We start from the raw sequence: 55,927 nt of genomic DNA, 5'->3' as shown, positions 1-55,927 counted from the left end.
CAGGTGATGGAGGAACGGACCCTGACCGGCGACTGGGACGGCGGCCAGCTCGTGCTCGCCGGCACCGTGCCCGACTCCTTCGCGACCCTGCGCTTCCTGCGCGGCACGATCCTCGACGGCGGGTGGTCGATCACCGCCGAGATCAACTACGACGCCGACCCCCTCATCTGGTGGCGGGAGCAGACCGAGCGGGTCTACCCGTTCACCGACGAGGAGTTGGCGGCCTGGCTCGGCGACACCTACCTGCCGCGGGTACACGCCGCCGTGGTGGCCGCGGTCTCGGAGCACCCGGGCGGCTGAGGGTCGGCGCCGGCCGAGGCACGACGGGCGGGCGCGTGGCCGGAGGGACCGGCCGCGCGCCCGCCCGGGCCCGTGGCGGGTGTCAGCTCAGACGGAGTCGCCGCGGAAGAGCGCGTTGCACTCGCGTTGCAGCGCCACGTCCTGCCACATGGCGTGGTGCGGGGCCGCGTTGGAGCAGACGAGGGTGCCGCGGGCGCCGACCCGGGCGCTCTCGGCGACGGCCAGCCGGCAGAACGCGGCGCCGACCGGGCCCTCCTCGAAGGTGCCGTGCGGCGGGGTGTAGCCGACCCAGCCCTCGCCGAAGACCAGCGGCACTCCGGCCGCCGCGGCCCAGTCGGCGGCGGCCTCGATCCAGGTGACCAGCCGCTGCTCCATCGCCAACCGGTGGGTGGCGTACCGGTCGTAGAGCCAGGCGTCCCACTTGTCCGGGTCGCACCAGTCGTGGACGTAGATCTCGCGGACGCCGACCACGGTGGCGGTCAGCCGCCACCGGTCGGCCTCCGGCGGCGCCCAGTCGGCCAGGTCGGGGGCGTCCGGGCGGAGCAGCTCGCGGCGGGCCCGCTCCTGCGGGAACGGCCGGTCCAGGTCGCGCAGCGCGAAGGCGTCCAGCAGCTCGTCCAACACGCCGTAGACATAGGGGTGGAAGACCGCGACGTCCACGTTCTCCGGCACCCCGCGCAGCGCGCCGACCGGCACCGTCGCGTAGTTGACGGTGACGGGGCGGTCCGGGTGGCGGCTCTTGAAGCGCTCGATGCCGCGGGTCAGCCGGTCCTTCAGCTCGACCACGGGGTCGGCCAGGCCCGGCAGGCCGTCGGCGAGGCGGCCGGCCTGCACCTCGTTGTGCAGTTCGGTGAAGGCGATCCGGTCGTCCAGGCCGTCGTGCGCGGCGAGGAAGTCGATCAGGTCGGCGAGGGCGTCGGCCAGGGCCTCGGCCCGGTGCTCCGGGTCGATGGCGAGCAGCGCGTCGAACCAGGCCCGGTCCCCCGCGAACGACGGGCTCTGCTGGTACTCCCAGCTGGAGAGGATCACGTGGAAGTCGTGCCGGCGGGCCGCCTGGAAGAGCGCCAACAGCTGGGCCCGGCCGTCGATCTCGGTCTCGCCGGCGACGTCGTACCAGCGCACCCGCTGCCCGTAGGAGCCGCCCAGCGGGCCCAGGCGCAGCCGGGAGGTGTCCAGCCCGGACCCGAAGAGCAGGAACGGCATGGCGCAGATCCGGATGGTGTTGTGGCCCCGCTCGGCTGCCTCGGTGAAGGCCCGGTCGAGGTCGGCGAAGGGCTCGCCGGGGCCGGTGCGGGTGTACCAGGTGAAGTCCCAGAGGGAGATGGTCAGCTTCGCGGGCAGCTGGGCCGGGAGCGGCGTGGGCACGGGTGGGCCTTTCGGGTGGGGGTGCGGGTGCGGTGAACGGTCGTGCGGGGCTCAGGACTTGACGGCGCCGGCGGTGAGCCCTTCCAGCAGCTGCTTGCGCAGCAGGAAGAAGACCAGCAGGCTCGGCACGGCGGCCAGCACGGAGGCGGCGAGCACCAGGTCGTAGCTGCGGCCGGTGGCGCCGAAGAGCGCCTGGATGCCCAACGGCAGGGTGTAGTCGCCGGGTTCGCTGATCACGATCAGCGGCCAGATCAGGCTGTTGTAGCTGTTGAGGAAGGACCACACGCCGAGCGCGCCGAGCGCCGGCCGCAGCAGCGGCAGCACCACCCGGCGGAAGAGCCCGAACTCGGTGCAGCCGTCCACCCGGGCGGCGTCCAACACGGCGTCCGGCACGGCCTGTTCGGTGTACTGGCGCATCATGAAGATGCCGAAGGCGGGCGCCACCCAGGGCACCACCAGGGCGAAGTAGGGCGTGGTCAGCTGGGCCTTGGCGACCATGATGAAGAGCGGGACGACGATCACCGCGAACGGCACGGCCAGCGAGCTGAACATGATGTTGAACAGCACGTTCCGGCCGCGGAACTGGTACTTGGCGAAGGCGAAGCCGGCCAGCGAGCACAGGCCCATGGCGATCACCGTGGAGAGGGTGGCGACCACCGTGCTGATGACGAACCAACTCCAGAACGGCTGCCCGTCCAGCAGGCCACGGTAGTTCTCCAGCGTCCCGGGCAGCGGCAGCGGCTGCGGCGGGTAGGAGAAGATGTCGCCGCGCGCCTTGAAGGAGGCGGACAGCGCCCACAGCAGCGGCAGCGCGAACGCCACCAGCAGGGTGACCAGGAACGCGTAGAGCAGCACCCGGCCGCCGGCCGGACGGCGACGGCCGGCCCGGGCCGGCCGGACGGGCGCGGGGGTGGTGACCGTGGTCATCGGGACTCCCTTCCCACGCCCGTGATCCGGTTGGTCAGGTAGCCGAGGGCGAAGACGACGAGGAACAGCAGGACGCCGGCGGCCGCCGCGTAGCCGAGCTGCTGGCGTTGGAACCCGGCGCGGTAGATGAACATGGCGACCGAGAGGGTGGACTCGCCCGGACCGCCCTGGGTGAGCAGGAACGGCTCGTCGAAGATCTGCGCCGTGCTGACCAGCACCGTGACGGCGACGAACGCGGTCACCGGGCGCAGCGACGGCAGGGTCACGTCGAAGAACCGGCGGATCGGCCCGGCGCCGTCGATGGCGGCGGCCTCGTGCAGCTCGCGGGGCACGTTCTGCAGGCCGGCGAGGAAGAAGATGGTCAGGTAGCCGGTCCAGCGCCACAGCACCAGGATGACCACGGTGATCCTGGCCCACGCCGGGTCGCCGAGCCAGTCGATGCCGCCGAACCCGAACAGTGCCTGGAGGGTGCCGTTGATCAGCCCGAACTCGTTGTCGAAGAACAGCCCGAAGACCAGAGTGATGACGATGGGCGAGATGACCACCGGCATGAAGTAGGCCAGCCGGAACACGTCCCGGCCGCGCAGGCCGCGGGAGTTGAGCGCCTGGGCTATGAACAGCGCGGCCGGCACCACGACGGCGAGGGTGAAGGCGACGTAGAAGGCGGTGTTGCCGACCGAGGTCCAGAAGCTGTTGTCGGTCAGCAGGTCCCGGTAGTTGCGCAGGCCGACCCAGCGGGGGGTGCCCAGGCCCGCCCACTCGGTGCAGCTGAGGTAGACCCCGACCAGGATCGGCACCAGCAGGAAGAGCACGTAGAGCAGGTAGAAGGGCGAGATGAACACGTAGGGGGCCAGGCTCCGTTGGTGCCGGGACCACCAGGACTGGCGGGGCTCGGTGGCCGGCGGCCCGGCCCGTCGGACGGTCGGTGCGGTCAACGCTTCACCTGCTGTCGGTAGGCCCGGACGCCGGCCTCCAGGGCGGCGTCCGGGGATGTGCGCCCCTTGAGGGCGTCCAGCACGGGCCCGCCCAGCACGTCGGTGAGGATCTGCATCCCGGGCGCCTGGTAGAAGGTGGGCAGGTCGGCGGCGGCGGGCGCGTAGACGTCGAAGACCCGCTGCCCGCCCAGGTAGGCGTCCTCGACGGCGAGCAGCTCGGGGTCCTGGTAGAGGCCGCTGAGGGTGGGGAGGAAGCCGCCGGAGTGGTAGCGCAGGAGCTGCCCCTCGCGGGTGAGGTAGACCCGGGTCAGCAGCTCCAGGGCGGCTTGCGAGTTCGCCTTGTCCTTCAGCACGGTGAACCCGGTGCCGCCCATGGTGGACGCCAGGTGCCCGCCGCCGGCGAACCTCGGCAGTGTCCGCATCCGCCAACGCCCGGCCTGCTCCGGCACGTTGGCCTGGAGCCCGTAGGCGTTGTACCAGTTGGGCATGACGGTGGCCGCCAGCCGGCCGGACTTCAGGGCGGCGGCGCAGGCGCTGCCGTAGGGGTCGGGCAGCGCGATCAGGTAGCCGGAGCGGACGCCGGCCGCCATGAACTCCAGCACCTCTAGGGCCTCGTCGGACTCCAGCGCCAGCTCGCCCGTCGCGTCGAACGCGGCGCCGCCGCGCTGCAGCAGCAGCTGCAGGAAGCCGTTGACGACGGAGCCGTTGTCGCCGGTGGCGACCATGCCCAGGCTGATGTCGTGGTCCCGGGCGAGGCGTTCGCCGTGTTCGGCCAGCTCCTCCCAGGTCGCGACGGACTCCGGGACCCGGTGCTCGGCGAACAGGTCCTCCCGGTAGTACAGCACCGAGATGGAGTTGTCGGAGTCCAGGCCGTAGGGCTTGCCGGCCACCGAGTAGGGGGCCAGCTTGAGGAGTTCGCCGTCGAACGGGGCCACGGTCTCGGTGAGGTCGGTGAACAGGTGCTCGGCGATGCCGGAGCCCATCACCCGGGGGAACTGGTCGATGACGACGCCCGCCAGGTCCGGGGTGTTCCCGTCGGCGACCGCCTGGGTGATCATCCGGGTCACGATGTCCGGCGGCGCGGCGCTGGTGACGTTCAGCCCGAACCGGTAGGCGGAGTCGCCGACCAGGGTGTCGTCCGTGACGGCGGTCTCGAAGGTGGCGATGTAGCCCGGGTCGTGGGTCCACAGCCGCAGGTCGACCCGGCCCGAGGTGACGGGGGTGGCGTCCGCCCGGCCGCAGGCGGCCAGCGCCGGGCCGGCCAGCGCGGCCAGGCCGAGCCCGGTCAGACCGCGCAGCAGGGCGCGCCGGTTGGGTGTCGGTTCAGGCATCGCTGCTCCCGGTGGCCGGCCGCAGCGCGAGGCGGTGCAGCGGGACGAGTGTCACGGCGTCGATCCGCGCCGTGTGCCGGGCGGCGTCCAGGCCGGCCCGGGCGGCGGGGCTGACGTGCACCGCCGATTCGGCGGCCAGCGGCAGGACCCGCAGCTCCAGGCCGTGTTCGACGACGTCGGCGGCGAACCGCCGCAGGCCCAGCTCCCAGTCCGGGCCGTACCAGAAGTGGTCGGCGATCAGCCGGCCGTTCACATAGGCGCGGGCCACGTCGCCGGTGTAGCTGATCCGGGCCAGCAGCTCGCCGTCGCCGTCGAAGGCGGCCGCCGGCACCTCGATCAGGTAGCGGGCCGCGTCCTCGAAGGCCGCGTCCTCGGGCGCCGAGGCGCGGCCGGCCGGGCCGCCGGTGCGGGCCGGCGGCGCGGTCGCCTCGGCGCGCGTCGCCACCACCGGCAGCGGGCCGGTGCCGGCGGGCGCCGGCGGCCCGGCCGTCCAGCGGGCGAAGACGCCGTCCACGCCGGCCGGCGTCCAGCCGGGGCCGGTCAGCGCCTCGGGCGCCGGGTAGACGGCGAGGTCGAGGCGGTCGGCCTCGGTGTGCACGCGCAGCTCGGGCCCGTCCGCCAGCACCAGGTCGGCGCAGAGCACCAGCCGGTCGGCGCCGGCCAGCGGGACGCGGTGGAGTTGGGGCGCCTGCTCGGCGGCGAGCACCAGCAGCCGGGCGGTCCCCGCCGGCCCGGTGATCCGCAGCAGCGCCTCGGTGCCGGGCGCGGTCACCGTGACCAGGACGCCGTCCGGGCCGGCCGTGACCTGGGCGACGTGCGCGGGGGCGGCCACCTCGGTGCCCGCCGGGAGCGCGAACGTCGGCGGGACGCCGGGCGTCGCGGTGAAGACCGCCAGCGGCGTGCCCTCGGCGGTGAGCCGGGTGACGGGCTGGGCGGTGGCCCAGGCCAGCCGGACGCCGGCGCCCAGCTGGTAGCCGACCGGCCAGACGAAGTGCGCGCCGGAGCGGACGGTGACCGGGGTGTCGGGGAAGGTGACGGTGGTCTCGGGCAGCCGCACGGTGAATTGGACGCCCTCGTGGTCGGGCAGCGGCTCGTGCGGCTGGTGGTTGTTGACGAAGACGAAGGCCTGGCCGTCGGCACCGCGGGCCGCCCAGCGCAGGGTGGCCCGGTCGTCCAGGTCGGGCGGCTGCCGGTCCGGCGGGCACAGCGGCATGCCGGCCAGGTCGGCCCCGGAGTCCCGGACGAACAGGTGCTGGGCACGCAGCGCGTGGAAGGCGGGCCTGACCTGTCCGAACTCGCCCAGCGGCGCCTGGAAGTCGTAGTTCACCCGCGGCAGGTCGTTGGGGTAGCCGGTGGCCTGCGACTCCTGGTTGGGCGTCGCCAGGTCCTGGCGCTGCGAGCAGCCGTGGTAGAGGTAGTAGCCCTGCCAGACCGAGCCGCAGCCCAGCTTGGTCAGCGCCAGCGCGCTGACGTCGGCGGCCGGCACGGTCGGCCGGCGGTGGTAGGCGATGGCCATCCCGCCGCCCAACTCGCAGGTGGCGAACGGGTAGCGGTCGGGGTCGGGCCCGCTGCCGGCGGGGGCGGTGTCCCGCAGGTCGGCGCCGATGGCGTGGTCGTCGCGGATCGGCGTGAAGAAGTAGTGCCGGCGGTTCTCCCGGGCCCAGCCGTCGTGCGCGTCCGCCCAGAACGACTCCGGGTAGCCGCCGTAGAGCGGGAGCAGCACGTCCGGCGGGAGTTGCGCGGCGCCCCAGGCGGTGGCGGTCCACAGCGGGGCCCGCAGGCCGGCGGCCTCGGCCAGCCGGCGCAGCGTCGCCAGGTGGCCGGGCTGGTCGTACAGCTCGTTCTCCACCTGGACGCCGACGATCGGCCCGCCGTCGAGGACCGACAGGCCGCGCAGCTCGTGCGCGATGCGGCGGTAGTACGGCTCGACCAGCGCCAGGTAGCGGGGGTCGTCGGTGCGCGGCGCGCAGTCGACCTCGGCGAGCCAGTCGGGGAAGCCGCCGTTGCGGCACTCGCCGTGCGCCCACGGGCCGATCCGCACCACGACGGCGAGGTCGAGTTCGGCGCACAGCCGCACGAAGCGCCGGATGTCCAGGTCGCCGTCGAACCGGTGGTCGCCCCTGGTCTCCTCGTGCTGGTTCCAGAACAGGTAGGTGGCGACGGTGTCGATGCCGCCGGCCCGGATCTTCAGCAGCTCCTCCCGCCAGTCCGCGAGCGGGTAGCGGCTGAAGTGGAACTCGCCCATCACCGGGAGCCAGCGGTGGCCGGCCCGCCACAGGGAGCGGCTGTCCACCTGGATCGCGGCCGGGGCGTCGGCCGGACCTCCGAGGTCCAGGTGGCCGCTTCGCGGTGGCGAGGGCACATCGATACCCAGGGACAACATAGGGCGCTCCAGCGGTCGGCGGCTCGAAAGTGCGTTCATCGTCCGCAGCGCGACCCCCCATGTCAAGATGTATTCATAAATAATGCTCGCGGTAGGGTGACCCCCTGCCGCCCGTGCCGAGCGCGGCGGGCGAAGCGAGACGGAGAGCGACACGGAGAGGGGGGACACCCGCGATGGCGTCCTATTCCGGGCGGGGCGTACACGGCCAGGTGGTGCACCACCTGGGCGCGCGCATCGTCGGCGGCGAGTACACGGAGGGCGAGACGCTCGATGTCCGCGCGCTGGGCGCGGAGTTGGACGTGAGCCTGACGGTGCTCCGCGAGTCCCTGAAGGTGCTCGCCGGCAAGGGGCTGGTGGACGCCCGGCAGAAGCGCGGCACGTTCGTGCGGCCCCGCGCCGCCTGGCACCTGCTCGACTCCGACGTCATCCGCTGGCGCGTCGAGGGGGGCGACTACGGCCAGCTGATGCGGGACCTGGCCGACGTGCGGGCCATCGTCGAGCCGGCCGCCGCCCACCGCGCGGCCGTCCACCACACCGCGGAGGATCTCGCCGCCCTGGAGGCGGCGCTGGCCGCGATGGCCGCCGCCGGCGGCGACAACGCGGCGGCCGCCGAGGCGGACAGCGCCTTCCACCGGGCGCTGTTGGCCGCCACCGGCAACGAACTCCTCGCCCGCCTGGAGGTGTTGCTGGAGCCGGGCCTGCGGGAGCGCGACCTGCTGGTCCACTCGCACCTGGTCGCGGCCGACCCGGTGCCCAGCCACCGCGCGGTGCTGGACGCGATCCGCGCGCGGGACGCGTCGGGCGCCCAGGCCGCCATGCTGGCGCTGCTGGCCCAGGCGGCCGACGACGCCGACCCGATCCTGCGCCGGCTGGACCAGCGGACGGCCGGCGACCCCGGCCGCGGGGACGACCACGCGGACGGCCACGCCGGCGGCCCGAAGACCCCGGCGGACCAAGCGGCCCCGGCCGACTGAGCCCCGCGGGGCCCCGACTCAACCGGCGCGGCAGACCCCGGCGGACCCGCCGGCCTGAGGCCCGTGCGCCGGGGCCACGAGGTCAGCCGGCGAGCGCGCGGACGGCGGCACCGGCGTCGGCCAGCCCGGCGCCGCAGTCGTCCGGGCAACCGGGCACCGGCCTGGCGGTGCTGGCGATGGCCCGCTCCAGCTGAGCCGGGGTGAGGTCGGGCCGAAGCTCCAACAGGAGCGCGGCCAGCGCCGAGATGTGCGGCGCCGCCATGCTGGTGCCGGGCAGCCAGGCGTAGCTTTCCATGGCCGGGTCGCTGATGCCGGCGTTGTAGGTGGACAGGATGTTGTTCTCCACGTCGCCGGGTCCTGAGCCGCCGGGCGCGGTGATGTCGATCCGCTGGCCCCGGTTGGAGTAGCCGGCGAGTCGGCCGTCCCGTCCGCTGGCGGCCACGGTGATCACGTTGGCGCAGTTGGCCGGGGCGTAGTCCCCGGCGTTGGCGCCGTCGTTCCCGGCCGAGACCACGACCGTGGCGCCCCGGCCGACGGCGGCGTCCACGGCCTGCTGGTACGTCGGGCCGCAGGGCATCTTGGCGCCCAGGCTCAGGTTGATCACGTCGGCCGGGGTCCGGTTGTCCGGCACGCCGGCCACCGAGCCGCCCGCGGCCCAGACGACCGCCTCGGCGATGTCGGCCAGCGTGCCGCCACACACGCCGAGCGCCCGCACCGGCTGCACCCGGGCGCCGTGCGCCGTGCTGGCCACGCCGTTGCCGTTGTCGGTCGCGGCGGCGACGGTGCCCGCGACGTGCGTGCCGTGCCAGGTCGTCTCCTGGCCGGGCTGGTCGGTCCCGCACTGGCCGTCCGTGGTCCAGCTGCCCGGGTCGTGGTAGTTGACGTCCCGCCCGTCGCCGTCGCGCGCCCGCTCGGGGTCGCTGATGAAGTCGTACCCGTGCACCAGCTGCGACTCCAGGTCGGTGTGGGTGACGTAGCCGGTGTCGACCACCGCGACCGTCACCCCGGCTCCGGTGGCGAACTCCCAGGCGGGCGGCACGTTCATGCCGCCCGCCTCCTCGAACAGGTCCCACTGGTAGCCGTAGTGCGGGTCGTTGGGCTCGGCGTGCGGCTGGGCGATGCCGTTGGGCTCGGCGTAGGCGACGTCCGGATCGGCCAGCAGCTGGTCGGCGGCGGCCGCGAGGGACTCGGCCGACGGGTCGTCACCGAGCCCGAGCAGCACGGCGCCGGTGGCCAGCCGCCGCTCGAAGGAGAGGGTGGTACCGGCCGGTTGGGTCGCCAGGGCCTCCTGGACGGCCTCGTCCGAGGTGGCCAGCGGGCTGTCGGGCCGGTAGCCGACGATCAGCTCCCGGGCCTGGCCGAGGGCGCCGGCCCCGGTCTCCGGCTCGGCGGCGTGGGCGGAGATGTGGGAGGTCAGCAGGCTGGCCGAGGTCACGGCCAGCGCCGCCGTCAGGAACGTCCTGCGCAGGCGTCGCGTATGCATATGCGGGACTTCGCCTTCCTCGAAACACCGTTTCCTTGACGTCCGGTAGATGACCGGAGTCGTCGATCCCCATGCGCGCCCCACTCGGAAGGGGGACAAGAAACCCCAGGAAACCAGCGCGGGGTCTGGTTCTCCACCACCGAAAGGAAAGCACCCGGAAATGGTGGGTTCCGATCACACGGGAAAGCAAGAACGATTCACCGATCCGGTGAAGTGCGGGCACCGGCCGACCCGTTAACACCGAATCGCGGTATGGGAAAGACGTCGCCGCTCCTTCCATGCGAAGGAATGGCCGGCCGACCGGCCCGGTTTCCGCCGCCGCGTGGGCGGTCATCAGCCTTGGTGTCCCCCGCCGACCCGGCCCGAACAAACCCACCGGAACACCCGGTCGGGGCCTCGGGGCGGACCGGCCGGGCCGAACGCACCCGTTTCCCGTCCCCGCCAGAAAGAGGGGCAACCATGTTCAACATCACCAGAGTCCAGGTCGAGATCCTCACCGCCCGGGAATCCGGTCAACCCACCACCGGTGCCGTCTTTCTCGGCTTCGGCGGCCGGGAGTTCCGGCTGACCACCGGGGACCCCGCCGACTTCCAGGGCAACACGACCAGGAAATTCGAGCTGGGCGGCCCCGAGGCGAATGTCGCCAACGCCGCGCGCAACGATCCCACCCGACCGCAGCTCACCACCAAGGACCTCAACCGCCCGGTGTACCTGCGCTTCGAACCCCGGGGCGGCCAGCCCGAATGGGTGCTGGAGTACGCGCTGGTCCGCGCCTTCGGGCCCAGCGGCGAACGGCTGGACATCTGGAACACCCCGGCGCTCCAGGACGACACCGAACCCAAGACGCACAAGATCTGGCTGGGCGAGGACGCCGGCCTCATCTACTACCTGACGCACGCCTCCAGCGCCCCCGGCCCCACCCCGCCCGACCCGCCGGAACCGCGCTCCGTCTGACCAGCCCAACCGACCACCGGAAGGAACCCCGTGCACCGACCCCTCCGACTCGGCGGACTGCTCGCCGTCATCATGGCGATCTTCGTCTGCCTCGCCCAGCCCGCCACCGCGGCGGGCCCGAACCTCATCCGCAACGGCACCTTCGCCCGCCCGCCGGTGAACGAGAACTCGTACCAGCTGATCGGCGCCGGCAACGCCTTCCTGCTGGAGGACTGGACCCTGACCAGGGGCGACGTCGACGTCTTCGGCCGGAACCTGGCCGCGGCGCCGAGCCGGCACCAGGCGTTGAACCTCAACGGCACCGTCCCCGGCACCGTGCAGCAGGACTTCGAGACCCGGCCGGGCACCCGGATCACCATCACCTGGAAGCACGCCAGGGACACCTGGCCGGGCTGCGCCTGGGCCAATGACCAGTCCTACGACGTCAGCGTCCACAACACGGTGTACGGCAGCTACGAGCCACAGGGCGGCCCGGGCAACTGGTCCACCCCGAACAGCCTCAGCTTCGTGGCCCAGGGCTACTCCTACACCCTGGAGTTCTCCTCGACCACCGGGCTGGCCACCCCCGCCTGCGGCGCGCTGATCACCGATGTCGAGGTCCGCGCGGACGGCGGCACCAACCCGCCGCCGCCCAACCCGCCGGAGCCACGTCTGCGTTGACGGCCCGCCCGCCGAAGGTCCCCCGGCACGGCGGCGCTGGTTCGGCCCCCGCGGTCGAACCAGCGGCGCCGCGGCCGGCCGCCTACTCCTCGTGGGTGATGGTCAGTTCGTGGATCTCCACCTCGCCGTAGTTGTCCTCGTCGCAGGGGGCGGAGTTGTCGCAGTTGGCCTGGGTGTAGGCGCCGGCCTTGAAGTAGTTGGTGGGGTCGGTGTGTTCGAGGGTGGTCTCCAACTCGCCGTTGTAGTACACCTCGATCTCGCCGTCCGCCACCACGTAGGTGACCTCGAAGACGGTGCCCAACTCGTAGTCGTCGGTGATCAGGTGGTGGTGGCGGGTGTCCCCCTCCGTGATCCACAGCTCGGTGCCCTCCAGGCGCACCACGGTCACGTCGTCGTCCCCGCCGTGGATCTGGGCGCCGACCAGGTAGGGGCGCTCCGCCGGCAGGTGGGTGAACGCCTCCCGGACGGTCATGGTGTGGGTGCCCGAGGTGGCCGACCACTCGGTCTCGTCCTCGCCGCCGGGCTCCATCTCCCGCAGCTCGGCCCGCGGATAGCTGGAGCCGCTGGTGGTGACGCCGTTCACCGGGGCGCGGAACCGGACGGCGTCCCCGTCGTCGCTGACCCGGAAGTAGGAGGCGTGGGCGTAGTCGGCGAGTTCGGGCTGGAATATCTCCAGCGGCCGGTCGTCCTCGCCGTCCTCGCCGTCCTCGCCGATCGGCAGGGTGATCTTCCAGTCGTCCAGGTCGAGGACGTCGGCGGGCCGGTCGGCCGCCCGCTCGCCGGCGGGCACGGCGGCCGGTGCGGCGGTGGCCGGTGCGGCGGTGGCGGGCGCGGCGGTCGGCACGGCCAGGGTCACGGCCGCCGCGGCCGTCAGCGCGCCGAGGCCGGCGGCCAGCGGCCCGGGGGCCGGGGCTCCCACTGCCCGGCGGCGGGGTCCGGTCGGTCGTCCTCGGGTCATCCCACGTCCTCCTGCTGGCTGGTTCCGTCAGCTCCCCGCCCCCCAGGGGGAGTTGGGCGGCATGATGGTAGGCGGGACGCCCGGGAGGGGTCCCGGCGGTGACGGACCCGCGGCCGGCCGGCGTGTGGGCCGGGTGAAGACGCTGGGTAAGTCGCCACCCGCCCGCCGGGCGGCGCAGTAGGTTCGTATCCCGCGTGACCGTGGAGCCGCGCGGGGTTGGGGTGTGTGAGGGAGTAGAGCGTGCGTCCCGGAGACGAGTTCGCCGGCCGTTATGTCCTCCAGCGGGTGATCGGTGGGGGGCGGAGCGGTGAGGTGTGGCTGGCCCACGACCCGCTGGTCGGCGAGGACGTGGCGCTCAAACCGGGACGGGACGCCGGGTCGGGGGCGACGGACCGGCCGCCGGGCGAGCCGCGCGCGTTGGCCAAGTTCCGCGACCACCCCCATGTGGTGACCCTGCTGGACGTGGTGTCCCTCCCGCCGGACGCCGGCCGGGACGGGGCCGGGAGCGGGGCCGGGAGCGGCCCGGCGTACTGGTTCGTGATGGAGTACCTGCCCGGCGGCGGGCTGGACCGGCAGCCGCCGCTGCCGCCGGCGCGCGCGGCCCGGATTGGCGCCCAACTGGCGGACGCGCTGGGCGCGTTACACACCGCCGGCATCGTGCACTGCGACCTCAAGCCGGCCAACATCGGCCTCTCCCGGCGCGGCGCCGCCAAGCTGCTGGACTTCGGCGCCGCCTACCGGTTCCGCGGCACGGAGACGGTGACCGTCAACGGCCCGTTCAGCTTCACCCCGGACTACGCGGCGCCCGAGCTGGCCAGGGGGGCCATCCCACAGCCCGCGTCGGACGTCTTCGGGCTGGCGGCCACCCTGCACGCGCTGGTCACCGGTCGGCCGCCGCGCGGTGACGCCGGCGCGGGCGACCAGGACGACGAGACGGGCAGCGGGACGAGCGGCGGTTCCGGCGACGGGACGGGCAGCGGTTCCGGCGACGGGACGGACGAGCAGGACGCCGAGCTGCTGCGGTACTGGCAGGCCGAACAGGGCCTGGTCGAGCTGGCCACCGAGGAGTTGGGCCCGCTGCGCCCGGTGCTCGCCGCGATGCTCCGCCGCGACCCCCGGCAGCGGCCTGACGCGGCGGAGGCCGGCCGGCTGCTGGCCACGGTGGCCGACGCGGCGCCGACCGGCGAGGCGGCGGGGACCGCCGAGGAGGCGGACCGGGCGGCGGAGCCGGCGGCCGCGGCGGAGCCGGGAACCGCCGCCGAGCCGACCGAGGGCCCCCCGGCCGGCCCGCGCTGGCGGCACCGCCCGCGCCGCCGCTGGCCGTTGGCCGCCGGGGCGGCCGGCATCGCCGGGCTGATCGCCGGCGTGCTGCTGTTCCCCAGTGACGGCGACGACGCCCAGGCCGACCGGGAAAGCCCGGCCGGCGCCGCCGCCTCGCTGATCGGCGACCCGCACACCGCCGACCTCTGCGCCCCCCTCGAAGCGGCCGACCTGGAGACCCTGGGCCGCCACAAGATCGACGTGGACTTCGGCAACTTCGACCTCTGCGAGGCCAACGTCGAGCCCGCCGGCGGCAGCCGGATCGACGTCTCGGTCCAGCTGCGTCCGGGCGCCCGGCCGGAAGCCGCGTCGCTCACCAGGACGCTCGGCGAGATCGGCGTGGTGGAGGAGCGGCCCGAGGACGACGAGTGCGCGCAGACGCTGGTGCCGCCGGGCACCGGCGTGGACGACCCGGTGCTGGTGGTCCGCGCCAACCTGGAGCGCGGCACGGTCACCGGCGGCTCGCTCGCGCTCTGCTCGGTCGCCGACCAGGTGGCGCTGAGCACCGCCGAGATCCTCAACGCGGGCCCCCTCCCCCGCCGCGCGGTGCCGCTCCCCGACTCCTCGCTGGTCTGGGCGGACGCCTGCGCGCTGCTGGACGCCGAGGCGCTGGCCGCGGTGCCCGGCCTCGCCGAGGACGAGCCGGAGGTCGGCGTCGAACGCTGGGAGTGCGAGTGGGCGAGCGAGGAGCACGGGCTGGAGGCGGAGGTGGTCTTCCACCGGGACCAGCCACGGGACGCCAGCCACGGCACCCCGACCCGGCTGCACGGCTACGAGGCGGTCGTCGCGGCGGAGCCGGAGCAGGAGCGCTGCACGGTCTTCGTGGAGTACCGCCGCTACGGCGGGGTCAACGCCGAGACCTACGCCGAGATGGTGCGGCTGCACGTCAGGGGGGCCGAGCCGATGGACACGCTGTGCGCGATGGCCACCGGGCTGGCCGACGCGGCCAGCGCCGAACTGCCGCCGGCGGACGGTCACTGAACGGCCGTAGACGAGCCGTTGACGGCCTGTTGACCGACCGGTGAACGACGGACGACCGGGCGCTGGCCAGCCGGGCCGGCGCCGCGACCACCGGCCGGGAGGGGTCCCGGGCCGCTGCCGGGACACTGTGCCGCAAGGGCCGCGCAGGCCACCGAAACGGAAGAAGCCGGAGAAGAGCGGTGCCGAACACCCGCCGTCCCCCGAGCCTGGCCCGGCTCCAGCCGGGCACCGGCCCGGCGCGGCCGGGCACACTGCTGGCCAGAAGCCTGGCGGGCAGCGTGCAGGCCGATCCGCTGGCCGGCCACACCGTCACCTTCGGGCGCGGTGGCGCCCCCGACGCCCAGCTGAAGGTCGGCGGCGACGACACCTGCGTCAGCCGCCGGCACGGCGAACTGACCTACCAGGGCCGGAGTTGGTGGCTGCGCAACACCGGCCAGCGGCTGCTGCGGCTGCCCCGCGGGCAGCTGCTGCACACCAGCACCGAGCCGGTGCCGCTGGCCGCCGGCTACACCCCGGTCTTCGTCCGGGGCGCCGGCTTCCGCGAGCACCTGATCGAGCTGTACGTGACCGACTACGACGACGCGGGACCGAACGCCCGGGAGACCGCGCCGACCGTGCCGCCGAAGCGCTGGCCCCTGGACGACGCGGAACGGCTGGCGCTGATCGTGCTCGGCCAGGAGTACCTGCGGTACGAGTTGGAGCCGCGCCCGCTGGTCTACCGTCGGGCGGTCGCCCAACTCCGCGCGCTGCGCCCGGAGTACGGCTGGACCAAGCGGCGGGTCGAGGAACGGGTCGGCGCGGTGCGCCGCCGGCTGCACCTGAGCGGGCGGGTGCAGGGCAAGCTGGTGCGGGAGGAGGACGACGACGCCAGCGACGCCACCCTGATGCACAACCTGCTGCGCGAGCTGGTGGACTCGACCACCCTGGTCCCGCCGGACCTCACCGAGCTTGACCTCGCGCTGGACGAGGCCGAACAGCGCAGCGAGACCGGGGAGACCCGCCCCGGCTGAGGGCCAGCGGCGGCCCCGGCCCATCAACTCCCCCGGCAGAGCCGGTCGGCGAGCGGGCGGGGCAGCGGGTAGTCGCGTTCGGCCGGGAAGTACCGCCTGGCCTTGGCGAGTTGCCCGGCGTGTACCAGGGCGGCGGCCTTGCGGACCCGCGGGGTGAGGTCGGTGAGGCCGACCAGCCACTCCTCGTTGAAGGCGCGGATCAGCTGGCGGCCGACGCCGACCTGGATGCTGTAGTGGTTCAACGCCGCCCCACGCGGGGAGCGTTCCGGGTCCCACTGGACGTGCACCTCGGCCCGCGCCAGAGCCCCCGGGTCGCCGGTGGTCAGGGCGGCGGCGGACAGCGCCCGCTCCCAGCCCTCGCGGGTGATCCGCACCGCCAGCACCCGTTCCTGACCCGGCTTCCGGCCCCAGTTGCTGCGGTGGGCCAGCCAGGGGAAGGACGGCTTGAGCCAGGTCATCCGGTGGAAGGAGAACGGCGGCACGAACCGGCCGGCGGCCAGCGCCGGTTCGGCGATCGCGGGCGCGTACGCCTGGTAGACCACGATGGTGTGCGCGTCGTAGTCGGCGCGGATCTCGTACAACCCCGTCATGCGCCCCACTCTGCCGAGTGCCTCGGCGGCCCGCAGCCGGTTTTCGGCGCGCCGCCCGGCCCGGGAGACGCGGTCACTCGAAGAACGTGGCCAGGGCCGCGGCGGACGGGGCGGGATCGGCGGCGTGCAGCAGCTCGACCCGGTGGACCAGGCGCGGGACGGTCACCGGCACGGCGACGGTGCCGGGCACGCCGGCCACCAGCGGCGCTGGCAGCGCGGCCAGGCCGTGCCCGGCGGCGACCAGCCGCAGCAGCCCGGCCGGGTCGCCGCCGGCGTAGCGGGCGGCCGGCGGGAAGCCGTCGGAGCCGAGCACGGCGCGCAGCCGGCCCAGCGGCACGGCGGCGGTGGGCGCGTCCAGCCAGCGCGCGTCGGCGAGGTCGGCCAGCCGCAGCCACTCGTGGCGGGCCAGTGGGTGGTCCGTTGGCAGCGCCACCACCAGCGGGGACTCCAGGACGACGCGGCTGGCCAGCGGTGCCAGGTCGGGCAGCGGCAGCGGGTCGGTGGGCGCGGTCGCGGCCTCCACCACACCGGCGTCCAGCTCTCCGGTGGCGACCAGCGCCGGTATCTCGGCGGCCGGCAGCACCCGCAGGGTCAGCGCGACGCCGGGGTGCGTGCGGTGCACCGCGGCCAGGGCGCCGGCCAGCACCGGTGGTTGGGCCAGCGGCGCGGCGCCGACGGTCAGCCGGGCGCCGGGCGCGGTGACCAGCCGGGCGAGGTCGGCGCGGGCGGCGGCGGCCCGGAGCAGCAGCGGGCCGGCGTGCTCCAGCAGCCGGCCCCCGGCCGGGGTGGGGGCGACGGGCCGCCGGTCGAGCAGCCGGGTGCGCACGTCGGTCTCCAGGGTGGCGATCTGCTGGGAGACGGCGGACTGGGTGTAGCCCAACTCCCGGGCGGCGGCGGAGAACGAACGGAGCCGGGCGACGGTCTCGAAGGTGCGCAGCAGGTGCAGGTCCATGGCGCTCATTGTCGGCCCGGGCCGCCGGCCTGCCGGCGGTCCCCGGCCGGACTGACCAGTGACTATCAGGACCACTGATGATCGGTGGCGAAATCATCGTTGGACGCGATGGGCGGCCCGGAGCCAGGCTGCGGACATGACTGAACTCTCCTCCGCCCCCGCCCACGTGCCGGCCGCCCGGGTGGCGCTGGTCGGCGACCGCTCCCCCACCGTCCGGGCCCACTCCCGCATCCCCGAGGTGCTGGCGGCGCTCGCCGAGCGGGACGGCCTGGTGACCGACCCCTACTGGATCTCCACCGGGGACGCCGTCGATCCCGGCGTGCTGACCGGCTTCGACGCGGTGTGGCTGGTGCCCGGCAGCCCCTACCGGAGTGAGGCGGGCGCGGTGGCCGCGGTGCGCGCGGCGCGGGAGCGGGGCGTGCCGTTCCTCGGCACCTGTGGCGGCTTCCAGCACGCGGTACTGGAGTACGCGCGGACCGTCGGCGGGCTGTCGGCGGCCGGGCACGCCAACAACGACCCGGACACCACACAGCCGCTGGTCAGCCCGCTGGCGTGCTCACTGGTGGGCCGGCAGGGCGAGGTGCGGATCACGGCCGGCACGTTGGCCGAGCGGGCCTTCGGCACGGAACGTTCGGTGGAGCGCTACCACTGCGCCTTCGCGCTCAACCCGGAGTACCTGCCCCGCCTGCGGGGGTGGGGCCTGGTGTTCAGCGGGGTGGACACCGAGGGCGCCCCCCGGATCGTGGAGTTGCCGGGGCATCCGTTCTTCCTGGGCACGCTCTTCCAGCCGGAGTTGGCCGGCGACGACGGCCGTCCGCCGCACCCGGTGATCCGGGCGCTGGTGCGGGCCGCTTTCGCGTACCGGGCCGCCGTGGGACGGGGATAGCCCGGGCCGGCCCGGCCGTCCGCGGGGACGGCCGGGCCGGGCCAACGGGTCGGCGGCGCCCGCTTGTCGCGCTCGGGAGGCGGGGGCCCGGAAGGCGGGCCGGCGGTGCGCCCCCGGTCTCCAGCGGGTGCGCGCGGACCCCGCTCAACTCCCGCTCGCGCTCCCGCGACCGGCCACCACCGCCTTGTTCCGCATCAGGAAGTCGCCCAGGTAGTCCTCGTGCGGCAGCCCGCCGTCGCTGTGCGTGGTGGGCGCGTCAACGTGCACGTTCCGTACGCTCGGCTCCCGCAGCAACGCGTCGACCAGCTCGGCGTCCTCGGTGACCGCGTTCACCACCAGCGAGTCACGCAGCGGCCGGACGCCGTCCGCCGGGGTCCACGGCGCCACCCAGGCGCAGGGGAACGGCAGTTCCGCGCCCAGCAGCGGGTCGGCCGGATCGTCGAGGGTGAAGACGGCGGGACCCAGCACCACACCGCCGGCCGGGTGCCGGGTGGCGACCTCGGCGAGCGGGATGACCGCCCCGGCCCGGGCGGCGGCGCCGCGCAGCCGGTCCAGCAGTGCCTCGGCGGACGCCGCCGGCAGTCGGGGCCCCAGGTGCCGGTCGGTGGTCTGCCGCCCGGCGGCGCGGTCCCGCAGCTCGGCGGCGAGCGCCCGGGCGAACGCGACGTGGTCGCCCTCGACGAGCACCCCGGTGGTGTTCACACAGGCCGCGCCGGACAGGACGGAGACCGCGTCGGCCACGGCCGACACGGTGCCGGCCGTCGCGTGGCCCGCGGTCACCAGCGTCTTGGCCCGGCCAGGGCCGCCGACCAGGACCGTCGGGTCCGGCCCGTAGGCGGCCTTGACGTCGTCCCCGCCGTAGACCAGCCCCAGGTCGGCGCGGTGCAGCAGCGCGGCCACCCCGCCGTGCGCGGACGGCAGGCAGACCGCGTCGGTGGCCCGGAAGCCGGCCGCGCGCAGCGCCGCCACCACCCGGTGGGCGGTGAACGGCTCGCGCCGGGAGGGCCGCACCGCCACCCGGTAGCCGAGGGCCAGGGCCTGCAGCCAACCGTTCTGCACGGTCGGCGCGTTGCCGGAGAGCACGGCGGCGAGGGTCTCGCCGCGCCGGGTCCAGACGCCGCTGCCGGGCCCGGCGGCCGCCTCCCGCCAGCCGCGGACCGAGCCGCGCGGCCTGGCCTGGTCGGCGCGGTCCGGGGCCTCGGCGATGCCGGTGGCGACGGCCCGGCTCAACTCCTCGGTGAGCGGCACGTTGTGGCCGGAGACCCGGTGGACGAGGTCGAGATGCTCGGCGAACGTCAGCCCGCCGAGCGTGTCGCTGACGAACCGCCTTGCCGCCTCGGCGAGTTGGGCGGCACGCTCGGCCGGCGGCGGCGGCCCGGCGCGCCGCTGGGCGGCCAGGCTCTGCGCGGTGAGCAGGTCGGGGCTGAGCGAGAGGCTGGCCAGCGGGCGGCCGTCCACCCCGTGCACCGTCTCGCGGGCTTTGGTGTGCTGGGCGCCCCGGTGGGTGAGCAGTGGCAGTTCGACGAGTTGGCCGGCGGGGGCGGCGGGCACCGGTGGGGCGGGCGCGGTCATCAGTACACCCCCTGCACGACGGGCTCCCCGTCGAACGCGGCCAGCGGCTCCGGCGAGCTGAGCGCGTCGCCGACGCCGCCGGCGGCGGCCGGCACCCGGATCGCCGAGTCCCGCTCCAGGTTGTTGGGGATGAACAGGCCGCTGCTGAGGTGCGTCATCCGGACCTGGCCGCGTTCCCCGTAGGGCACCGGCCGCCCGGTCTCGGGGTCCAGGACGGCGAAGACCACGAACGGCGGGTAGCCGTCGTAGACCGCCTCCGGCGGCGGGGCGGTGGGGACGCGGGCCCGGGCGGTGGTGAGGACCATGGTGGAGCCGTAGATGTTCTGGATGACGGTGTCGGGGAGGCTGCCGGCGATCAGGTCGTAGGTGTCGTCGTCCAGGTGGGCGCCGGCCAGGGCCAGGTAGCGCAGGGTGCCGCGGAGCCGGTCGGTCAGCTCCTCGTGCAGCAGGAGTTCGGCGAGGATCGGCGGGGTGGTGGTGAGCGCGGCGATCGGCTGGCTGCGGATGACGTGCCCGAGCTGGTCGATCAGGTGCGTCAGGTAGGGGTGCGGGCTCTCGCCGGCGGCGATCAGCTTCTTGACCCAGCGCGGGTCGAGGTCGACGGTGTGCAGCACCGAGCCCAGCTCCCTGGCCTGGAGCCGGGTGGTGTGGCCGAAGGCGTGCGGCCCCGAGGGCATCGCCACCAGCCACGGCTGGCCGGCGGGGAAGCCGGCGGCGCGCAGCTCCGCGGTCTTCCAGCGCAGCGCCCGTCGTATCCAACGCTCCGTGTAGAGCAGGCGTTTGGGGGCGCCCGTGGTGCCACCGGTCTCGAAGACGGCGGGCGGCGGCTCGCTGGCCAGGCCGCGCGGCAGCAGGTCGCCGACCGGCCGGTCCCGCAGGTGGGCGGCGATGTCGGGGAACCGGCCGAGGTCGTCGTAGGAGCGGATGTCGGTGCGGGGGTCGAAGTCGAGGTCGCGGGCCAGCTCCAGCCACAGCGGGGAGCCGGTCTCCGGGGAGAAGTGCCAGCGCAGCGCGGCGTCCAGGAACTCCGCCGGGTCGATGGTGGGGTCGTCTTCGAGGTCGGGCAGGGAACGCGCCATGGGGACTCCTTGTCCGGGTGCGCACGTCGGTCGGGGGCGGTCCGCGCGGGTCAGGCGAACCAGTGGCCGAGGACTCGGGCGGTCTGCTCCGGGTTCAGCCGGGGGTCCAGCAGGGTGCGGTAGCGGGCCGGGTCGCGCGGCTCGTGGCCGTGCTCCGCGCACTCGTGCACGTCCTCGGGGGTGGCCTCCAGGTGCAGCCCGGCGGGTCGCCGGCCGGCGGCCGTGACGATGCGCTGGAACTCCGTCAACTCGGCGATGATCCGCTCGACATGGCGGGTCTTGAAGCCGTGCGCGCCGCGCACGGTGTTGCCGTGCATCGGGTCGCTGATCCAGTGCGCGTGCTCCACCCGGCGGTGCACCGCCCGGACGATGGGAGCCAGGCGCTCGACGTGCTGGTGGCCCATCCGGGCGATGAAGGTGAGCCGGCCCGGCTGGTCGTCCGGGTTGAGGGTGGCGGCCAGCGCGGCGGCCTCCTCGGGCGGGGTGTCCGGGCCGAGCTTGACGCTGACCGGGTTGCCCAGGGCGGCGGCGAGGGCGATGTGCGCGCCGTCCGGCTGCCGGGTGCGGGCGCCGATCCACGGCCAGTGCGTGGTGGCCAGGTGGTGGCCGGCGCCGCCGGGCCGCAGGAACCGCGACTCGTAGTCCAGCAGCAGCAGTTCGTGGCTGGTCCAGATCGGGTCGAGGTGCGCGGTGGCGCGGTGGTAGTCGGCGATGGCGGCGTAGGCGGTGCGGGCGGCGGCGTGCGCCAGCGCGATCCGGTGCGGCGCGGGGCGGCGGGCCTGCGGGGTGGGCTGCGGGGCGTTGACGATGGGCCCCCGGTAGCTGGGCAGGGTCACGCCGTCGACCACCTCGTGGTCCGAGGAGCGCGGCTTGGCGTACTGCCCGGCGAGCCGGCCGACGGCCACGATGTGCCGGCCGGTGCGGGTCCGCAGGTGGGACCTGAAGTGGGTGAGGAAGGCGATCTTGGCGCAGGTGGCGGCGCGGACGTCGGTGTCGATGTCCTCGACGCAGTCGCCGAGTTGCAGGACCAGCCCACCGCCGGCGTCCAACTGCGCCAGCTCGCGCCGCAGTTCGCCGACCGAGGCGGCGGTCACCAGGTCCTCGCCCGGCAGTTGGGCCAGCACGGCGCGCAGCGCGTCCCGGTCGGGCCAGTCGGGCTGCTGGCGGGCGGGCAGGGCGCGGAGACGATCCAGGTCCGGCCCCGCGAGGGTGTTCAGTTCGGCTCCGGTGTGTCCCGTCATGGCGGTCAACCTTTCCGTCCGTGGCGCTGGTCGTCGGCGGGCCCGGCGGGCGTCCGCGCGGCGGTCCAGACGCATCCGTTGCCCTCGGAGTCCTCGGTGAGTCGGTGGCTGGCCTTGAGGCCCTTGCTGGTGATCTGCGCGGTGGTCGCCGGCACGCAGTACTCGCAGGGCGACCGCAGGGTGATGGTGACCCCCCGGTCGCGGGCGAGCTCGCGGTAGTCCCAGATGGCACAGTGCCGGATGCGCAGCACCGCGCGCTCGGGGTCCTGTTCGAGCCACTCGGTGTCGGAGTCGTAGAGGTCGGCCTGGGTGTTCAGGCGGGCCAGCGGCACCGTGGCGTCGTGTTTGGGCGCGGGGTCGACGGCCGCGTAGACCTGGCTGTTCGAGCGCGCCCAGGCGGCGAGTTCGTCGTGGCCGAAGTAGCCGACGACGAACCGTTCCATCAGCGCCTGGCCGCGGAAGAAGGCGGCCTTCCACTCGGTTTCGCTGTTGTTTTCCGGGAGTGACTCGAAGATGGCGTGCTTGACCTGGAGCAGCTCCTGGAGGTGGGCGCCGGCCCTGGCCTCGACGACGAAGCGGGTCAGGCCCGCCTCGGCCTCGAAGAGGCGCCGGCGCCATAAGGCGGTGCGCGCCTCCGGGTCGGTGGGCGGCGCGTCGGGTCGGGGGCGGGCGGTCGGTGCTGGCTGGGGCGTGGACTCGGTCATGTGCGGGTGCCTGTCCTGCTGGGGGGATGGTGGTGGTGCGGCTGGTCGGGGCCAGGGACGCCGCGCAGGCGCGGGACGACCTGGGTGCGGAGGGCGTCGAAGTCGTTGCCGAGGATGAACTGGAAGCCGTCCACGCCGTCCTCGTCGTACCAGCGGCGCAGTTCGTCGCCGAGCTGTTCCGGGGTGCCGAGGAACCGGGCGTGCTCGCCGAGCAGGGCGACCTCGACGGCCAACTCGCCGACGGTGCGGCCGGGTTCGCGGGCGAGGTCCCACAGCGGCAGGTAGCCGGAGCCGTAGCTGGCGAACACCTCGTCCGGGTCCCTGGGCAGCAGGTCGGCGGGGAGCCGGTCGGCCGGGTGGGCGTCGCCGAGCGCCAGCCGGGGGAAGCGGGCCCGCAGCTGGTCGAGGGCGGGCCGGCCACCGCGGGCGGCGGCGCCGGCGCGCTGGGCCCGGCGCAGCGCCTCGGCCTCGGCGCGGCTGCCGACCAGCTGGATGAAGCTGCCGGGCAGCAGGGCCACGCTGTCCTCGGGGCGGCCGGCGGCGCGGGTCTCGCGGCGCAGGACGCGACGCAGTGCGCGGGCGGCGCCCAGGGTGGGGGTGCCGGCGAAGACGCCGTCGGCGGTGCGGGCGGCGAGCTGGAGCCCGGCCAGCGAGGCGGTGGCCTGCAGGGTGAAGGGGAAGGCGGCGGAGTAGGGCGGCATGTCGATCGGGCCGGACTGGGTGTAGAACTCGCCGGCGTGGTCGACGTCGCTGATCAGGTCGTCGCGGACGAACCGGCCGGTGACCGGGTCGGGTTCGTTGGCCGCGGGCGGCCAGCTGGCCCACAGCCGCCGGGTGACGTGCAGGAACTCCTCGGTCTGCGCGTGCCGGCGGTCCCGCGGCACGTCGCGGTCGATGCCGATGGCGGTGCCGGAGCGGAAGGAGGAGACCAGGTTGACCCAGGCCCGCCCGCCGGAGATCCGGTCCAGGCTGGCCAGCGAGCGGGCGGCGGAGAACGGGTGGGTGTAGAGGGTGGAGACGGTCGGCATGACGGCGATCCGGCTGGTGGCGCTGGCGATCAGCGCGGCGGCCTGGAACGGTTCGAAGACGGTCAGCGGCGGCCCGGAGCGCAAGCCGGCGCGGTTGACGCCGGAGAAGTCGGCCTGGAAGAGCGCGTCGATGCCGGCGGCCTCGGCCTGTTGGGCCTCCCGGACGAAGGTCTCCACCCGGAACGGGGTGTCGGCCCGGCCGGCCGCCGTCCGCCAGTCCCGACTGGACGGCAGGTACTGGGCGTTGAGCAGCAGGATCGGCGGCTTCCTGGGCCGGGTCCCCGGGGTGGCCGGTCGCGGGGCGGGGTGGTTCGCGGGCGTCATCGGTTCCTCTCGCTGGGGTCGCGCCCGGGTTCGGGGCGCGCCCGGGGCCGTGGGCGCCCGGGCGGGGCGCCCACGGTCCGACCGGTCGGCGTGGCTCTGCGGGTGTGGGGTGTGGGGGTGTGGGGGGACGCGTTGGTGGGTGGGGGTCAGTCCTTCTGGACGCGGTGCAGGATCGGCTCCCAGGCGTTGATGGGGAAGGTCAGGTCGCGGACGCTGTCGCGGGCCAGCAGGACCTGCGCCGAGTCGAAGAGCGGGATGCCGTAGCCCTGTTCGAGGATGGCGGTGACCGCCTCGTCGACGAGTCGCTGCCGCTCCTCGGGATCGACGGTGGTGGCCTGTTCGGCGAGCGGCCCGTCCACCTCGGGCCGGGGGGCCTGGCCGCTCCAGGGGGCGAGGTCGGTGGCGTAGAAGGCGGCGATCCCGTCCGCGTCGCCGCGGCTGGCGCCCTGGTAGACGGCGAGCTGCCACTGCCCCGAGGTGCGCAGGTCGGCCTGTTCGGCGTCGGAGACCTGGCGGAGTTCCAGGGCGATGCCGAGGTCGGCGAGCTGGCTCTGCAGGTACTCCCAGCCGGCGGTGGCGGTGCCGATGTCCGAGCCGGCGAAGGTGAGTTCGATCTCCAGCCGCTCGCCGTCCCGGACCCGGACGCCGTCCGAGCCGGCCAGCCAACCGGCCTCCTCCAACGTCGCCTGGCTGCACTCCGGGTCGTGGGTGAGGAGTTCGCTGTGGTCGGTGTAGGCGCGGTGGCCGCGGGAGACCACGTCGGTGGCTGGCTCGACGCCGGCGCCGTAGAAGGTCTCCACGAACTCCGCTCGGTCGATGCCGCGTTGCAGGGCCTGCCGGACGGCGGGGTCGGCCAGCACGGGGTCCGCGGTGTTGACGACCAGGGTGTTGACCACGCTGCGGTCGGCGGCCAGCACGGTCTCCACCTCGTCGACGCCCTCGGCCTGGGCGAGGCCGGTGTCGGTGATCGAGTAGGCCAGGTCGTACTCGCCGGAGACGACGCCGGCGGCGCGCAGGCTCTCCTCGGGCACGATCTGGATGGTGACCCGTTCCAGCGCGGCCTCGCCCGCGCGGCCGAAGGCGGCCGGCCCCCAGTCGTAGCCGTCCCGCCGGAGGTACTCGACGCGTTCGTCCTGGACCCGCTCGTCCAGCACGAAGGGGCCCGAGCCGATGGTGCCCTCGGCGCAGCGCTCCTCGGGGGTGGCGGCGAGCGAGGCGGGCGCGATGATGCCGAACTGGCCCTCGGTGTTGGCCTGGAGGAAGCCCGCGTTGGGCTCGTCGAAGGTGACCCGGACGGTCTGTTCGTCGATCGCCTCGGCTTGCTGGTAGCCGCGCAGGTAGGCGCCGGGGGTGATCGACACGCCCTGCTCGGCGAGGGCCCAGAGGCTCTCGAAGTTGTCGGCGACGACCGCGGCGGTCAGCTCCTCGCCGTTGCTGAAGGTGACGCCCTCGCGGAGGGTGAACTCGTAGGCGCGGCCGCCGTCCAGGGTCTCCCAGGACTCGGCCAGGTACGGCTCCAGCTCGCCCGTCTCCGGGTTCTCGCTCAGCAGGGTGTCCAGCACCTGGCGGCCGAAGAGCGCGAACGGGTTGGACTGGGCGTAGTCGAAGCAGGTCGGGTACCAGCCGTAGGCGACCCGCAGCTGGGTCGGCGAGCCGCCGCCGGCGGAGGCGGCGTCGCCGGCGCACCCGGCCAGCAGGAGCGTGGCGGCGGTGGCGGCGGCGAGCGGGCCCGTCAGGGGTGCGCGGGTCATAGCGGTGTGGTCCTGTTCTGCTCAGGGGTGGTGGTCGGGGTCGGGTGGGGGGCGGGCACGGCGTCCAGCAGGGCCCGGGTGTGGGGGCTGGTGGGGGTGGTGAAGACGGCCTCGGTCGGCCCGCTCTCCACGATCCGGCCGCGGTGCATGACCAGCACCTCGTCGGCGACCGCTCGCACCACCCCCAGGTCGTGGGAGACCAGCAGGTAGCCGACGCCGAGCCGGGCCTGGAGTTCGGTGAGCAGCCGCAGCAGCGCGAACCGCACGGCCTGGTCCAGCGCCGAGACGGGCTCGTCGAGCACCACCACGTCCGGTTCCAGGGCGAGGGCCCGGGCGATGGCGACGCGTTGCAGCTGCCCGCCGGAGAGTTCGGTGGGGCGGCGTTGGGCCAGCTCGGCCGGCAGCTCGACCTGGCGCAGCAGCTCGGCGGCGCGCTCGGCGCGGGATCTGGCGGTCCCGACGTGGTGCGCCTCCAGCGGCTCGGCGACGGTCCGGCCGACCGGCAGCGACGGGTTCAGGCTGCTGGCCGGGTTCTGGTAGACCAGCTGGACCCGGCGGGCGAGGGCGGCGCGCGCCGGCCGGCCGGGCCGCAGCGGGTGCCCGTCCAGCGCGACGGTGCCCCGGTCCGGTGTGGCCAGGCCGGTGAGCAGCCGCAGCAGGGTGGACTTGCCGGCGCCGGACTCGCCGACGACGGCGACGGTCTGGCCCCGGTGCAGGGTGAGCGAGACGTCCTGGACGGCGGTCACCGGGGCGTCCCGCCGCCCGCCGGCGAAGCTCCTGGTGAGCCCGTCGGCGGCCAGTACGATCCGCGGCGGGCTGGCCGGCCGGAACGCGGGGCGGGCCGGCAGCCGGCTGGGCAGCGACTCCAACAGCCGTTGGGTGTAGGGGTCCTGGGGGCGCGTCAGAACCTCGCGGGTGGGCCCGGACTCGACGATCCGCCCGTCCCGCATCACCAGCAGCCGGTCGGCGCGCTCCCCGGCCACCGCGATGTCGTGGGTGACCAGCAGCAGCGACAGCCCGCGCGCGGCCCGCACCTCGTCGAACAGGTCGAGCACCCGCCGCTGCACGGTGGCGTCCAGGTTGGAGGTGGGCTCGTCGGCGAGCAGCAGCCGTGGCTCCCCGACCAGGGCGAGCGCGATCAGCACCCGCTGCCGCAGCCCGCCGGAGAGTTCGTGCGGGTACTGCCGCAGCCGGCGGGCCGGCCGGTCGACGCCGACGGCCGCCAGCGCGGCGACGGTGCGCCGCCGGCTGGCCGCCCGGTCGATCCGGCCGAGGAAGTGCCGGTGCAGCTCGAAGAAGTGTGCCTCGATCCGCGTCAGCGGGTCGAGTGAGCGGACCGGGTCCTGCGGGACCAGGCCGACCGCCCGGCCGCGCAGTTCCCTCGGGTCGGTGACGACCCGCGCCTCGGCGTCGGCGCCGGCGCGGAACTCCAGCCGCCTGAAGTCCACCCGAGCGGCCTTGGGGGTGAGCCCCAACAGGGCGTTGACCAGGGTGGACTTGCCGGAGCCCGAGGCGCCGACGACGGCGACCGTGCCGCCGGCCGGCACGGTCAGCGAGAGGTCGTCGACGGCCCGGGTCGCGCCGTCGCCGTGCCGCTCCGGGTAGCTGACGCGCAGCCCGTCGAGGCGCAGCACGGGCCGCTGGTCGGTGGTGGTGGCGAGGGTGTCGGTCATACCAGGCCCGCCTTCGAGGCGTCGAGGGCGCGGCCGAGCCGGTGCAGCGCGAGCACCACGCAGGCGAGGACGACACCGGGCAGAGTGGTCAACCACCAGGCGGTGGCGAAGTAGTCGCGGCCGCCGGCGATCAGGTTGCCCCACTCCGGGTCGGGTGGCCGCGTGCCGTAGCCGAGGAAGCTGAGCGCGGAGACCGACAGCACCATGGTGGCCAGTTCCAGCGCGGCCAGCGCCGTGACGGGGCCGCGGGCGTGCGGCAGCACGTGCCGCAGCAGCACCCGGTGGCGGGCCAGCCCGTAGCCGCCGGCCGCCTCCACGAAGGGCTGCGAGCTGACCCGCAGCACCTCGGCCCTGGTGACCCGGGCCAGCGCCGGCACGGAGGCGATGCCGACGGCGACCGCCAGGTTGACCGGGCCGGTGCCGAGCCCTGAGACGACCAGCAGCGAGATCAGCAGCGAGGGCAGCGCCAGCAGCACGTCGACGCCGGCCATCAGCACCCGGTCCACCAGGCCGCCGAGGTAGCCGGCGGCCAGCCCGATCAGCAGGCTCAGGCCGAACGCGAAGGCCAGCGCGAGCAGCGCGGTGGCCAGGCTGGCCCGGGTGCCGTGCAGCACCCGGCTGAGCAGGTCGCGGCCCAGCTCGTCGGTGCCGAACGGGTGGCCGAGGGAGGGCCCTTCGAGGCGGCGGGCGATGTCGCCGTCGAGCGGGTCGCCCGGCGCGAGCAGCCCGGGCAACAGCGCCGCCACGGCGGCCAGCGCCAGCACGGTCAGCGCCAGCCAGGGCACGGTGGCGGGTCGCCGGCCGCGCCGCGTCGGGCGGAGGGTGCGGGTCATGCCGGGACGCCTCCGTCCTGCCGGCGCAGCCGCGGGTCGAGGAGCGGGTAGAGCAGGTCGACCAGCAGATTGACGGCGGCGAAGACCAGGCCGGCGAGCACCGCGATGGCCAGCACCACGGGGGCGTCCCTGGTCTCCACGGCGGAGGCGAGCAGCCGGCCGAGGCCGGCCCGAGCGAAGACGGTCTCGGTGATCACCGTGCCGACCAGCAGCCCACCGACGGTCAGCCCGGCCAGGGTCACGAACGGCAGCAGCGCGTTGCGCGCCACATGGCGCAGGTAGATCCGCCGCCAGGGCAGCCCGCGGGCCCGCAGCAGCTCGACGAACGGGGCCTGTTGCACGTCGTCGAGGCCGCGTACCAGGACGGCGGTCAGCGCGGCGGAGACCGGCAGGGCGAGCGCCACCGCCGGCAGCGCCAGGCCGGCCAGCCCTTCCCCGCCGGTGGACGGCACCCAGCCGAGGGTGAAGGAGAACAGCTGCACGAGCAGCAGGCCCAGCCAGAACGCGGGCACGGCGGCGATCAGCGCCGGCACGTTGACCAGCACCCGGTGCGGCGCGCTGTCCCGGCGCCAGGAGGTGAGCAGCGCCAGCGCCAGCGAGAACGGCACCGCGATGGCCAGCCCGGCGCCGGCCAGGCTCAGCGTGTTGGGGGCGACCGCGGCCAGCAGCTCGGGGACCGGCTGGCCGGACTGGAAGGAGCTGCCGAGGTCGCCGCCGAGGAACTGCCCCAACGTCCGGAAGTAGCGCGTCAGGAGCGGCTCGTCCAGGCCGTGGGCGGCGCGCAGCGCGGCGAGTTGCTCCGGGGTGCCGCCACCGGCGCCACCCGAGCGGCGCTCCAGCATCAGCGCGACCGGGTCGCTGGGCAGCGCGTACAGCAGGAAGAACGCCAGGGTGTAGGCGGCGAGCAACACCGCGGCGAAGGTGCCGATTCGGCGCGCCAGGTAGCCGGCGAGTCCGCGGCGGGCTCCGGCGGCGGCCGGCCGGGCCCGTTCCAGGGTGGCCGCCACCTCAGAACCTCCGCCAGGTCTCGGTGAGGGCGGCGCGCAGCACCTGCTCGATGAGGGTGAACTCGGCCGGGCCGACGGTGGTCGGCGGGGCCAGCAGGATGGCCGGGTCGCCGCGCTCGTCCAGCCGGACGTGCAGCCCGGCGGCCCGCAGTGCGGGGCCCAGCAGCTCGTGCAGCAGCCGGCGGCGCTCGTCGGCGGTGAAGGTCTCGCGGGTGGCCTGGTCCTTGACCAGCACGACGCCCCAGAAGTAGCCGGCGCCGCGCACGTCGCCGACCAGCGGCAGGTCCTTGAGCTGGGCGAGGGTGGCGCGGAAGCGGTCCTCGTTGGCGCGGACGTTCTCGTTGAGCTTCTCCCGGTCGAAGATCGCCAGGTTCTCCAGGGCCACGGCGGCGGCGACCGGGTGGCCGGCGAAGGTGGAGCCGTGCACGAAGGTGTGTTCCGGGCGGGTGAACGGCTCGAAGAGCCGGTCGCTGGCGATCGCGACGCCGGCCGGCACGTAGCCGGAGGTGAGTCCCTTGCCGCCGGTGATGATGTCGGGGACGACGCCGTAGCGGTTGATGGCGAAGGCGTCGCCGATCCGGCCGAAGGAGGTGATCACCTCGTCGGCGACCAGCAGCACCCCGTACCGGTCGGCGATCTCCCTGACCCGCTCGAAGTAGCCCCGGGGCGGCGGGATCGCGGCACCCGAGTTCTGTACCGGTTCGAGGAAGACCGCGGCGACGGTCTCCGGCCCCTCGAACTCGATGGCCTCCGCGATCCGGTCGGCCGCCCAGCGGCCGAACGCCTCCTCGTCGTCGCGCAGGTGCGCCGGGGCGCGGTAGCGGTCGGTGGTCGGCACCTTGGCGCCGCTGGGCACCAGCGGCTCGAACGGGGCGCGCAGCGGCGGCAGCGCGGTGATGGACAGCGCGCCCTGGGTGGTGCCGTGGTAGGCGAGGGTGCGGCTGATCACCTTGTGCCGTCCCGGCTGGCCGACGGCCCGGAAGTACTGCTTGGCCAGCTTCCACGCGGTCTCCACGCTCTCACTGCCGCTGTTGGTGAAGAAGACCCGGTTGAGGTCGCCGGGGGCGCGGTCGGCTAGGGCCTCGGCCAGCTCGGCGGCGCGCGGGTGGGTCTGGCCCCAGATCGGCGCGAAGTCCAGCTCCCGGATCTGCCGGGCGGCGGCCTCGGCCAGCTCGGGCCGGCCGTGGCCGACGTTGACGGCGAACAGCCCGGACAGGGCGTCCAGGTAGCGCCGGCCGCTGGCGTCCCAGAAGTGGGCGCCCTCGGCCCGGGTGATGACCGGGACCTCGCCGCCGGCGCTGAGCCGGGCGTGGTTGGTGAAGTGCAGCCAGAGGTGGTCCCGGGTCTGCTGGTGGATGTCACGGGTGGACACGTCGCGGCTCCCAGAGTGCGGGTGGTCGGGGGCGGGGCGGTTACGGGGGTGGCGCGGGGGTTGGTGCGGGACGCGGGTCAGTCGGTCAGCTGCGGGCTGTACTGGCGCAGCCAGGAGGCGAAGTTGAGGATGACCTCGCCCTCGAAGTTGCTGACCAGGCCGTGCGACCTGGCCGCCTCGGTGATCCGCGCCGGGTCCAGCAGGGGGGCGGCGAAGATGTCCCGCAGCCCGGCGGGCGGATCGTGCAGCACCCGGGTGAGGTGCTCGACCAGTCGGCGCGAGTACTCCGGGTCGGGCGAGGTGGGGTAGGGCGACTTCTTCCGGTTGAGGACGCCGGGCGGCAGCTGGTCGGCGACCGCGTCCCGCAGCACGCCCTTCTCCCGGCCGCCGGCGTTGTGCACGTGCCGGGAGAGGGTCACCACGTGCTCCACGATCCGGTGGTCGCAGAACGGGACCCGCACCTCGAGGCCGTTGGCCATGGAGAGCCGGTCGTTGCGGTCGAGCAGCATGGTCAGGAAGTAGCTGACGGCGAGGTAGACGGTCTCCCGGTGGCGGCGCTCGGCCGGGTCGAGGGCGGGGTCGAGGTCGAGCCGGCCGAGCGCGGTGGCGTACTCGTCGGCCAGGTACTCGTCCAGCCGCAGCCGCTGCCTGAGGTCGGGGTCGATGGTGGACAGCACCCGCTGGTGCAGGTAGCCGTGGGCGGGCCCGTCGGCCATCCACGGGAAGGTGTCGGCGGCGACCGCGGTCGGCTCGTGAAACCACAGGTAGCCGCCGAGGATCTCGTCCGCCGCCTCGCCGGAGAGCGCGACGGTGACGTGCCGGCGGGCCTCCTGGCAGAGCAGCAGCAGGCTCATGTCCAGGTCGCCGAAGCCGTTGGGCAGGTCCCGGGCGCGCACCGTGGCGTCCCGGACGGCGCTGTCGGCGAGCCGGGTGGCGTCCAGCACCACGTTGGTGTGCCGGGAGCCGATGTGGTCGGCCGCCTCGCGGGCGAAGCGGCGGTCCTGCGCGGAGCGGGAGTCGGGCGAGCCGGCCGCGTCGCTGAAGTCCACCGAGAAGGAGCTGACGCCGCGGCGGTCGGGCAGGCCGCCGGCGATGGCGGTGACCGCCGACGAGTCCAGGCCGCCGGAGAGGAAGGTGCCCAGCGGCACGTCCGCAATGGTCTGCCGGGTGACGGTGTCGTGCAGCAGCTCGCGCAGCCGGGCGACGGCGCCGGCCAGGTCGTCGGGCTCGGCGGGGCGGCTGACCAGGGTGGCGATGTCCCAGTACCGGGTGGTGCGCACCCCACGGCGGGAGAACTCCAGGACCTGACCGGGCAGTACCTCGGCGATCCCCCGGTAGGGGTTGGCGCCGGGGAACTTCAGCAGCGGCAGGACGAGTTGGCGCAGCCCGTCCGCGTCGATCTCGGTGCGCACCTCGGGGTGGGCGAGGATCGACTTGGCCTCGGAGCCGAAGATCAGCCGGCCGCCGTCGTGGTGGTAGTGCAGCGGCTTGACGCCGAGGTGGTCGCGGACCAGCCAGAGGGTCTGGGCCGGCTCGTCCCAGACGGCGAACGCGAAGATCCCGTTGAACCGCTCCACCGCGCCGGCGCCCCACTCGGCCCAGGCGGCGAGCACCACCTCGGTGTCGCCGGTGGTCCGGAAGCGGTGCCCCCGGGAGGCCAACTCGGCCCGCAGTTCACGGTAGTTGTACAGCTCGCCGTTGTAACTGAGGGCGAGCCGCGCCTCGTTGGTCGCCGGGTCGTGCAGCAGCATCGGCTGCGCGCCGTGCTCGATGTCCAGGACCGATAACCGGCGGTGCGCCAGGACCGCGTGGTCGGCGAGCCAGACGCCGGAGCCGTCCGGGCCCCGGTGGGTCTGCTCGTCGTTGATCTTCTCCGCGACGGCCCGCGCGTCGGGGCCGAGCCCGGAGTGGTCGACCCACCCGGCTATTCCGCACATGGCACACCTTTCCGTGCTGTCGGTGCTGTTCCGTGGGTTACTGCTGTTCCGTGGGAGTCGCCGCGGTTCCGTGGGGTCGGCCCTGTTTTGTGGGGCTCGGGCCGCCGGTCCCGGGCGCCCAGGGCACGGCGGATCGCCCGGTCCGGCCGGGTGACCATCCGTGCGGTGCCGTCAGGCGGGGGGCGCCGTCAGGCGAGGGTCGCGCGGCGACATCGCGGCGCGCGGCGGGCGGGGCGGGGGGAAGCCGTCATGGGATGCTCCGGGAGCGTCGTCGGCCGACGACGGGCGACGCCCGCCGGCGGGGGGACTGAACCGAGGGGTGGGTTCAGACCGGACAACAGCCGTGCTCGCACACGCCGGAGCGCACGCCGGGGCGCGTCTGCCGGGTCTGGCTCGGTGCGATCACGAGCCCCATCTTGGGGGCGCGCTCCGGGCGTTCGCAACCGCTCTCGATCATCGTCTTGCCATGCGAGACGCTGTTAACAAGTCGTTGACCAGGAGAAACGTCAGTTCACGCGGGGACGTGCGCCGGACGTGAAGGGCGGGCGAACTCGTCGGCCAACAGCCCGGCCAGCGCGCCGAGTTGCGGGGTGGTGCGGTCGGTGCGCCAGATCAGTCCGAGCTGGGACGGCTCGTCCAGCCCGTGGACCGGCAGATAGCGGATGTCGCCGCGGGTGGTCCGCTCGGCCAGCGGCCGGCAGACCAGCATGGCGTGCTCCCCGGTGGCCACCAGCGCCAACCCCTCCTGCACCGTGGTGATGCCGGTGGTGGACCGGATGGGCACGCCCAGCGGGGTGGCGGCGGGCACCCGGGCCACCCGCCAGTAGTCGGGGGCGTCGCCGGTGGGGTGCAGGACGTCCAGGCCCGCCAACTCCTCGACGTCGGCCCGCCCGGCCCGGGCCAGCGGGTGGCTGGCGGCCACCGCGAGCAGCCGGTCCTGCGGCGGGAAGCGGTAGCCGACGGTCAACGCGGCCTCCCGCGCCGGCAGTTCGACCACCGCCGCGTCCAACCGCCCGTCCAGCACGGCGGAGAAGGGGGAGCCGAGCGGGATCTCGCTCAACGCCACCGTCACCTCGTGCCGCACCCGCAACTGCCGGAACGCCTCGGCGATCTCCTCGTACACGCTGCCGTGGAAGCCGACCCGCAGCTGCCTCAGGGCCCCCCGCCTGGCCCGCTCCCGCGCCTGGCCGACCACCTGGGAGAGCGTCTGGTAGGCGGGCCGCACCTCGTCCACGAACTGCGCGCCGAACCGGGTCAGCGCCACCCGCCGGCTGGTGCGCTCCACCAGCCGCACACCGACCCGCCGTTCGAGCCCGGCGACGAGTTGACTGACCCGGCTCTGGGAACAACCGAGCCGGGTGGCCGTCCGCCCGAAGTGCAGCTCCTCGGCGAGGGCGAGCAGGCACTCGATCTCCTGGACGTGCACCTGGTTCACGGCGCCTCCTCGGTCGACTCATCGATGAGCGTAGCTGATCGATCGTTGAGCAGATCGCTGTTGTTCGGCCCGCGACCCGCTGTTTGGCTGGCTGGCATGGGTTCGCATGCGCCGGAGCGCGACTCCGGCTTGGACGCGCGCACCACCCCCTGGCAGTGGGTGGCGGTCGCCGTGTTGTCGTTGAGCACCTTCGTGGTGGTCACCTCCGAGATGCTGCCGGTCGGCGTGCTGACGCCGATGGCCGAGGGGTTGGGAGTCAGCAAGGGCACCGCCGGCTACAGCCTGACCATCACCGGGCTGGTCACCGCCGTGGCCGCGCCCACCATCCCGCGCCTGCTGGGCGGTCTCGACCGGCGGCTCGTGCTGGCCGCCGCGATGGTGGTGCTGGCGGTCGGGAACGTACTGACCGCCGTGGCCAACGGCTTCGGCCTGCTGCTGGTCTCCCGGATCGTGCTGGGCCTCGGCATGGGCGCCGTCTGGGGCCTGGCCTCCGCGGTGGCGACCCGGCTGGTGGCGCCCCGCAACATCGCGCTGGCGGTGTCCTTCGCGGTCAGCGGCGTCGCGGCGGCCTCCGTCGTCGGGGTGCCGCTCGGCACCCTGATCGGCAACGCCTTCGGCTGGCGGGCCGCGTTCGCCTCGCTGGCCGGCGCCGCGCTGCTGCTCACCGTCGGGCTGCTGCTGAGCCTGCCCCGGCTGCCCCGCCCGCCGGCACCGGCCGAGACCGGCGGGAGCACCGCGTCCGAGCCGCTGCTGCGCGTCCCCGCCGTCACCGTCGGCCTGGTGCTGATCGCCTTCCTGGTCACCGCGCACTTCGCCGCCTACACCTACGTGCGGCCGGTGTTGGAGGAGAAGACCGGCCTCTCGCCCTCGGCGATCGCCCTGGTGCTGCTGGTCTACGGGGTGTTCGGGCTGGTCGGCAACTTCGCGGCCGGCGCCCGGGCGGCCAGCCACGCCCGGGCCACCGTGCTGGCGCTGACGCTCGGCATCGCCGTCGCGCTGCCGCTGCTCGCGCTGCTCGGCACGGTCACCTGGTTCACCGGCCTCACCGTCGCCCTGTGGGGCCTGGCCTACGGCGGGCTCTCGGTGGCCGGCCAGATCTGGATGACCCAGGCCGCGCCGCACCGGGTGGAACACATCACCGGCCTCTACGTGGGGGTGTTCACCGCCGCCATCGCGCTCGGCGCGGCCCTGGGCGGCATCGTGGTGGAGGCGGCCAGCGTCACCGCCCTGCTGTGGAGCGCGGGAGTCCTCGCCGTGGTCGCGCTGGCCGTCGGGCTGCTCGGCCCGGGCCCGGCCGGCCGGGCTGGCCCGCCGGCCGGGACGGAAGCGGCGGGCGCGGCCGGCGAGTCGGACGAGAAGGCGGCGCCGACCGAGCCGGCCACCGCCGGCGGCGGCGCGGGCGGCTGACGGGCGTACGCGGGGCGGGCGGGCCGGCTGGCACGGGGCGGCGCGGGCGGCTGACGGGCGTGCGCCCGGCGCGCGGGCCGGCGGCCAGATGAGGAATCTCTCATCTTCCTCTCATGACAAAGCGGTCACTCGCCCCGCAGCCTGGTGGGCATGGCCTTCTCACACCGGGTGGCGGCGCTCGCCGCCGTGGTCCTCATCCCCGTGGGCATCGCGGGGATGAGCCAGGTGCTCGCCGGGGACGCCGCGCCGCCGGACGTCGCCCCCGACGTCGAGCTGGTGCGGCCCGCCGAGCCGGCGCCGCCGCCCGCGTCGGACGCGACGGACGCGCCCGACGAGGAGGTGGCGCCCCCGCCCCGACCCACCGAGACCGCGCTGGATGACGACGACCGACAGACCCCACCCGAGCCGGACGACGACTGGGACGACCAGGACGACGACCGGGACGACGACGAGGACGACGACGACTGACCGGCGGGCCCGCGGCCCGTTCCGGGTCAGCGCCAGGTTCCGCATCCTGCTGTGGGTGGTGGTGCTGATGGCGGTGTCCCTGGTCACCGTCGTCGTCATCGTCCGCTCCGTGCTGTGGCGGGACATGAACGACCGGGTCAACCAGATCCTGGCCCAGGAGACCGCCGAGTTCCACAACTTCGTGGAGTTCGGGCGGGACGTGCGCACCGGGCAGTCGTTCACCGACCCGCGACAGCTGCTGACCGACTACCTGACGCGGCAGTTCCCCGAGCCGGCCGAGGAGCTCATCGGCTTCGTGCCAGGACCGTCCGGCGGCACCCTGGTCCGCCAGCCGCGCGAGATCCGCACCCCGCTGCCGCTGCACGAGGACCCGGACGCGGTGGCGCGGATCGTCGCCGACCCGGACCGCGCCGGCACTCTGCGCCGAGCGGCCGGCGAGGTCCGCTGGGCCAGGCTCGACATCACCCACGAGGGGTCCACCGAACCAGCGGTCTTCATCGTCGCCTTCCACCCGCAGGAGGAGAACTCCTCGGTGCGCGACGTGGTCGGCGTGCTGGTCGTCGTCGCGGCCGGCGCGCTGGTGCTGACCTCGGCGGTCGGCTGGTGGGTGGCCGGCAACATCCTCGCCCCGGTCCGGCTGGTGCGGAACACCGCGGCCCGGCTGACCGAGCAGGACCTCGCCCAACGCATCCCGGTCGCCGACTCCGACGACGACGTCGCCGCGCTGGCCAGGACCTTCAACGCGATGCTCGACCGGCTGGAGGCCGCGTTCGCCACCCAGCGCCGGTTCGTCGACGACGCCGGGCACGAACTGCGCACCCCGATCACCATCGTCCGCGGCCACTTGGAGCTGATGAGCGACGGCGAGGGCGAGGCCAGCGCCGCCGAACGGCGGGAGACGCTGCGGCTGGTCAGCGACGAGCTGGACCGGATGAGCCGGATCGTGGAGGACCTGCTGCTGCTGGCCAAGGCCGAGCAGCCGGACTTCGTGCGCCCCGAGCCGGTGCAGCTGGCCGAGCTGACCGCCGATGTCTACGTCAAGGCGCGGGCGTTGGGCGACCGGCGCTGGGAGCTGGCCGAGGTCGCCGACCACGAGAGCGCCCTCGATCCGCAGCGGATCACCCAGGCGATGGTGCAGTTGGCCCAGAACGCGGTCTCGCACACCGCCCCCGGGGACCTCGTCCGGATCGGCTCCCGGCGGCTGCCGGACCGGATCGAGCTGTATGTCGCCGACACCGGCCCCGGAGTGCCGGAGGCGGACCGCGAGGTCGTCTTCGACCGGTTCTGGCGCGGCGCCCAGCGGCGCGGCGGCGGCGCCGGTCTCGGCCTGTCCATCGTCCGGGCCATCGCCGAGGGCCATCACGGGCGGGCCGAGGTCCGGCCCACCCCCGGCGGCGGCGCCACCTTCGTCCTGCTCCTGGAGACACCGTGAACCGGATACTGATCGCCGAGGACGAGGAGCGGATCGCCGCCTTCGTGCGCAAGGGGCTGCGGGCCAACGGGTTCACCACCACCGTGGCCAGGGACGGCGACGAGGCGCTCGACTACGTGCTGACCGGCTCCTTCGACCTGCTGCTGCTGGACATCGGGCTGCCCGGCCGGGACGGGTTCACCGTGCTGCGCGAGATGCGCGAGGCCCGGGTCACCGTGCCGGTGATCGTGCTGACCGCGCGGGACTCGGTGCGCGACACCGTCGCCGGCCTGGAGGGCGGCGCCGACGACTGGATGACCAAGCCGTTCCGCTTCGAGGAGCTGCTGGCCCGGGTCCGGCTGCGGCTGCGCACCGCGGCCCGGGCACCGGAGGTGACGGTGCTGCGCAGCGGCGAGCTGAGCCTTGACCTGCGCACCCGCCGGGCCCGGGCCGGGAGCACCGTGGTGGACCTGACGGCCCGCGAGTTCACCCTGCTGGAGCTGTTCCTGCGGCACCCGGGGCAGGTGCTCTCCCGGGAGCAGATCCTCTCCCACGTGTGGGGCTACGACTTCGACCCGGGCTCCAACATCGTGGACGTCTACGTCCGGGCGCTGCGCCGCAAGTTGGGCAGCGGCTGCGTGGAGACGCTGCGCGGCATGGGCTACCGGCTGCCGCACTGACCGGCCCGCCGCCGGGTACCCCCGCTGGCGGCCGGTGACCCGAAGATGAAATCCCTCTCATCCCGGGTTCATTGAGGACTCAGCGGTCGTTTCGAGACTGGTCTGGTGCTGTTCACCTCCGCCCGTCAGTCCATCGCCCTGAGCGCCGCGCTGAGCCTGGCCGGGTTGCTGCTGGTGCCCCTGAACTTCCCGGGGCTCGGCTGGCAGGCCCGGATCACGCTGGCCGTGTTCGCGCTCGCCACCTGCGCCTGGGTCGCCACCCCGCTGGACGACACCCTGGTCGCCCTCGGCGCCGGCCTCGCCCTGGTGCTGACCAGGGTCACGCCGGCCGACGCCTTCTTCACCACCCTGGGCGACCCCACCATCTGGCTGCTGATCTGTGCCTTCGTGCTGGCCGCCGCGGTGTCGGCGAGCGGGCTCGCCGGGCGGCTGGCCGCCTTCCTGGTGGGCGGCGCCCGCACGGTGCGGCAGTTGGTCCACCTGAGCACGGCCGCGCTGGTGGTCTCCGCGTTCGCGGTGCCGGCCACCTCCGGGCGGGCCGCCCTCGCGCTGCCCGTCTTCCTCGCCCTGGCCCGGGCGTTGGCCGACCGGCGCCGGGTGGTGGTGGCGCTGGCGCTGCTCTTCCCGACGGTGATACTGCTGTCGGCCGTCGCCACCCTGATCGGGGCCGGCGCCCACCTGATCACCGTGTCGGTGCTGTGGGAGAGCACCGGGACGCGGATCGGCTTCCACCAGTGGCTGCTGCTGGGGCTGCCGTTGGCGGTGGTCTCCTCCCACCTGGCCGCCGAGGTCGTGCTGTGGACCACCACCCGCCGGGCGGACCGGCGGGCGCCGGTCTCGATCGACCCGGCGGAGCTGGCGCCGGCCGACGACCGGCCGGTGACCGGGCCGTTGACGCCGGTGGAACGGCGCTGCGCGGCGCTGCTGTGCGCCGTGGTGCTGCTCTGGTGCTCGGAGCCGCTGCACGGGCTGTCGCCCGCGGTGGTGGCGCTGGCCGGGGCCGTGGTGGTGACGACGCCCTGGATGCGGGCGGTGTCCCTGCGGACCGCGTTGGGCACCGTGCCGTGGTCGCTGCTGCTGTTCATGGCGGCGACGATGGCGCTGGGCGTCGCCCTGTTGGACTCCGGCGCGGCCGACTGGCTGCTCGGCGGGCTGCCCGCCGGCGCGGTGGAACCGTGGGCGTTCCTGGCGGTGGTCGTCGCCGTGAGCACGGCGGCCCACCTGGTGCTCCAGTCGCGCTCGGCCCGGTCCAGCGTGCTGGTGCCGCTGGTGGTGGCCGCGGCGGCCGGGGCCGGCGTCGACCCGGTCTCGGCGGCGCTGGCCTCGACGGCGGCGGCCGGCTTCTGCCACACGCTGCCCGCCTCGGCGAAACCGGTGGCGCTCTTCTCCGACATACCGGGGGTGCCCACCTACACCCCCGGTGACCTGCTGCGGCTGTCCGCCGTGCTGGCGCCGCTGACCGCGGCCCTCGTCCTGTTCTTCGCCCTGGCCGTCTGGCCGCTGTTCGGCGTCGCCCCCTAAGGAGCTCTCACCATGCTGTTCCCTTACCGCATCGTCGTCGCGCCCAGCGGCTTCAAGGAGTCCCTGTCGGCGCCCGCCGCCGCCCGGGCGATAGCCGCCGGCCTGCGGCGGGTCGCGCCGAACGTCGAGATCGACCAACTGCCCCTGGTGGACGGCGGCGAGGGCACCGCCGAGGCGCTGGCCGAGGCGGCCGGCGGCCGGCTGGTGCCGCGCGTCGCGACCGGCCCGGTCGGCCGGCCGGTGCGCGGCCACTGGGCGTTGCTGGGCGACACCGCCGTGGTGGAGATGGCCGCGGTGGCCGGCCTGGCGCTGGTGCCACCGGGGCTGCGCGACCCGGGGGTGACCACCACCCGCGGGGTGGGCGAGCTGATCGGCGCCGCCATGGACGCCGGCGTGCGGCGGGTGTTGGTCGGCTGCGGCGACTCCGGCACCTCGGACGGCGGGGCCGGCGCGCTCCAGGCCCTGGGCGCCCGGCTGTTGGACGCGGACGGGCGGGAACTGCCGTCCGGTGGCGCGGCGTTGGGCCGGTTGCACCGGATCGACCCGACCGGCCTCGACCCGCGGCTGGCCGACACCGAGATCGTCGTCGCCTGCAACCCGTTCAACGTGCTGTGCGGGCCGCGCGGGGTGGCCCGGGTGTTCGGGCCGCAGAAGGGCGCGTCGCCGGCCCGGGTCGAGGAGCTTTCGCTGGCCCTGGAGCGGTGGGCGGCGGTGCTGGCCAGGGACGTGGCGCCGGCCGGCGTCGACCTGGCGGCCGGCCCCGGCACCGGTGCCTCGGGCGGTCTTGGCGCCGGTCTCGCCGCGCTGGGCGCGGCGCTGCGGCCCCGGTTCGAGGTGCTGCTCGACCATGTCGCGCTGGACGCCCGGCTGGCGGGCGCCGACCTGGTGGTCACCGCGGAGGGGGCGCTGGACCGGGAGTCGTCGCGGGGGAAGATCCCCGGCGAGGTGGCCCGCCGGGCCAAGGCGCTGGGCGTGCCGGTGCTGGTGCTGGCCGGCACCATCGGGGAGGGCGCGGACGAGGCCAGGCGGATCGGCGTGGACGCCTTCAGCGGCATCCTGCCGGCGCCGGTGGCGCTGCCCGAAGCGCTGGCCAGGGGCGGCGAGTTCCTCGCCGACGCGGCCGAACGGGCGCTGCGGATGGTGCTGTTGGGCAGTCGGCTGGCCCGGGTGGCGGGCCGGCGGCAGCCGGCGCCGGCCGGCTGAGCCGCCCGGGCCGGGGCGGGCTGGCGCTACCCTCGTGGACACCCCGCCGGCCGGTCGGTGCCACGCGGCGGCCATGAGTACGGGAACCAGCGCCGAAAACCGATCAGTTCCGTTCAATTCCGGCTAAATGTTGGCGGGCTTCGGTGCGCGCTGCCATCCTGCCCTGGGTTCCCACCCGCTCACCACCCGGCCGTCGACGGGACGGGCCGGCGCACGGCCGAAGGAGCGACCGACCATGGCAGGGGCAGCGTTCAGCAGGGACCAGGTGCGGGCGGCACTGCGCGCGGGCCGGCCGGGGGCGGTGCTCGACGGGTACCGGGACCGGGCGCTGTGGGAGCGCGCCGGCCGGCGGGCGCCGACCGCCGGGATGCTGCGGGCGATCGACGAGCGGGCGGCCGAGTGGCGCCGGACGCCGATCCCGCCGCTGCCGTTCTCCGGCTACCGGCGCTTCGCCGACGACGGCGCGCGGACCCCGTTCGAACGCGAGTACTTCGCCCGCCGGCGCCGGCTGACCGACCTGGCGCTGGCCGCGGTGGCCCGGCCGGACGGCTCGACGGCGGCGCTGGCGGACACCGTCTGGGCGATCTGCGACGAGTACAGCTGGGCGCTGCCGGCGCACCTGGCCGAGCTGTTGGCGCCCGCGCCCGCGGTGCCGCACGACCGGCAGATCGACCTGTTCGCCGCCGAGACCGGGTTCGCGCTGGCCGAGATCAGCGCCTTGCTGCCGGAGCGGCTGGCCCCGCTGGTGGCCGAGCGCGCCGCGGCCGAGACCCGCCGCCGGGTGCTCGACCCGTACCTGCGACTGCCGCCGTTCGCCTGGGAGTCGGGCCACACGAACTGGACCTCGGTGTGCGCCGCGGGGGTCGGGACGGCGGCGCTCCACCTGCTGGACCCGGTGGCCGAGGCGGACGAGCTGCTGGAGATCACCGTCCGGGTGCTGGCGGCGATGGGGCGCTTCCTGGACGGCTTCGGGGCGGACGGGGTCTGCCTGGAGGGCCTGGACTACTGGGCCTACGGCTTCGGCTTCTTCGTCGCCTACGCGGAGGCGCTGCGGCGCTACACGGGCGGCGCGTTGGACCCGCTCGCCGATCCGAGCGGGCTGGTGGAGCGGATCGCGCTCTTCCCGCAGCGGGTCTTCCTCGGCGGCTCGGCCGTCGCGGCCTTCTCGGACGCCAGCCCGCACGGCTCCCGGGACCCGGGGTTGGCGGCGTTCCTGCGGCACCGCTTCCCGGCGGTGACGCCACCCGACGAGGCGACCAGGACGGCCGATCCGGTGGACCACTGCGGCCGTTGGGGCCCGGCGCTGCGGTCGCTGGTGTGGGCGACGCGGCACGCCGGCGGGGCGGCCGAGGCCGCGCCGGCCGGGCCCGACCCGGGCGGCTACCTGCCGGACGCGCAGTGGCTGGTCAGCCGGCAGCGGGCGGCCGGCGGCGAGGTGGCCCTGGCCGCCAAGGGCGGGCACAACGAGGAGCCGCACAACCACAACGACCTGGGGTCCTTCGTGCTCGTCCGGGACGGCGAGCCGCTGCTCGCGGAGTTGGGCGCCGGCCACTACACCCGGGACTACTTCGGGCCGAAGCGCTACGACATCCTCTGCAACGGCTCGCAGGGGCACAGCCTGCCGCTGGTCAACGGTGTCGGGCAGGAGAGTTCGGCGCGGGCGGTGGCCGAGGTGCTGCTGGCCGAGCACGCGCCGGCCCTGGCGAGGTTGCGGCTGGAGATCGGCGCGGCCTATCCGGTGCCGGGCCTGGCCTCGCTGGTCCGGAACCTGACCTTCGCGGACGGGGTGTTGACCGTGCGGGACGCGTTCGCCGGGGCGGGTCCGCTGGCCGTGGTCGAACGGTTCGTCTCCTTCCACCGGCCGACGCTGACCGCTCCCGGCCGGGCCGAACTGCGGGGTGAGCGTGCGGCGTTGGCGCTGCGCTACGACCCGGAGCGGTGGCGAGCGACGGTGGTGGCGCACCCGCACGAGCGGCACGACGGCACGCCGGTGACGGTGTACAGCCTGGACCTGGCGGGTGACGGGGCGGACGGGGCGTTCGAGCTGGTGGTGACGGCGCTGGCCGAGTGAGGGGCGGCGGCGCGGCCGGCGACCGGCACACCCGGGGAGTTAAGGTAAGGCTTACCTAACTTCACGTGGGTCGGTCGTTTCCGGCCCGCCGCCCTTCGCCGTTCAGGAGGCCGCGCCCGGTGTCCCCCAACCACCCCCCAGCCCCACCCGTCGACGTCTCCGCGCCAGCCGACCTCCCGTTTCCCCAACCCCCAGCCAACGCAATCGAGTTGGCGGCCCACTACCGGGCGGCCGGCCACTGGCGCGGCGAGCCGCTGGGCCGACTGCTGCGGGAGGCGGCCGTCGCCCACCCGGACCGGGTAGCCCTGGTGGACGGCGAACGACGCTGGTCCTACGCCCGGCTGGACGGCCGGGTGGACCGGATGGCCGCCGGGCTGGCCGCGCTCGGCGTGACGGCCGGCGACCGGGTGGTCGTGCAACTGCCCAACGTGGCCGCGTTCTTCGAGGTGCTGTTCGCGCTCTTCCGGTTGGGCGCGCTGCCGGTGCTGGCCCAGCCCGAGCACCGGGACACCGAGGTGCGCTTCCTCTGCGCCGGCACCGAGGCGCGCGTGCTGGTGGTGCCGGACCTGCTGGCCGGCTACGACCACCGGGCGCTCGCCAGCCGGCTGCGCCCCGAACTACCGTCGCTGCGGGCGGTGTTGGTGGCCGGCGAGCCCGGCCCGCACACCGCCCTGGAGACCGTGCCTCGGGACCCGGTGCGGGCGGCGCCGGAGCCGGACCCGGCCGGCCCGGCGCTGCTCCGGCTGGCCGGGCCCACCGGCGGGCTGCCCCAGCTGGTCGCCCCCGGCCACGACGCGCTCGGGTACACGCTGCGCGCCGCCGCCCGGGTGGCCGGCGTCACCGAGGACACCGTCCAGCTGTGCGCGCTGCCACTCGCCCGGACCCTGGCGCTGGGCGCGCCGGGCGCGCTCGGCACCCTGGCGGCCGGCGGCCGGGTGGTGCTGAGCCCGAGCCCCGCGCCGGACGTGGCGTTTCCGCTGATCGCCGCCGAACGGGTCACCCACACCGCCCTGGTGCCGCCCCTGGCGCTGGGCTGGATCGACGCGGCGGCCCACTCGGCACACGACCTGTCCAGCCTGACCCTGCTCCAGGTCGGCGGGGCACCGCTCGACGAGCGGGCCGCCCGCCGGGTCCGACCGGCGCTGGGCTGCGCGTTGCAGCAGGTGTTCTGCACCGCGGAGGGGCTGGTCACCGCGACCCGGCTGGACGACCCGGTGTCGACCGTGGTCGGCACCTGCGGCCGGCCGCTGTCCCCGGCGGACGAACTGCGGGTCGTGGACGAGACGGGCACGGAGGTGCCGCCCGGCACGCCGGGCCGGCTGCTGGCCCGGGGGCCGGGCACCGTTCCCGGGTACTGGCGGGCGCCGGAGCAGGACCGGTTCACGTTCACCGAGGACGGCTTCCACCGCACCGGGGAGCTGGTCCGGATCGCCGAGGGTGGGGAGTTGACCATGGTGGGGCGGACCGGGCGGCAGATCAACCGGGGTGGCCAGCGGGTCGCGGCCGAGGAGGTGGAGAACCACCTCCTGGCGCACCCCGCCGTGCGGGAGGCCCGGGTGTTCGGCCTGCCCGACGGCCGGCTCGGAGAGCGGGTCGGCGCCCATCTGATCGCCCGGGCCGGCGCCGAGCCGCCGAGCGCGCGGGCGGTGGCGGCGTTCCTGCGGGAGCGCGGGCTGGCCGGCTTCAAGCTGCCGGACCTGGTGGAGTTCGTGGCCGCGCTCCCCAGGGCGGCGGCCGGCTGAGCGCCGACGCCCGGCCGGCCGGTCCGCGCGGGCCGTCAGCGCTCCTCCCGGAAGAGGACGTGCCGGCGCAGCACCGGGTCGTACTTGCGCAACTCCAGCCGGTCCGGGTTGTTCCGGCGGTTCTTGCGGGTCACATACGTGTAGCCGGTGCCCTCGGTGGAGCGGAGCTTGATCACTGGGCGTAGGTCGTCGCGTGCCATGGGGGTACTATACGCAAACGGAAACCATTTCCAATAAGGTGGGTGTGGTCGCCGCTCCCGGCGGCCGCACCCGCCCCCGACACCCCCGAGGAGCTGACCCGAGATGGCCGTGCCCAAGCGCAAGATGTCGCGCAGCAACACCCGCCACCGCCGCGCCCAGTGGAAGGCGAGCCCGCCCGACCTGGTGCCGATCACCATCGACGGCCAGCGCCACCTCGTCCCGCGCAACCTGGTCCGCGCCTACCAGCGCGGCCTGCTCACCCCGACCGACTGACCCGGGCATTCCCCGAGCGACCACCCGAGGAACGGAGCCCCGATGTCGGCACACTGCCAACTGACCGGCCGCAAGCCGGTGTTCGGCAACCAGATCTCGCACTCCCACCGGCGCACCCCGCGCCGTTTCAACCCCAACATCCAGACCCGGCGGTACTGGCTGCCCAGCGAGCACCGGTTCGTCCGGCTCCGGCTCAGCGCCAAGGGCATCAAGACCGTGGACGTCATCGGCATCGAGCGGGCCGTCGCCCGCGTCCGGGCCCGTGGCGAGAAGATCTGAGCGGAGAACCACCCGAGATGGCCAAGACCAGCAAGATCGCCAAGAACGAGCAGCGCCGGGCGGTCGTCGCCCGCTACGCCGCCCGCCGGGCCGAGCTGAAGGAGATCATCCGCGACCCGCACCGCGACCCGGCCCAACGGGCGGCGGCCCAGGCCGAGTTGCGCCGCCAGCCGCGCGACGCCAGCGCCACCAGGGTGCGCAACCGGGACGCCGTGGACGGCCGTCCTCGCGGCCACCTGCGCGCCTTCGGCCTCTCCCGGATCAACCTGCGTCGGATGGCGCACGCCGGTGAGCTGCCCGGCGTGACCAAGTCCAGCTGGTGACGGCCCCCTTCGGGCCGGACCAGACCACCGAGGGAACGAACGACACACCATGCCCAAGCACGCCCGAAGGGGCAAGGAGCGCGCGCCCCGCCCCAACCCGCTGATCGCGGCGGGGATCACCTCCATCGACTACAAGGACACCGACCTGCTGCGCCGGTTCATCTCCGACCGGGGCAAGATCCGCGGCCGCCGGGTCAGCCGGCTGACCGTCCAGCAGCAGCGGGAGGTGGCCCGGGCCATCAAGAACGCCCGCGAGATGGCCCTCCTCCCCTACCCCAGCACCCCGCGGACGGCCCGTTGAGGCCGGACCGGAGCCGACCGGCCGGAGCCCCGGTCCCCCGCGCGGGGGACCGGGGCTTCAACGCGCCCCAGCCGAGGGGCACGCCGGTGAGGTCCGCCAGGCCCGGACCGGCCGGGCCGGGAAACGGGCGTCAGGCGCGGCCGGACCGAGCGCCGGCGCCTGCCGCTGGTACCGGTAACCACCGGTGGCCGGCACCCCGTTCGGCGCGGACCAGGGGCGCCCGCCACGGCCACGGCCACCGGCCCGGGGTTGCCGTAGCTGCGGCGCCCCGGGTCAGCGGGCCAGGCCGCGCAGGTACGCCCCGAAGCCCTCGGCGCCGTCCACGATGCGGGGGCCGGAGATCGCCTCGTTGTAGTCCAGGATGTGGAAGTTGCCCTCCCGGACGGCGGTCACCTCGGAGAGCGCGGGCGATGAGGTCAGGAAGTCGATCTTCTCCTCGGCCGGCAGGTCGCCGTAGTCCAGGATGATGATCACCTCCGGGTCGGCCTCGATGACCGGCTCCCAACCGACCGACGTCCAGCGCTCGGTGAGGTCGGCGAAGATGTTCTCGCCGCCGGCGATCTCGATGATCTCGTTCGGCGGGGCCTGGTTGCCCGAGGTGAACGGCTGCTCGGTGCCCGAGTCGTAGAGGAAGACCCGCGGCGGCGGGCCCGCCGGGGCCTGCTCCCGGACCGCCTCGACCCGCCCGCGCAGCTCGGCGACGACCTCCGCGGCCCGGTCCGCGACGCCGAAGATCTCGCCGAGCCGCTCCAGGTCGGTGTACAGCCCCTCGAACGGGGTCACCTCCAGCGGGTGGCCGGGGTAGTTGTAGCAGGTCTCGCTGTGCAGGAAGCTCTGGATGCCCAGGTCGTCCAGGATCGCCGGGGTGATGCCCCGCTCGTCGCTGAACCCGGACTGCCAGCCGGCGACCACGAAGTCGGCCCGCGCGTCCACCACCAGCTCCCGGTTGAGCAGGTCGTCGCTGAGCATCTCCACCGCGGCGTAGTCCGCCGCCCACGGGGACTCCTCCACCGGCGGGTTGGCGGGCGGCATCACATAGCCGTGCACCGCGTCGGTCAGCCCCAGGGCGAACAGCTTGTCGGCGCTGCCCGCCTCGTAGACCACCGCCCGCTCCGGCACCCGGTACTCGACCTCCTCGCCGCAGCGCGCGACGGTGGTCGTCGTCGCCTCCTCACCCCCGTCGTCCTCGACCTCGGCACCACAGCCGGCGAGCAGCAGCGCGCTGGCGGCGGTCGGTATCAGCAGGGCGCGGGTACGGCGTCTGGTCATGGTCGACTTCCTCGGGTCTCACGCGTGGGTTCGGACTCGTCCCCGGCCGCGGTGGCCGGGGCGGAGAGGGTGTAGAGCAGCTGCGGGTCGCCGGTGAGCGGGTGCGGCACCACGGTGGCGGCGACCCCGAAGACGTCCCGGACCAGCTCCTCGGTGATCACCGCGCGCGGCGGGCCGACGGTGACGAGCGCGCCGTCCCGCAGCACCGCGATCCGGTCGCAGACGGCCGCCGCGAGGTTCAGGTCGTGCAACACCACCAGCACGGTCAGTGCCGGGTCGCGCAGCAGCCGCAGCAGCGCCACCTGGTGCCGGATGTCCAGGTGGTTGGTCGGCTCGTCCAGCACCAGCAGGCCGGCCTCCTGGACCAACGCCCGGGCGGCCAGGACGCGTTGCCGCTCGCCGCCGGAGAGCGCCAGCACCCCTCGGTCGGCCAGGTGGAGCACGTCCATCCGGCGCATCGCCCGCCGGCACAGCTCCCGCTCCCGGGCGCTGAGCGGCTGGTTGCCGCGCAGGTGCGGGGTGCGGCCGAGGGCGACCACCTCGGCGACGGTGAAGTCCAGCTCGGTGCCGCTCTCCTGGGTCAGCGCGGCGACGGCGCGCGCGCTCTCCCGCAGCGACAGCCCGGCCAGGTCACGTTCGTCCAGCCAGACGGTGCCGCCGGTGGGCCGCAGCGCGCGGTAGACGCAGCGCAGCGCGGTGGACTTGCCGCTGCCGTTGGGGCCGACCAGACCCACCACCTCGCCGGCGCCCACGGTCAGCGACAGCGCCCGCACCAGGGCCAGGTCGCCGACCGCGACGGACAGGTCGTCCAGTTGGAGAGTCATGTCAACGGCCTCCGAAGAGATAGCCCTTGCGGCGCATCAGCACGATGAAGACGGGCACCCCGACCAGCGCGGTGATCACGCCGAGCGGCAGCTCGCGGGGGGCGGCGAGGGTGCGGGCCAGCAGGTCGGCCCAGACCATGAAGACGCCGCCGACCAGCGGCGCGACCACCAGCACCCGCACGTGGCTGGCGCCGACCACGATCCGGACCAGGTGCGGGACGATCAGCCCGACGAAGCCGATCGCGCCGCTGACCGCGACGATGGCGCCGGTCATCAGGGAGGTCAGCACGAACAGGCCGCGGCGCAGGGCGGTGGTGTCGACGCCGAGGCTGGCCGCGGTCTCGTCGCCGAGGGCCAGCACGTCCAGCGAGCGGCTGAACCGGTGCAGGACCACGATCCCGGCCAGCACCACGGCGGCCACCGCGGGCAGCGAGCCCCAGGTGGCGGCGCCGAAGCCGCCCATCGTCCAGAACAGCACGGTGTGCGTGGCCTCGCCGTCCGGCGCCAGGTAGACCATCACGCTCATCAGCGCCTGGAAGCCGTAGGCCAGCGCGATCCCGGTGAGCACCAGACGCAGCGGGGTGAGCCCGGCGCGGCTGTAGGAGGCGAGGTAGACCAGCGCCGAGGCGGCCAGCGCGCCGGCGAACGCCCCCGCGGAGAGCGCGTAGATGCCGAGCGAGCCGAACAGGCCGACGGTGAGCACCGCGACGGCGCCGACCGAGGCGCCGGAGGAGATGCCCAGCACGAACGGGTCGGCCAGCGCGTTGCGCACCAGCGCCTGCACCGCGACGCCGACCGCGCTCAGCCCGGCGCCGACCACCACGGCCAGCAGCACGCGAGGGGTGCGCACCTGCCAGACGATCTGGTAGTGCGTCACCTCGTCGGGCGCGATGGTGCCGCCGCTGACCGCGGCCCACAGGTAACGGGCGGTGTCCGGCGGGGCGATGACCGCGGTGCCCCAGCCGATGGCCAGCAGCACCGAGACGGCGAGCAGGGCGAGCAGGCCGAGCACCACCAGGGGCAGCCGGCCGCGCCCGGACTCGGTCGGGGCGCGCCGCTCACCGGCCTGGGGCGGGGCGGACGCGGACCGCGGGGGTGACGAGGTGGGCGCGGCCGGGCGCGCCGCGGGGAGACGCGGGTGGACCATGTCCAGAGACCCTATGTGCAGTGGTAATCATTTTCAACTGTTCACCCCTCCGCCCCCACCCGCCCCACCAGGGGCGTTCTCAACTCCCCCGCCGCGCCGCCGAGTCGGCGGTGACGGCCGGCGGTGCGGCGAAGCCCCGGGCACCGGGGGCGAGCGCCGCCAGGCCGGGCGCCAGGAAACAGACGACGGCACACAGCACGAGCACGGCGGTGGCGCCGAACGCCTCGGCGGCCGGCGCGATCAGCGCCAGCCCGACCGGCGCGAGCCCGTAGGAGAGCAGGAAGTCCAGCGACGAGACCCGGGCCAGCAGCCGCGGCTCCACCTCCCGCTGGATCGCGGTGAACCAGGGCACGTTGAACAGCTCGATGCCCACCCCGGCGACCGCGTAGGCGACCACCACCAGCACCGCCGGGCCCGGCAGCAGCAGGCTCAACGGCGCGACCCCGTAGGCCGCCAGCCCGGCCAGCGCCGCCCAGCCCTCGGCCCGCGGCCGCAGCCGGGCCGTCACCAGGGCCCCCAACAGGGCGCCCAGGGTGTAGCCGGTGAGCGCCATCGCCAGCACCGCCTCCGTCCCGTAGCGGTCCCGGCTCACCAGGGGCAGCAGCACCCCGGTCGCCGAGTAGCCCAGGGCGATCACCGCCGTCAACGCGCCCAGCCCGGCCAGGAACCACGGGTGCCGCCGCGCCTCCCGCACCCCGTCCAGGAACCCCCCGACGAAGGAGACCCGGTCGGCGCCGGACGGCGGGACGTGCCGCCCCGGCGGCGGCACCAGCGCGGCCAGCAGCCAGCACACCGCCGTGCCCAGCAGCAGCGCGCGGACGCCCAGCACGGCGGCCAGCAGCGCGGTCAGCCCCGGCGCCACCAGGGTGGTGACCCGGACCGCCAACGACAGTGCGGCATTGGCCTGTTGCCGGCGCGGGGCGGGCACCACCTCGACGGTCAGCGCCTGGAAGGCCGGCCGGCAGGCCCCCTGGCCGGCGCCGACGACCACCGCGCCGGCCGCCATCCAGGGCACCGAGCCGGCGGCCAGGCCGAGCGCGATCACCGGCGTGGCCAGGGCCGCGGCCAGGCCGGCCAGGAGCACAACGGACCGCCGGGAGTGCCGGTCGGCGAGCACCCCGCCGACCGGGACGGCGACCAGGAAGCCCGCGGTCCGCGCGGCCAGCACCACGCCGAGGCCGGCCGCGCCGAGCTGCCGGTCCAGCACCGCCAGGCCCAGCACGAAGGGCAGCGACCAGGTGGCCAACCCGGAGGCCGTGACCCCCAACCACAGCCGCAGGAAGCCGCCGTCACGCAGGACGGAGGCGGGGGCGGGAGGCCGGTCGGCAACCTTCGACATGACAACTCAGCTTAGATGAAAATGATTCCCCTTTCACCCGCAGGGGGTTCACCCTCGGACGGGGTGACGGCGGTCAGCAGAAGGCGACCAGCACGCGACTCTCCCCGTACTGCCAGACCGTGCTGACCGCCCGGAAACCGGCCGCCCGCAGCAGCCGGGCGTGGGCCGCGAAGGAGAGGCCGTTGTCCGGGCCCTCCTCGCCGGCCGGACGGCGGGCGCGCTCGGCACACAGATCGGCCAGCTCCGGATCGCCCGCCACCCCCCGCCACCAGGACTCCCAGTCCGGCTCGTCACCGCGCAGGGTGGCCGCCAACCGGCTGCGCCCCAGGTGCGCGGCCAGCGCCGAGCCGGCGGGATCACCCTCGGGAGTGTCCTCAGGGAAGTGGTCCGCGTTGACCAACACCCCACCCGGACGCAGCACGGCGGCCACCTGCCGGTAGGTCCTGGCCAGCGTGGCGGCCGACAGGCAGTGCAGCGCGGTGGCCGAGAGCACCGCGTCGGGGGCCCTGGTCAGGCCCAACTCCTCGACCCAGCCGTCCGCGCCGAGCACCGCCTCCACATACCGCGCGGCGTCCGCGTGGTGGGTGCGGGCCAACTCCAGCAGCAGCGGGTCCCGGTCCACCGCCACCAGCTCCGCCCGCGGCACCCGCCGGGCCACCCGGGCGGCCAGCGAACCCGGACCACACCCCAGGTCCACCAGCAGCGGTCGGGACACGCCCCGGGTGGCGTACTCCGCCACGTCCGCGAGGACGGCGAACCGTTCCTCGCGCTGGATCGCGTACCGCCGCTGCTGCCGCTCCCAGCGATCGACCCACAGCTCGGCCGTCGCCATGCTCACACCCATCGGAACGGGCACCTCCGCCGTCTCACGAGACATTCGGCGATCACCCTACCTGGAGATGGTTTTCACTAGCGGTTCAGTCGAGGGTGTCGAGCACGGACAGCAACCCATCGATCTCCTCCGGGGTGTTGTAGACGTGCGTGCTGACCCGGACCACGCCGGCCCGCTCGTCGGCGGGGTCCACACCGGCCCGGCAGAGCGCGTCGGCGCGGACCATGTAGCCGTGGCTGTAGAGCACGAACCCCAGGTCGGCCGAGGTGATGTCGCGGTGCCGGAAGGAGACGATGCCACGGCGGCGGGCCGCCGCCGAGTCCGCCGCCAGGCTCAGCTGACAGCCCAGCACCTCGTACTGCGGCAGCCGGCGCAGCCCCTCGGTCAGCCGGGCCGCCAGCCCGACCGTCCAGCGCTCGATCCGCCGCACGTCGGCCGCCGTCAGCCAGTCGAGCGCGGCGGCCAGGGAGACCGCGCCGACCGTGTTGGGCGTCCCCTGCCAGCCCCCGGGCCGGTAGGCCGGGCCGCGCGCCTGCCGGGCCCAGACCGCGCCGGTGCCGGGCAGCGCCAGCGCCTTGTGCCCGGAGAACACCACGAAGTCCACGTCGAGTTCGGCCACCGACAGCGGCAGGTGGCCGACGCCCTGCGCGGCGTCCAGGCAGATCGGCACCTCGGGGCCGAGCACCTCGCGCAACCGGTGCACGTTCATGTCGCCGCCCAGCACGTGGTGCACGTGGGTGGCGGCGACGAACCGGGTGCGCGGGCCGACCAGGGCGCGCAGCGCCCGGTGGTCGTAGTCCCCCGAGCTGTCCTGGTAGGGCAGCCCCCGGACGGTGATCCCCACGCCGGCCCTGGCCAGCGCCCGCTCGGCCTCCCGCCAGGGCGCCAGGTTGGCCTGGTGGTCGGCGAACGGCACCAGGATCTCGTCCCCCGGCGCGAGTTGCGGGACGAGCCAGTCCAGGGCCACCGAGCGCAGCCCCTCGCTGGTGCCGCTGACCAGGTGCACCGTGGAGCGCGCCGGGTCGGGGTCGCCGAGGAACTCCGCGACCCGGGCCCTGGTCGCCGCCAGCGCGGCCGTGGTGCGGTTGGCCCAGGGGTAGGTGCCGCGCCCGGCGTTGGCGTTGCCGGTCACCAGGTACTCCTGGGCCGCGTCCAGCACCGCGCGCGGCTTCTGCGCGGTGGCCGCGCTGTCCAGGTAGGCCAGCTCTGGATGGGCGGTGATGATGGGGAACTGGGCCCGCAGCTCGCGCTGCCAGTCGCGCAGCGGGGCGAGTTCGGCGTCGGTCACGGTCAGTCCCGCACCAGCGGGGCGCCCGCGTCGCGCCAGGCGACCACGCCACCGGCCAGGCTGCGTACGTCCCGGTGACCCATCCTGGTCAGCAGGGCGGCGAACAGCGCGGACTTCTCGCCGACCGGACAGACCAGCAGCACCGGCTGGTTCCGGCCGAACGGCAGCCCGCCGCGCACCTGTTGCTCGAACAGCTCGTCCACCATGTTCAGCGAGCCGGCCAGGTGCAGCGCCGCGTAGGCGTGCGAGCCGCGCAGGTCGATGACCAGTGGCCGGTCGCTGGCGATCCACTCCCGGGCCGCCGCCACGTCCAGGCTGCGCACCGCGGCCAGCTCCGCCTCGGTGACCGTCGCCAGCGCGTTGCGGTGCGGCCGGGCGCCGAGCAGCTCGGGGCGCCGCTGCCGCACATAGCTGAGGTAACTCTCCACCCGGTCGCAGGCGATGAAGACGGCGGTCCGCCGCTCGCCCTCCCCCACCGGCTCCGCGTCCCGCTCCCGCAGGTACCTGACGGCGCCGTGGAAGGCGGCGCCGCTGGTCGGCCCGGCCAGCAGGCCGCAGCGGCGGTTCAGCGCCACCATCCCGTCGATCGCCTCGTCGGCGCTGACCGCCTCGATGGTGTCGTAGGTGCCCGGGTCGAAGAGGCCCACCTCGTTCACCTCGTCCAGGGTCCTGATGCCGGGTATGAAGTCCGACTTCTGGGCCACCAGGCCGACCACGCCGACCCCCGGGTCCTGCTCCCGCAGCACCCGGGCGACGCCACTGGAGGAACCGGCGGTACCGACGCAGGCGATGAACCAGTCCGGGGCCCGCCCGCCGAGGTCCTTGACGATCTCCGGCCCGGTGCCGGTGGCGTGCGCCTCGCTGTTGCGCGGGTTGAAGTACTGGTCGGTGTGCAGGTAGGCGGCGCCGTCCTCGGCGAGCGCCTGGTGGAACTGGGTCAGCGGGTCGTCGGTGTCCGTCGGGTCCAGGCACTCGCTGCGCCCGGGCAACTCCTCGATCTCCGCGCCGAGCAGCAACAGCAGTTCACGGATCTCCGGCACCCGCATCCGGTTGGTCACGCTCTTGAAGGTCAACCCGTGCATGCCGGCGAGCGCGGCCAGCGCCTTGGCGGTGTTCCCGCTGGACAGCTCCACCACCTGCGCCCCGGCGGCGACCGCCGCCGGCAGCCCGGGCCGCAGCATGCCCCAGGCGGCGCGGTCCTTGACCGAGCCGAAGGGGTTGAGCAGCTCCAGCTTGGCGTACAGGTCGATGGTCCGCAGCCCGTGGACGGCCGGGTCGATACGCACCAGCGGGGTGTTGCCGATGGCCTCGGTGATGTCGTCGTACCTCATGCTTCTCCGCTCGTGTGCGTGGTCGGCCAGTACTGTTCGTCCAGGGACCACCACCAGGCGCCGTCCCGGCGGCCGACCGCGACCTTGCGGGCGCTGGGTTGCCGTTGCGCGTGGTGCGCGTGGAAGTCCATGCAGTATCCGGCGGTGTTGGCGAAGGCGAGCAGCTCGCCCCTGGCCGGCAGGCGCGGCAGGAAGACCAGTCGCCTGGTCACCAGGTCGGCCTCCAGGCAGAGGTTGCCGACCAGGTAGACGCCGACCGGTTCGCCGTCCCGTTCGCCGTCGGGGGCGCCGTCCGCCGTGGGCGGTGGGCCGGCCCTGGGCACGATCAGCGGGTCGGCCAGCACGCCGTGTTCCTCCAGGCTGACGTCCCCCGCGTTCATGCCCAGCCGCACCAGGTGGGCGCCGTCGTCGGTGGGGCGGACATCCACCACCCGGGCGAGGGAGAGCCCGCACTGGTCGACCAGGGCCCGCCCCGGCTCCATGGCCAACTCGTAGAGGTGGTCCAACAGCACGTCGGCCAGCGTGCGTTCGAGCGTGGGCGCGCGGGTGGCCAGCAGCTCGGCCAGGTAGTCGGGGCCGGCGACCGGCCGGTGCGCCGGGTAGAGGGTGAGCCGGCCACGCGCCGTGCCGCCCTCGTTGCGCAGCCCGTAGCCGTGGCCGCGCCAGGTCAGCGGGGGGCGGCGGCCGAGCACGGCGTTGGTCAGCTCGGTGGTGTAGCGCGCCCACTGCTCGCCGTCGGCCAGGTAGGAGGTGCCGAAGCCGCCGCCGATGTCGATGACCCGGGGCCGGAAGCCCCGGCGGCCGGCCTCGTCCATGGCCAGCACGCAGCTCTCCAGGGCGAGCGCCTTCTCGGCGATGCCGGTGGTGTCCAGGTGGTAGGCGACGCCGAGCAACTCGACCGCGTCGCGGTGCTGTTCGACGAGGTCGAGCAGCGCGCCGAGGTCGGCGACCGGGACCCCGAACCGGCTGCGCCGGGTCAGCAGCCGGACCCCGGCGGACTCGAACGCGGACAGCCGCAGCAGCACCCGCACCCGGGGCAGCCCGTGCGCCCGCACCAGCCCGGCCAGCTCGACCAGCTCGGCGGGCGCGTCCACGTGCACGGTCGCGCCGGCGCGGGCGGCCAGCCACAGGAAGTCGGCGTCCTTGGGGCCGGTGGCCAGCACCCGGTCGGGGGCGAAGCCGGCGCCGAGGGCGTGGCTCAGCTCGCCGAGCGAGGCGACGTCGATGCCCGCCTCGGTCGCGGCCAGCCGGCGCACCAGCGCGCTGGACCGGTTGGCCTTGTGCGCGAAGTAGATCGGCCCGTCGAGGTGGTGGCGCCGGTAGACGGCGCGGAACGCGGCGACGTTGGCGGCGATCGCGTCCGGGAGGAGCACGTTGAGGGGCGAGCCAAGGGCGTCGACCAGCCCGTGCAGCAGGTCCGGGGCGGCGAGCAACTCGGCCAGTGGCGGCTCCAGTCGGGGTTCCAGGAACAGCGGCGCTGCCACGAAGAATCGGTCCTCCCCAATCACGACGGGGGCCGCCACCCGCGGGCCGCGTCCCCGGCCACCCGTACGGCAACCCTGATAATCATTTCCAGCCCTTCACGCTTCACGCCCCCAGTGCCCCGCGGTCCAGCTCGGGGCCACCCCGGGCCACTTAATGAAAATGATTCTCGTTTTGGTAGAGTGGGCTTTCCGGCCGCCACCGGCCCGTCCCCCGTCCCCGTTCCCGGCCGCCTCCACCCCACGTCCCACGTTCCCCGTCCCCCGTCCCCCGTCCCCCGTCACCGCAGCGCACGAGAGGCCCCGCCATGCAGCCCGACATCCACCCCGCCTACGGCCCCGTGGTCTTCCGTGACCGTGCCGCCGGCTTCGCCTTCCTGACCCGCTCCACCCTGGTCTCCCGCCCCGGCACCCCCACCGTGGAGTGGGAGGACGGCCAGGTCTACCCGGTCTTCGACGTCGAGATCTCCTCGGCCAGCCACCCCTTCTACACCGGCAACGTCCGGATCGTGGACACCGCCGGCCGGGTCGAGCGCTTCCGCCGCCGCTACGCCCAGCACGAGGCCCGCTG

50 protein-coding genes (2 of these 50 only partly in view) are annotated in these 55,927 nt (G+C 74.8%); 20 read left to right on the top strand and 30 right to left on the bottom strand.

From position 1 onward, the window contains the following. Positions 1–300, top strand: the 3' portion of a protein-coding gene (locus tag RM844_RS19975; protein WP_311668654.1) for a hypothetical protein. 267 nt of this gene lie to the left of the window's left edge; 300 of the gene's 567 nt are visible here — the last part of the coding sequence; its start codon lies off the left edge, out of view; it ends in the stop codon at positions 298–300. 87 nt (positions 301–387) lie between these two features. Here the strand turns inward: RM844_RS19975 and RM844_RS19970 are convergent, their stop codons facing one another. The 5 genes from RM844_RS19970 to RM844_RS19950 are packed head-to-tail and all read right to left on the bottom strand — an operon-like array spanning position 388 to position 7,241. Continuing rightward, positions 388–1,665, bottom strand: coding sequence for a cellulase-like family protein (locus RM844_RS19970; protein ID WP_311668653.1), 1,278 nt, complete (start codon positions 1,663–1,665; stop codon positions 388–390). A gap of 51 nt (positions 1,666–1,716) precedes the next feature. After that, on the bottom strand, positions 1,717–2,592 hold the full coding sequence (locus tag RM844_RS19965; RefSeq protein ID WP_311668652.1) for a carbohydrate ABC transporter permease: 876 nt from the start codon (positions 2,590–2,592) through the stop codon (positions 1,717–1,719). Continuing rightward, the gene (locus RM844_RS19960) at positions 2,589–3,527 is read right to left on the bottom strand and encodes a carbohydrate ABC transporter permease (protein ID WP_311668651.1); all 939 of its coding nucleotides are present in this window, start codon (positions 3,525–3,527) and stop codon (positions 2,589–2,591) included. Before RM844_RS19960 ends, RM844_RS19965 begins: the two co-directional genes overlap by 4 nt. Continuing rightward, complete coding sequence (locus RM844_RS19955; protein ID WP_311668650.1) at positions 3,524–4,858, bottom strand: ABC transporter substrate-binding protein; 1,335 nt, start codon at positions 4,856–4,858, stop codon at positions 3,524–3,526. The genes RM844_RS19960 and RM844_RS19955 overlap by 4 nt, the downstream gene beginning before the upstream one ends. Further along, complete coding sequence (locus RM844_RS19950; protein WP_311668649.1) at positions 4,851–7,241, bottom strand: beta-galactosidase; 2,391 nt, start codon at positions 7,239–7,241, stop codon at positions 4,851–4,853. The genes RM844_RS19955 and RM844_RS19950 overlap by 8 nt, the downstream gene beginning before the upstream one ends. Positions 7,242–7,414: 173 nt before the next feature. Between RM844_RS19950 and RM844_RS19945 the strand changes: the two genes are divergently transcribed. Next, a complete protein-coding gene (locus RM844_RS19945) occupies positions 7,415–8,215 on the top strand; it encodes a FadR/GntR family transcriptional regulator (protein ID WP_311668648.1) in 801 nt (266 codons plus the stop codon). An 82-nt stretch (positions 8,216–8,297) separates the two neighbouring features. Here RM844_RS19945 and RM844_RS19940 read toward each other — a convergent pair whose 3' ends face one another. After that, entirely contained in the window at positions 8,298–9,698 is a 1,401-nt protein-coding gene (locus RM844_RS19940) for a S8 family peptidase (protein ID WP_311668647.1), read from the bottom strand. Between the two features lie 459 nt (positions 9,699–10,157). On the opposite strand from RM844_RS19940, the gene RM844_RS19935 reads away from it, so the two are divergent. Both RM844_RS19935 and RM844_RS19930 read left to right on the top strand, forming a co-directional pair. After that, on the top strand, positions 10,158–10,652 hold the full coding sequence (locus RM844_RS19935; RefSeq protein ID WP_311668646.1) for a hypothetical protein: 495 nt from the start codon (positions 10,158–10,160) through the stop codon (positions 10,650–10,652). A gap of 30 nt (positions 10,653–10,682) precedes the next feature. Beyond that, positions 10,683–11,312: a DUF642 domain-containing protein gene (locus RM844_RS19930; RefSeq protein WP_311668645.1), complete on the top strand. Its 630-nt coding sequence runs from the start codon at positions 10,683–10,685 to the stop codon at positions 11,310–11,312. An 82-nt stretch (positions 11,313–11,394) separates the two neighbouring features. Here the strand turns inward: RM844_RS19930 and RM844_RS19925 are convergent, their stop codons facing one another. After that, entirely contained in the window at positions 11,395–12,270 is an 876-nt protein-coding gene (locus RM844_RS19925; RefSeq protein ID WP_311668644.1) for a polysaccharide lyase family 7 protein, read from the bottom strand. A gap of 240 nt (positions 12,271–12,510) precedes the next feature. Here RM844_RS19925 and RM844_RS19920 point away from each other — a divergent pair, with 240 nt between their 5' ends. Together RM844_RS19920 and RM844_RS19915 are read left to right on the top strand one after the other, a co-directional pair. Further along, complete coding sequence (locus RM844_RS19920) at positions 12,511–14,571, top strand: serine/threonine-protein kinase (protein ID WP_311668643.1); 2,061 nt, start codon at positions 12,511–12,513, stop codon at positions 14,569–14,571. A gap of 179 nt (positions 14,572–14,750) precedes the next feature. Beyond that, positions 14,751–15,581 carry an FHA domain-containing protein gene (locus RM844_RS19915; RefSeq protein ID WP_311668642.1) on the top strand — a complete coding sequence of 277 codons (831 nt, stop codon included), beginning with the start codon at positions 14,751–14,753 and terminating at the stop codon, positions 15,579–15,581. Positions 15,582–15,604: 23 nt separating this feature from the next. On the opposite strand, the gene RM844_RS19910 is transcribed toward RM844_RS19915, so the two are convergent. After that, positions 15,605–16,171: a DUF4291 domain-containing protein gene (locus RM844_RS19910; protein ID WP_311668641.1), complete on the bottom strand. Its 567-nt coding sequence runs from the start codon at positions 16,169–16,171 to the stop codon at positions 15,605–15,607. Positions 16,172–16,244: 73 nt separating this feature from the next. Then, the gene (locus RM844_RS19905; protein WP_311668640.1) at positions 16,245–17,123 is read right to left on the bottom strand and encodes a LysR family transcriptional regulator; all 879 of its coding nucleotides are present in this window, start codon (positions 17,121–17,123) and stop codon (positions 16,245–16,247) included. A gap of 136 nt (positions 17,124–17,259) precedes the next feature. On the opposite strand from RM844_RS19905, the gene RM844_RS19900 reads away from it, so the two are divergent. Beyond that, positions 17,260–18,009, top strand: coding sequence for a CTP synthase C-terminal region-related (seleno)protein (locus RM844_RS19900; protein ID WP_311668639.1), 750 nt, complete (start codon positions 17,260–17,262; stop codon positions 18,007–18,009). A 144-nt stretch (positions 18,010–18,153) separates the two neighbouring features. Here the strand turns inward: RM844_RS19900 and RM844_RS19895 are convergent, their stop codons facing one another. From RM844_RS19895 to RM844_RS19840, 12 genes are all read right to left on the bottom strand, one after another. Further along, positions 18,154–19,581, bottom strand: a complete 1,428-nt coding sequence (locus RM844_RS19895; protein WP_311668638.1) for an aldehyde dehydrogenase family protein — start codon at positions 19,579–19,581, stop codon at positions 18,154–18,156. Further along, positions 19,581–20,660 (bottom strand): AMP-binding protein, encoded by a 1,080-nt coding sequence (locus RM844_RS19890; RefSeq protein ID WP_311668637.1) that lies wholly within the window; start codon positions 20,658–20,660, stop codon positions 19,581–19,583. The genes RM844_RS19895 and RM844_RS19890 overlap by 1 nt, the downstream gene beginning before the upstream one ends. Positions 20,661–20,710: 50 nt before the next feature. Next, positions 20,711–21,901, bottom strand: coding sequence for a 3-deoxy-7-phosphoheptulonate synthase (locus RM844_RS19885; protein ID WP_311668636.1), 1,191 nt, complete (start codon positions 21,899–21,901; stop codon positions 20,711–20,713). Between the two features lie 5 nt (positions 21,902–21,906). Further along, positions 21,907–22,605, bottom strand: a complete 699-nt coding sequence (locus RM844_RS19880) for a hypothetical protein (RefSeq protein ID WP_311668635.1) — start codon at positions 22,603–22,605, stop codon at positions 21,907–21,909. Beyond that, positions 22,602–23,957 (bottom strand): LLM class flavin-dependent oxidoreductase, encoded by a 1,356-nt coding sequence (locus RM844_RS19875; protein WP_311668634.1) that lies wholly within the window; start codon positions 23,955–23,957, stop codon positions 22,602–22,604. The genes RM844_RS19880 and RM844_RS19875 overlap by 4 nt, the downstream gene beginning before the upstream one ends. A 146-nt stretch (positions 23,958–24,103) precedes the next feature. Then, the gene (locus RM844_RS19870) at positions 24,104–25,708 is read right to left on the bottom strand and encodes an ABC transporter substrate-binding protein (protein ID WP_311668633.1); all 1,605 of its coding nucleotides are present in this window, start codon (positions 25,706–25,708) and stop codon (positions 24,104–24,106) included. Further along, positions 25,705–27,381 (bottom strand): ABC transporter ATP-binding protein, encoded by a 1,677-nt coding sequence (locus RM844_RS19865; RefSeq protein ID WP_311668632.1) that lies wholly within the window; start codon positions 27,379–27,381, stop codon positions 25,705–25,707. The genes RM844_RS19870 and RM844_RS19865 overlap by 4 nt, the downstream gene beginning before the upstream one ends. Next, positions 27,378–28,214 carry an ABC transporter permease gene (locus RM844_RS19860; RefSeq protein ID WP_311668631.1) on the bottom strand — a complete coding sequence of 279 codons (837 nt, stop codon included), beginning with the start codon at positions 28,212–28,214 and terminating at the stop codon, positions 27,378–27,380. Before RM844_RS19860 ends, RM844_RS19865 begins: the two co-directional genes overlap by 4 nt. After that, positions 28,211–29,221 (bottom strand): ABC transporter permease, encoded by a 1,011-nt coding sequence (locus RM844_RS19855; RefSeq protein WP_311668630.1) that lies wholly within the window; start codon positions 29,219–29,221, stop codon positions 28,211–28,213. The genes RM844_RS19860 and RM844_RS19855 overlap by 4 nt, the downstream gene beginning before the upstream one ends. A 1-nt stretch (position 29,222) precedes the next feature. Then, positions 29,223–30,593: an aspartate aminotransferase family protein gene (locus RM844_RS19850; RefSeq protein WP_311668629.1), complete on the bottom strand. Its 1,371-nt coding sequence runs from the start codon at positions 30,591–30,593 to the stop codon at positions 29,223–29,225. 77 nt (positions 30,594–30,670) lie between these two features. Continuing rightward, the gene (gene asnB / locus RM844_RS19845) at positions 30,671–32,530 is read right to left on the bottom strand and encodes an asparagine synthase (glutamine-hydrolyzing) (RefSeq protein WP_311668628.1); all 1,860 of its coding nucleotides are present in this window, start codon (positions 32,528–32,530) and stop codon (positions 30,671–30,673) included. Between the two features lie 511 nt (positions 32,531–33,041). Next, a complete protein-coding gene (locus RM844_RS19840) occupies positions 33,042–33,965 on the bottom strand; it encodes a LysR family transcriptional regulator (protein WP_311668627.1) in 924 nt (307 codons plus the stop codon). A 96-nt stretch (positions 33,966–34,061) separates the two neighbouring features. On the opposite strand from RM844_RS19840, the gene RM844_RS19835 reads away from it, so the two are divergent. The 8 genes from RM844_RS19835 to RM844_RS19800 all read left to right on the top strand — a co-directional run bounded on the left by RM844_RS19835 (position 34,062) and on the right by RM844_RS19800 (position 44,468). After that, positions 34,062–35,372, top strand: a complete 1,311-nt coding sequence (locus tag RM844_RS19835; RefSeq protein WP_311668626.1) for an MFS transporter — start codon at positions 34,062–34,064, stop codon at positions 35,370–35,372. A gap of 150 nt (positions 35,373–35,522) precedes the next feature. After that, positions 35,523–35,840 carry a small secreted hydrophilic protein gene (locus tag RM844_RS19830; RefSeq protein WP_311668625.1) on the top strand — a complete coding sequence of 106 codons (318 nt, stop codon included), beginning with the start codon at positions 35,523–35,525 and terminating at the stop codon, positions 35,838–35,840. Further along, entirely contained in the window at positions 35,749–37,272 is a 1,524-nt protein-coding gene (locus tag RM844_RS19825; protein ID WP_311668624.1) for a sensor histidine kinase, read from the top strand. Before RM844_RS19830 ends, RM844_RS19825 begins: the two co-directional genes overlap by 92 nt. Further along, positions 37,269–37,931 carry a response regulator transcription factor gene (locus RM844_RS19820; RefSeq protein WP_311668623.1) on the top strand — a complete coding sequence of 221 codons (663 nt, stop codon included), beginning with the start codon at positions 37,269–37,271 and terminating at the stop codon, positions 37,929–37,931. The genes RM844_RS19825 and RM844_RS19820 overlap by 4 nt, the downstream gene beginning before the upstream one ends. A 108-nt stretch (positions 37,932–38,039) precedes the next feature. Further along, positions 38,040–39,452, top strand: coding sequence for an SLC13 family permease (locus RM844_RS19815; protein WP_311668664.1), 1,413 nt, complete (start codon positions 38,040–38,042; stop codon positions 39,450–39,452). A 12-nt stretch (positions 39,453–39,464) separates the two neighbouring features. Beyond that, positions 39,465–40,655 (top strand): glycerate kinase family protein, encoded by a 1,191-nt coding sequence (locus RM844_RS19810; protein ID WP_311668622.1) that lies wholly within the window; start codon positions 39,465–39,467, stop codon positions 40,653–40,655. A gap of 235 nt (positions 40,656–40,890) precedes the next feature. Then, a complete protein-coding gene (locus RM844_RS19805; RefSeq protein ID WP_311668621.1) occupies positions 40,891–42,726 on the top strand; it encodes a heparinase II/III family protein in 1,836 nt (611 codons plus the stop codon). A 119-nt stretch (positions 42,727–42,845) separates the two neighbouring features. After that, entirely contained in the window at positions 42,846–44,468 is a 1,623-nt protein-coding gene (locus RM844_RS19800) for a (2,3-dihydroxybenzoyl)adenylate synthase (protein WP_311668620.1), read from the top strand. Positions 44,469–44,503: 35 nt separating this feature from the next. On the opposite strand, the gene rpmG is transcribed toward RM844_RS19800, so the two are convergent. After that, positions 44,504–44,668, bottom strand: coding sequence for a 50S ribosomal protein L33 (gene rpmG / locus RM844_RS19795; RefSeq protein ID WP_311668619.1), 165 nt, complete (start codon positions 44,666–44,668; stop codon positions 44,504–44,506). A gap of 103 nt (positions 44,669–44,771) precedes the next feature. Between rpmG and rpmF the strand changes: the two genes are divergently transcribed. The 4 genes from rpmF to rpsR are packed head-to-tail and all read left to right on the top strand — an operon-like array spanning position 44,772 to position 45,845. Continuing rightward, positions 44,772–44,942, top strand: a complete 171-nt coding sequence (gene rpmF, locus RM844_RS19790; RefSeq protein WP_311668618.1) for a 50S ribosomal protein L32 — start codon at positions 44,772–44,774, stop codon at positions 44,940–44,942. A gap of 42 nt (positions 44,943–44,984) precedes the next feature. After that, positions 44,985–45,221: a 50S ribosomal protein L28 gene (gene rpmB, locus RM844_RS19785; RefSeq protein ID WP_311668617.1), complete on the top strand. Its 237-nt coding sequence runs from the start codon at positions 44,985–44,987 to the stop codon at positions 45,219–45,221. A 17-nt stretch (positions 45,222–45,238) separates the two neighbouring features. Then, on the top strand, positions 45,239–45,544 hold the full coding sequence (gene rpsN, locus RM844_RS19780; protein ID WP_311668616.1) for a 30S ribosomal protein S14: 306 nt from the start codon (positions 45,239–45,241) through the stop codon (positions 45,542–45,544). A 49-nt stretch (positions 45,545–45,593) separates the two neighbouring features. After that, on the top strand, positions 45,594–45,845 hold the full coding sequence (gene rpsR / locus RM844_RS19775) for a 30S ribosomal protein S18 (RefSeq protein ID WP_311668615.1): 252 nt from the start codon (positions 45,594–45,596) through the stop codon (positions 45,843–45,845). Positions 45,846–46,118: 273 nt separating this feature from the next. Here rpsR and RM844_RS19770 read toward each other — a convergent pair whose 3' ends face one another. The 8 genes from RM844_RS19770 to RM844_RS19735 all read right to left on the bottom strand — a co-directional run bounded on the left by RM844_RS19770 (position 46,119) and on the right by RM844_RS19735 (position 55,359). Next, positions 46,119–47,114, bottom strand: coding sequence for an ABC transporter substrate-binding protein (locus RM844_RS19770; RefSeq protein WP_311668614.1), 996 nt, complete (start codon positions 47,112–47,114; stop codon positions 46,119–46,121). Beyond that, complete coding sequence (locus RM844_RS19765; RefSeq protein WP_311668613.1) at positions 47,111–47,938, bottom strand: ABC transporter ATP-binding protein; 828 nt, start codon at positions 47,936–47,938, stop codon at positions 47,111–47,113. The genes RM844_RS19770 and RM844_RS19765 overlap by 4 nt, the downstream gene beginning before the upstream one ends. 1 nt (position 47,939) lies before the next feature. Continuing rightward, on the bottom strand, positions 47,940–49,085 hold the full coding sequence (locus RM844_RS19760) for a FecCD family ABC transporter permease (RefSeq protein WP_311668612.1): 1,146 nt from the start codon (positions 49,083–49,085) through the stop codon (positions 47,940–47,942). A gap of 79 nt (positions 49,086–49,164) precedes the next feature. After that, on the bottom strand, positions 49,165–50,424 hold the full coding sequence (locus tag RM844_RS19755) for an MFS transporter (protein WP_311668611.1): 1,260 nt from the start codon (positions 50,422–50,424) through the stop codon (positions 49,165–49,167). 73 nt (positions 50,425–50,497) lie between these two features. Further along, a complete protein-coding gene (locus RM844_RS19750; RefSeq protein ID WP_311668663.1) occupies positions 50,498–51,268 on the bottom strand; it encodes a class I SAM-dependent methyltransferase in 771 nt (256 codons plus the stop codon). A gap of 73 nt (positions 51,269–51,341) precedes the next feature. Then, positions 51,342–52,544, bottom strand: a complete 1,203-nt coding sequence (locus RM844_RS19745; RefSeq protein ID WP_311668610.1) for an aminotransferase class V-fold PLP-dependent enzyme — start codon at positions 52,542–52,544, stop codon at positions 51,342–51,344. A 2-nt stretch (positions 52,545–52,546) separates the two neighbouring features. Next, positions 52,547–53,875 carry a pyridoxal-phosphate dependent enzyme gene (locus tag RM844_RS19740; RefSeq protein ID WP_311668609.1) on the bottom strand — a complete coding sequence of 443 codons (1,329 nt, stop codon included), beginning with the start codon at positions 53,873–53,875 and terminating at the stop codon, positions 52,547–52,549. After that, positions 53,872–55,359: a Y4yA family PLP-dependent enzyme gene (locus tag RM844_RS19735; RefSeq protein WP_311668608.1), complete on the bottom strand. Its 1,488-nt coding sequence runs from the start codon at positions 55,357–55,359 to the stop codon at positions 53,872–53,874. The genes RM844_RS19740 and RM844_RS19735 overlap by 4 nt, the downstream gene beginning before the upstream one ends. Before the next feature lie 305 nt (positions 55,360–55,664). Between RM844_RS19735 and RM844_RS19730 the strand changes: the two genes are divergently transcribed. Continuing rightward, on the top strand, positions 55,665–55,927 hold the 5' portion of the coding sequence (locus tag RM844_RS19730) for a type B 50S ribosomal protein L31 (RefSeq protein WP_311668607.1). It continues 1 nt past the right edge of the window; the window shows 263 of its 264 coding nt (coding positions 1–263); its start codon is at positions 55,665–55,667; only part of the stop codon is in view: it crosses the right edge, with 2 bases visible at positions 55,926–55,927.

The sequence above is a fragment of the Streptomyces chisholmiae genome (assembly GCF_031845445.1).
Lineage (GTDB): Bacteria > Actinomycetota > Actinomycetes > Streptomycetales > Streptomycetaceae > Streptomyces > Streptomyces chisholmiae.
This window is presented reverse-complemented; position numbering and strand designations above follow the sequence as displayed.

What these genes read in the sequence shown, in the direction of transcription:
- RM844_RS19880 (WP_311668635.1), bottom strand. Translation starts at nt 22,605, where the DNA reads ATGACCGAGTCCACGCCCCAGCCAGCACCGACCGCCCGCCCCCGACCC.
- RM844_RS19860 (WP_311668631.1), bottom strand. Translation starts at nt 28,214, where the DNA reads ATGACCCGCACCCTCCGCCCGACGCGGCGCGGCCGGCGACCCGCCACC.
- RM844_RS19890 (WP_311668637.1), bottom strand. Translation starts at nt 20,660, where the DNA reads ATGGCGCGTTCCCTGCCCGACCTCGAAGACGACCCCACCATCGACCCG.
- RM844_RS19865 (WP_311668632.1), bottom strand. Translation starts at nt 27,381, where the DNA reads ATGACCGACACCCTCGCCACCACCACCGACCAGCGGCCCGTGCTGCGC.
- rpsR (WP_311668615.1), top strand. Translation starts at nt 45,594, where the DNA reads ATGCCCAAGCACGCCCGAAGGGGCAAGGAGCGCGCGCCCCGCCCCAAC.
- RM844_RS19945 (WP_311668648.1), top strand. Translation starts at nt 7,415, where the DNA reads ATGGCGTCCTATTCCGGGCGGGGCGTACACGGCCAGGTGGTGCACCAC.
- RM844_RS19905 (WP_311668640.1), bottom strand. Translation starts at nt 17,123, where the DNA reads ATGGACCTGCACCTGCTGCGCACCTTCGAGACCGTCGCCCGGCTCCGT.
- RM844_RS19765 (WP_311668613.1), bottom strand. Translation starts at nt 47,938, where the DNA reads ATGACTCTCCAACTGGACGACCTGTCCGTCGCGGTCGGCGACCTGGCC.
- asnB (WP_311668628.1), bottom strand. Translation starts at nt 32,530, where the DNA reads ATGTGCGGAATAGCCGGGTGGGTCGACCACTCCGGGCTCGGCCCCGAC.
- RM844_RS19955 (WP_311668650.1), bottom strand. Translation starts at nt 4,858, where the DNA reads ATGCCTGAACCGACACCCAACCGGCGCGCCCTGCTGCGCGGTCTGACC.
- RM844_RS19895 (WP_311668638.1), bottom strand. Translation starts at nt 19,581, where the DNA reads ATGACCGCGCCCGCCCCACCGGTGCCCGCCGCCCCCGCCGGCCAACTC.
- RM844_RS19910 (WP_311668641.1), bottom strand. Translation starts at nt 16,171, where the DNA reads ATGACGGGGTTGTACGAGATCCGCGCCGACTACGACGCGCACACCATC.
- RM844_RS19925 (WP_311668644.1), bottom strand. Translation starts at nt 12,270, where the DNA reads ATGACCCGAGGACGACCGACCGGACCCCGCCGCCGGGCAGTGGGAGCC.
- RM844_RS19885 (WP_311668636.1), bottom strand. Translation starts at nt 21,901, where the DNA reads ATGACGGGACACACCGGAGCCGAACTGAACACCCTCGCGGGGCCGGAC.
- RM844_RS19755 (WP_311668611.1), bottom strand. Translation starts at nt 50,424, where the DNA reads ATGTCGAAGGTTGCCGACCGGCCTCCCGCCCCCGCCTCCGTCCTGCGT.
- RM844_RS19950 (WP_311668649.1), bottom strand. Translation starts at nt 7,241, where the DNA reads ATGTTGTCCCTGGGTATCGATGTGCCCTCGCCACCGCGAAGCGGCCAC.
- RM844_RS19870 (WP_311668633.1), bottom strand. Translation starts at nt 25,708, where the DNA reads ATGACCCGCGCACCCCTGACGGGCCCGCTCGCCGCCGCCACCGCCGCC.
- RM844_RS19805 (WP_311668621.1), top strand. Translation starts at nt 40,891, where the DNA reads ATGGCAGGGGCAGCGTTCAGCAGGGACCAGGTGCGGGCGGCACTGCGC.
- RM844_RS19740 (WP_311668609.1), bottom strand. Translation starts at nt 53,875, where the DNA reads ATGAGGTACGACGACATCACCGAGGCCATCGGCAACACCCCGCTGGTG.
- RM844_RS19770 (WP_311668614.1), bottom strand. Translation starts at nt 47,114, where the DNA reads ATGACCAGACGCCGTACCCGCGCCCTGCTGATACCGACCGCCGCCAGC.
- RM844_RS19875 (WP_311668634.1), bottom strand. Translation starts at nt 23,957, where the DNA reads ATGACGCCCGCGAACCACCCCGCCCCGCGACCGGCCACCCCGGGGACC.
- RM844_RS19900 (WP_311668639.1), top strand. Translation starts at nt 17,260, where the DNA reads ATGACTGAACTCTCCTCCGCCCCCGCCCACGTGCCGGCCGCCCGGGTG.
- RM844_RS19825 (WP_311668624.1), top strand. Translation starts at nt 35,749, where the DNA reads ATGACGACGACCGACAGACCCCACCCGAGCCGGACGACGACTGGGACG.
- rpmG (WP_311668619.1), bottom strand. Translation starts at nt 44,668, where the DNA reads ATGGCACGCGACGACCTACGCCCAGTGATCAAGCTCCGCTCCACCGAG.
- RM844_RS19835 (WP_311668626.1), top strand. Translation starts at nt 34,062, where the DNA reads ATGGGTTCGCATGCGCCGGAGCGCGACTCCGGCTTGGACGCGCGCACC.
- rpmB (WP_311668617.1), top strand. Translation starts at nt 44,985, where the DNA reads ATGTCGGCACACTGCCAACTGACCGGCCGCAAGCCGGTGTTCGGCAAC.
- RM844_RS19760 (WP_311668612.1), bottom strand. Translation starts at nt 49,085, where the DNA reads ATGGTCCACCCGCGTCTCCCCGCGGCGCGCCCGGCCGCGCCCACCTCG.
- rpmF (WP_311668618.1), top strand. Translation starts at nt 44,772, where the DNA reads ATGGCCGTGCCCAAGCGCAAGATGTCGCGCAGCAACACCCGCCACCGC.
- RM844_RS19965 (WP_311668652.1), bottom strand. Translation starts at nt 2,592, where the DNA reads ATGACCACGGTCACCACCCCCGCGCCCGTCCGGCCGGCCCGGGCCGGC.
- RM844_RS19810 (WP_311668622.1), top strand. Translation starts at nt 39,465, where the DNA reads ATGCTGTTCCCTTACCGCATCGTCGTCGCGCCCAGCGGCTTCAAGGAG.
- RM844_RS19940 (WP_311668647.1), bottom strand. Translation starts at nt 9,698, where the DNA reads ATGCATACGCGACGCCTGCGCAGGACGTTCCTGACGGCGGCGCTGGCC.
- RM844_RS19750 (WP_311668663.1), bottom strand. Translation starts at nt 51,268, where the DNA reads ATGGGTGTGAGCATGGCGACGGCCGAGCTGTGGGTCGATCGCTGGGAG.
- rpsN (WP_311668616.1), top strand. Translation starts at nt 45,239, where the DNA reads ATGGCCAAGACCAGCAAGATCGCCAAGAACGAGCAGCGCCGGGCGGTC.
- RM844_RS19830 (WP_311668625.1), top strand. Translation starts at nt 35,523, where the DNA reads ATGGCCTTCTCACACCGGGTGGCGGCGCTCGCCGCCGTGGTCCTCATC.
- RM844_RS19935 (WP_311668646.1), top strand. Translation starts at nt 10,158, where the DNA reads ATGTTCAACATCACCAGAGTCCAGGTCGAGATCCTCACCGCCCGGGAA.